The organism is Geomicrobium halophilum, from assembly GCF_014207655.1.
GTDB classification, from domain to species: domain Bacteria; phylum Bacillota; class Bacilli; order Bacillales; family Marinococcaceae; genus Geomicrobium; species Geomicrobium halophilum.
In genome coordinates this window covers 288,357-346,027 of record NZ_JACHHJ010000003.1, presented here as the reverse complement: position 1 = coordinate 346,027, position 57,671 = coordinate 288,357, and the positions used below count along the sequence as shown (strand labels likewise).

60 protein-coding genes (2 of these 60 cut by a window edge) are annotated in these 57,671 nt (G+C 44.0%); 53 read left to right on the top strand and 7 right to left on the bottom strand.

Going from position 1 to position 57,671, the window contains the following annotated elements; genetic code table 11:
- Positions 1-514 carry the 3' portion of an ABC transporter ATP-binding protein gene (locus HNR44_RS12125; protein WP_184404553.1) on the top strand. The gene continues 281 nt to the left of window position 1, outside the view, so only the last 514 of its 795 coding nucleotides appear in the window; its start codon lies off the left edge, out of view; it ends in the stop codon at positions 512-514.
- Between the two features lie 183 nt (positions 515-697).
- On the opposite strand, the gene HNR44_RS12120 is transcribed toward HNR44_RS12125, so the two are convergent.
- On the bottom strand, positions 698-1,876 hold the full coding sequence (locus HNR44_RS12120; RefSeq protein ID WP_343069485.1) for a M20 metallopeptidase family protein: 1,179 nt from the start codon (positions 1,874-1,876) through the stop codon (positions 698-700).
- The gene (locus HNR44_RS12115; protein ID WP_246407364.1) at positions 1,877-2,812 is read right to left on the bottom strand and encodes a S66 peptidase family protein; all 936 of its coding nucleotides are present in this window, start codon (positions 2,810-2,812) and stop codon (positions 1,877-1,879) included.
- Positions 2,813-2,938: 126 nt separating this feature from the next.
- Between HNR44_RS12115 and HNR44_RS12110 the strand changes: the two genes are divergently transcribed.
- Complete coding sequence (locus tag HNR44_RS12110; RefSeq protein ID WP_184404552.1) at positions 2,939-3,364, top strand: pyridoxamine 5'-phosphate oxidase family protein; 426 nt, start codon at positions 2,939-2,941, stop codon at positions 3,362-3,364.
- A gap of 208 nt (positions 3,365-3,572) precedes the next feature.
- On the opposite strand, the gene HNR44_RS12105 is transcribed toward HNR44_RS12110, so the two are convergent.
- Positions 3,573-4,775, bottom strand: coding sequence for a phospholipase D-like domain-containing protein (locus tag HNR44_RS12105; RefSeq protein ID WP_184404551.1), 1,203 nt, complete (start codon positions 4,773-4,775; stop codon positions 3,573-3,575).
- A gap of 187 nt (positions 4,776-4,962) precedes the next feature.
- Between HNR44_RS12105 and HNR44_RS12100 the strand changes: the two genes are divergently transcribed.
- The 5 genes from HNR44_RS12100 (at position 4,963) to pyrG (ending at position 11,546) form a co-directional block, all read left to right on the top strand.
- On the top strand, positions 4,963-7,068 hold the full coding sequence (locus HNR44_RS12100) for a heterodisulfide reductase-related iron-sulfur binding cluster (RefSeq protein WP_184404549.1): 2,106 nt from the start codon (positions 4,963-4,965) through the stop codon (positions 7,066-7,068).
- Between the two features lie 45 nt (positions 7,069-7,113).
- Entirely contained in the window at positions 7,114-8,292 is a 1,179-nt protein-coding gene (locus tag HNR44_RS12095; RefSeq protein WP_184404694.1) for an acetyl-CoA C-acetyltransferase, read from the top strand.
- A gap of 243 nt (positions 8,293-8,535) precedes the next feature.
- The gene (locus HNR44_RS12090; protein WP_184404548.1) at positions 8,536-9,150 is read left to right on the top strand and encodes a TetR/AcrR family transcriptional regulator; all 615 of its coding nucleotides are present in this window, start codon (positions 8,536-8,538) and stop codon (positions 9,148-9,150) included.
- Positions 9,151-9,251: 101 nt separating this feature from the next.
- On the top strand, positions 9,252-9,737 hold the full coding sequence (rpoE, locus tag HNR44_RS12085) for a DNA-directed RNA polymerase subunit delta (protein ID WP_184404547.1): 486 nt from the start codon (positions 9,252-9,254) through the stop codon (positions 9,735-9,737).
- A 201-nt stretch (positions 9,738-9,938) separates the two neighbouring features.
- The gene (gene pyrG, locus HNR44_RS12080; protein WP_184404546.1) at positions 9,939-11,546 is read left to right on the top strand and encodes a CTP synthase; all 1,608 of its coding nucleotides are present in this window, start codon (positions 9,939-9,941) and stop codon (positions 11,544-11,546) included.
- 79 nt (positions 11,547-11,625) lie between these two features.
- Here the strand turns inward: pyrG and HNR44_RS12075 are convergent, their stop codons facing one another.
- Positions 11,626-12,141, bottom strand: coding sequence for a DUF2529 family protein (locus HNR44_RS12075; protein WP_184404545.1), 516 nt, complete (start codon positions 12,139-12,141; stop codon positions 11,626-11,628).
- A gap of 330 nt (positions 12,142-12,471) precedes the next feature.
- Between HNR44_RS12075 and HNR44_RS12070 the strand changes: the two genes are divergently transcribed.
- The 8 genes from HNR44_RS12070 (at position 12,472) to HNR44_RS12035 (ending at position 19,433) form a co-directional block, all read left to right on the top strand.
- Positions 12,472-12,831: a response regulator gene (locus HNR44_RS12070; RefSeq protein WP_184404544.1), complete on the top strand. Its 360-nt coding sequence runs from the start codon at positions 12,472-12,474 to the stop codon at positions 12,829-12,831.
- 90 nt (positions 12,832-12,921) lie between these two features.
- Positions 12,922-13,788 carry a class II fructose-1,6-bisphosphate aldolase gene (gene fba / locus HNR44_RS12065; RefSeq protein WP_184404543.1) on the top strand — a complete coding sequence of 289 codons (867 nt, stop codon included), beginning with the start codon at positions 12,922-12,924 and terminating at the stop codon, positions 13,786-13,788.
- 151 nt (positions 13,789-13,939) lie between these two features.
- Positions 13,940-14,590 carry a fructose-6-phosphate aldolase gene (gene fsa / locus HNR44_RS12060; protein WP_184404542.1) on the top strand — a complete coding sequence of 217 codons (651 nt, stop codon included), beginning with the start codon at positions 13,940-13,942 and terminating at the stop codon, positions 14,588-14,590.
- A gap of 72 nt (positions 14,591-14,662) precedes the next feature.
- Positions 14,663-15,949 carry a UDP-N-acetylglucosamine 1-carboxyvinyltransferase gene (locus HNR44_RS12055; RefSeq protein WP_184404541.1) on the top strand — a complete coding sequence of 429 codons (1,287 nt, stop codon included), beginning with the start codon at positions 14,663-14,665 and terminating at the stop codon, positions 15,947-15,949.
- Positions 15,950-16,158: 209 nt separating this feature from the next.
- Positions 16,159-17,127 (top strand): class II fructose-bisphosphatase, encoded by a 969-nt coding sequence (glpX, locus tag HNR44_RS12050; RefSeq protein ID WP_184404540.1) that lies wholly within the window; start codon positions 16,159-16,161, stop codon positions 17,125-17,127.
- Between the two features lie 389 nt (positions 17,128-17,516).
- Complete coding sequence (gene rho / locus HNR44_RS12045) at positions 17,517-18,806, top strand: transcription termination factor Rho (protein WP_184404693.1); 1,290 nt, start codon at positions 17,517-17,519, stop codon at positions 18,804-18,806.
- A 109-nt stretch (positions 18,807-18,915) separates the two neighbouring features.
- Positions 18,916-19,161, top strand: coding sequence for a type B 50S ribosomal protein L31 (locus tag HNR44_RS12040; RefSeq protein WP_184404539.1), 246 nt, complete (start codon positions 18,916-18,918; stop codon positions 19,159-19,161).
- A gap of 134 nt (positions 19,162-19,295) precedes the next feature.
- Complete coding sequence (locus HNR44_RS12035; protein WP_184404538.1) at positions 19,296-19,433, top strand: hypothetical protein; 138 nt, start codon at positions 19,296-19,298, stop codon at positions 19,431-19,433.
- A gap of 112 nt (positions 19,434-19,545) precedes the next feature.
- Here the strand turns inward: HNR44_RS12035 and HNR44_RS12030 are convergent, their stop codons facing one another.
- Positions 19,546-20,889: an FAD-dependent oxidoreductase gene (locus tag HNR44_RS12030; RefSeq protein WP_281381419.1), complete on the bottom strand. Its 1,344-nt coding sequence runs from the start codon at positions 20,887-20,889 to the stop codon at positions 19,546-19,548.
- A gap of 120 nt (positions 20,890-21,009) precedes the next feature.
- Between HNR44_RS12030 and prfA the strand changes: the two genes are divergently transcribed.
- The 31 genes from prfA (at position 21,010) to HNR44_RS11875 (ending at position 50,377) form a co-directional block, all read left to right on the top strand.
- Positions 21,010-22,071 (top strand): peptide chain release factor 1, encoded by a 1,062-nt coding sequence (prfA, locus tag HNR44_RS12025; RefSeq protein ID WP_184404536.1) that lies wholly within the window; start codon positions 21,010-21,012, stop codon positions 22,069-22,071.
- Positions 22,068-22,925, top strand: coding sequence for a peptide chain release factor N(5)-glutamine methyltransferase (gene prmC, locus HNR44_RS12020; RefSeq protein WP_184404535.1), 858 nt, complete (start codon positions 22,068-22,070; stop codon positions 22,923-22,925). The genes prfA and prmC overlap by 4 nt, the downstream gene beginning before the upstream one ends.
- A 78-nt stretch (positions 22,926-23,003) precedes the next feature.
- Complete coding sequence (locus HNR44_RS12015; protein ID WP_184404534.1) at positions 23,004-23,603, top strand: stage II sporulation protein R; 600 nt, start codon at positions 23,004-23,006, stop codon at positions 23,601-23,603.
- Between the two features lie 119 nt (positions 23,604-23,722).
- Positions 23,723-24,760 carry an L-threonylcarbamoyladenylate synthase gene (locus HNR44_RS12010; RefSeq protein ID WP_184404533.1) on the top strand — a complete coding sequence of 346 codons (1,038 nt, stop codon included), beginning with the start codon at positions 23,723-23,725 and terminating at the stop codon, positions 24,758-24,760.
- A gap of 151 nt (positions 24,761-24,911) precedes the next feature.
- Positions 24,912-25,475 (top strand): manganese efflux pump MntP, encoded by a 564-nt coding sequence (locus HNR44_RS12005; RefSeq protein ID WP_184404532.1) that lies wholly within the window; start codon positions 24,912-24,914, stop codon positions 25,473-25,475.
- A 205-nt stretch (positions 25,476-25,680) separates the two neighbouring features.
- On the top strand, positions 25,681-26,118 hold the full coding sequence (locus HNR44_RS12000) for a low molecular weight protein arginine phosphatase (RefSeq protein ID WP_184404531.1): 438 nt from the start codon (positions 25,681-25,683) through the stop codon (positions 26,116-26,118).
- Positions 26,119-26,131: 13 nt separating this feature from the next.
- On the top strand, positions 26,132-26,572 hold the full coding sequence (gene rpiB / locus HNR44_RS11995) for a ribose 5-phosphate isomerase B (RefSeq protein WP_184404530.1): 441 nt from the start codon (positions 26,132-26,134) through the stop codon (positions 26,570-26,572).
- Positions 26,569-27,108 (top strand): TIGR01440 family protein, encoded by a 540-nt coding sequence (locus tag HNR44_RS11990; protein ID WP_184404529.1) that lies wholly within the window; start codon positions 26,569-26,571, stop codon positions 27,106-27,108. The genes rpiB and HNR44_RS11990 overlap by 4 nt, the downstream gene beginning before the upstream one ends.
- A 331-nt stretch (positions 27,109-27,439) precedes the next feature.
- Complete coding sequence (locus tag HNR44_RS11985) at positions 27,440-28,675, top strand: serine hydroxymethyltransferase (RefSeq protein WP_184404527.1); 1,236 nt, start codon at positions 27,440-27,442, stop codon at positions 28,673-28,675.
- Positions 28,676-28,794: 119 nt separating this feature from the next.
- Positions 28,795-29,424 (top strand): uracil phosphoribosyltransferase, encoded by a 630-nt coding sequence (gene upp, locus HNR44_RS11980; RefSeq protein ID WP_184404526.1) that lies wholly within the window; start codon positions 28,795-28,797, stop codon positions 29,422-29,424.
- A gap of 208 nt (positions 29,425-29,632) precedes the next feature.
- Positions 29,633-31,849 carry a S8 family serine peptidase gene (locus HNR44_RS11975; protein WP_184404525.1) on the top strand — a complete coding sequence of 739 codons (2,217 nt, stop codon included), beginning with the start codon at positions 29,633-29,635 and terminating at the stop codon, positions 31,847-31,849.
- 234 nt (positions 31,850-32,083) lie between these two features.
- Complete coding sequence (locus HNR44_RS11970; RefSeq protein ID WP_184404524.1) at positions 32,084-32,314, top strand: AtpZ/AtpI family protein; 231 nt, start codon at positions 32,084-32,086, stop codon at positions 32,312-32,314.
- A complete protein-coding gene (locus HNR44_RS11965) occupies positions 32,315-32,704 on the top strand; it encodes an ATP synthase subunit I (RefSeq protein ID WP_184404523.1) in 390 nt (129 codons plus the stop codon). It abuts the gene before it with no gap.
- Positions 32,705-32,709: 5 nt separating this feature from the next.
- A complete protein-coding gene (gene atpB / locus HNR44_RS11960) occupies positions 32,710-33,435 on the top strand; it encodes a F0F1 ATP synthase subunit A (protein WP_184404521.1) in 726 nt (241 codons plus the stop codon).
- 79 nt (positions 33,436-33,514) lie between these two features.
- Positions 33,515-33,736 (top strand): F0F1 ATP synthase subunit C, encoded by a 222-nt coding sequence (gene atpE / locus HNR44_RS11955; RefSeq protein ID WP_184404520.1) that lies wholly within the window; start codon positions 33,515-33,517, stop codon positions 33,734-33,736.
- A gap of 82 nt (positions 33,737-33,818) precedes the next feature.
- Positions 33,819-34,322 (top strand): F0F1 ATP synthase subunit B, encoded by a 504-nt coding sequence (gene atpF / locus HNR44_RS11950; RefSeq protein ID WP_184404519.1) that lies wholly within the window; start codon positions 33,819-33,821, stop codon positions 34,320-34,322.
- Positions 34,319-34,864 (top strand): F0F1 ATP synthase subunit delta, encoded by a 546-nt coding sequence (locus HNR44_RS11945; protein ID WP_184404518.1) that lies wholly within the window; start codon positions 34,319-34,321, stop codon positions 34,862-34,864. Before atpF ends, HNR44_RS11945 begins: the two co-directional genes overlap by 4 nt.
- Positions 34,865-34,880: 16 nt before the next feature.
- Positions 34,881-36,389 carry a F0F1 ATP synthase subunit alpha gene (gene atpA, locus HNR44_RS11940; protein ID WP_184404516.1) on the top strand — a complete coding sequence of 503 codons (1,509 nt, stop codon included), beginning with the start codon at positions 34,881-34,883 and terminating at the stop codon, positions 36,387-36,389.
- Between the two features lie 35 nt (positions 36,390-36,424).
- Positions 36,425-37,297, top strand: coding sequence for an ATP synthase F1 subunit gamma (gene atpG / locus HNR44_RS11935; RefSeq protein ID WP_184404515.1), 873 nt, complete (start codon positions 36,425-36,427; stop codon positions 37,295-37,297).
- A 34-nt stretch (positions 37,298-37,331) separates the two neighbouring features.
- Complete coding sequence (gene atpD, locus HNR44_RS11930) at positions 37,332-38,735, top strand: F0F1 ATP synthase subunit beta (RefSeq protein ID WP_184404514.1); 1,404 nt, start codon at positions 37,332-37,334, stop codon at positions 38,733-38,735.
- 30 nt (positions 38,736-38,765) lie between these two features.
- A complete protein-coding gene (locus tag HNR44_RS11925; protein ID WP_184404691.1) occupies positions 38,766-39,161 on the top strand; it encodes a F0F1 ATP synthase subunit epsilon in 396 nt (131 codons plus the stop codon).
- 291 nt (positions 39,162-39,452) lie between these two features.
- A complete protein-coding gene (locus HNR44_RS11920; protein ID WP_184404513.1) occupies positions 39,453-39,686 on the top strand; it encodes a DUF1146 domain-containing protein in 234 nt (77 codons plus the stop codon).
- An 896-nt stretch (positions 39,687-40,582) separates the two neighbouring features.
- Positions 40,583-41,905, top strand: a complete 1,323-nt coding sequence (gene murA, locus HNR44_RS11915; protein ID WP_184404512.1) for a UDP-N-acetylglucosamine 1-carboxyvinyltransferase — start codon at positions 40,583-40,585, stop codon at positions 41,903-41,905.
- A 346-nt stretch (positions 41,906-42,251) separates the two neighbouring features.
- Positions 42,252-42,539 carry a YhdT family protein gene (locus HNR44_RS11910; RefSeq protein WP_184404511.1) on the top strand — a complete coding sequence of 96 codons (288 nt, stop codon included), beginning with the start codon at positions 42,252-42,254 and terminating at the stop codon, positions 42,537-42,539.
- Positions 42,536-43,975 carry a sodium/pantothenate symporter gene (panF, locus tag HNR44_RS11905; protein ID WP_184404510.1) on the top strand — a complete coding sequence of 480 codons (1,440 nt, stop codon included), beginning with the start codon at positions 42,536-42,538 and terminating at the stop codon, positions 43,973-43,975. The genes HNR44_RS11910 and panF overlap by 4 nt, the downstream gene beginning before the upstream one ends.
- Before the next feature lie 156 nt (positions 43,976-44,131).
- Positions 44,132-45,190 carry a stage II sporulation protein D gene (spoIID, locus tag HNR44_RS11900; protein WP_246407361.1) on the top strand — a complete coding sequence of 353 codons (1,059 nt, stop codon included), beginning with the start codon at positions 44,132-44,134 and terminating at the stop codon, positions 45,188-45,190.
- A 178-nt stretch (positions 45,191-45,368) separates the two neighbouring features.
- A complete protein-coding gene (spoIIQ, locus tag HNR44_RS11895; RefSeq protein WP_184404507.1) occupies positions 45,369-46,208 on the top strand; it encodes a stage II sporulation protein SpoIIQ in 840 nt (279 codons plus the stop codon).
- Between the two features lie 267 nt (positions 46,209-46,475).
- Positions 46,476-47,120, top strand: a complete 645-nt coding sequence (locus HNR44_RS11890; protein WP_184404506.1) for a uracil-DNA glycosylase — start codon at positions 46,476-46,478, stop codon at positions 47,118-47,120.
- A 214-nt stretch (positions 47,121-47,334) separates the two neighbouring features.
- Entirely contained in the window at positions 47,335-47,607 is a 273-nt protein-coding gene (gene spoIIID, locus HNR44_RS11885; protein WP_184404505.1) for a sporulation transcriptional regulator SpoIIID, read from the top strand.
- A gap of 660 nt (positions 47,608-48,267) precedes the next feature.
- Positions 48,268-49,218: an NAD(P)H-dependent flavin oxidoreductase gene (locus HNR44_RS11880; RefSeq protein ID WP_184404503.1), complete on the top strand. Its 951-nt coding sequence runs from the start codon at positions 48,268-48,270 to the stop codon at positions 49,216-49,218.
- A gap of 169 nt (positions 49,219-49,387) precedes the next feature.
- Complete coding sequence (locus HNR44_RS11875) at positions 49,388-50,377, top strand: LLM class flavin-dependent oxidoreductase (protein ID WP_184404502.1); 990 nt, start codon at positions 49,388-49,390, stop codon at positions 50,375-50,377.
- A 42-nt stretch (positions 50,378-50,419) separates the two neighbouring features.
- Here HNR44_RS11875 and HNR44_RS11870 read toward each other — a convergent pair whose 3' ends face one another.
- Positions 50,420-51,370, bottom strand: coding sequence for a pyridoxal-phosphate dependent enzyme (locus tag HNR44_RS11870; protein WP_184404501.1), 951 nt, complete (start codon positions 51,368-51,370; stop codon positions 50,420-50,422).
- A gap of 176 nt (positions 51,371-51,546) precedes the next feature.
- Here HNR44_RS11870 and mreB point away from each other — a divergent pair, with 176 nt between their 5' ends.
- The 6 genes from mreB to HNR44_RS11840 all read left to right on the top strand — a co-directional run bounded on the left by mreB (position 51,547) and on the right by HNR44_RS11840 (position 55,682).
- The gene (gene mreB, locus HNR44_RS11865; protein WP_184404499.1) at positions 51,547-52,548 is read left to right on the top strand and encodes a rod shape-determining protein MreB; all 1,002 of its coding nucleotides are present in this window, start codon (positions 51,547-51,549) and stop codon (positions 52,546-52,548) included.
- Positions 52,549-52,569: 21 nt separating this feature from the next.
- Positions 52,570-53,391, top strand: coding sequence for a flagellar hook-basal body protein (locus HNR44_RS11860; RefSeq protein ID WP_184404498.1), 822 nt, complete (start codon positions 52,570-52,572; stop codon positions 53,389-53,391).
- A 39-nt stretch (positions 53,392-53,430) separates the two neighbouring features.
- Positions 53,431-54,258, top strand: coding sequence for a flagellar hook-basal body protein (locus tag HNR44_RS11855; RefSeq protein WP_343069479.1), 828 nt, complete (start codon positions 53,431-53,433; stop codon positions 54,256-54,258).
- Between the two features lie 42 nt (positions 54,259-54,300).
- The gene (locus HNR44_RS11850; RefSeq protein WP_184404496.1) at positions 54,301-54,588 is read left to right on the top strand and encodes a DNA-directed RNA polymerase subunit beta; all 288 of its coding nucleotides are present in this window, start codon (positions 54,301-54,303) and stop codon (positions 54,586-54,588) included.
- A gap of 13 nt (positions 54,589-54,601) precedes the next feature.
- The gene (gene fabZ, locus HNR44_RS11845) at positions 54,602-55,042 is read left to right on the top strand and encodes a 3-hydroxyacyl-ACP dehydratase FabZ (protein WP_184404495.1); all 441 of its coding nucleotides are present in this window, start codon (positions 54,602-54,604) and stop codon (positions 55,040-55,042) included.
- A 232-nt stretch (positions 55,043-55,274) separates the two neighbouring features.
- A complete protein-coding gene (locus HNR44_RS11840; protein WP_184404493.1) occupies positions 55,275-55,682 on the top strand; it encodes a hypothetical protein in 408 nt (135 codons plus the stop codon).
- Between the two features lie 216 nt (positions 55,683-55,898).
- Here HNR44_RS11840 and HNR44_RS11835 read toward each other — a convergent pair whose 3' ends face one another.
- The gene (locus HNR44_RS11835) at positions 55,899-56,924 is read right to left on the bottom strand and encodes a C40 family peptidase (RefSeq protein ID WP_184404492.1); all 1,026 of its coding nucleotides are present in this window, start codon (positions 56,922-56,924) and stop codon (positions 55,899-55,901) included.
- 354 nt (positions 56,925-57,278) lie between these two features.
- Between HNR44_RS11835 and HNR44_RS11830 the strand changes: the two genes are divergently transcribed.
- A protein-coding gene (locus tag HNR44_RS11830) for a DUF6612 family protein (RefSeq protein ID WP_184404490.1) crosses the window boundary here: on the top strand, positions 57,279-57,671 show its 5' portion. 375 nt of this gene lie beyond the right edge of the window; the window shows 393 of its 768 coding nt (coding positions 1-393); its start codon is at positions 57,279-57,281; the stop codon falls past the right edge of the window.

Sequence of the window (57,671 nt, the reverse complement as noted above, 5' to 3'; positions counted from 1 at the left end):
TATTGGCCTTGAAGTAGTGTTGAGTGGGACGTTTGGCTCGATTGGCTTGCATGAGCATCCGGGGGCTGAAGATATGGCAAGAGCAAAAGCGATTATGAACGATCTGGGCGTTCGTTATTTGGAAAGACAACCCTATGTCCACATGTCTCAAGGGGAAAAACAACGAATGCTCATCGGGCGTGCGCTTATGGCCGACCCGGAGATTCTCATGCTCGATGAACCGTGTAATGGGCTTGATTTTTTCGCGAAAGCTCAATTGCTGAACAAGGTGGAACAATTAGCAGAACGACAGAAAACAACGATCATTTATGTTACACACCAAGTGGATGAAATTTTGCCAGCATTTAAGCAAACCCTGTTGCTCCGTGATGGTGAAGTGTTTGATGCTGGTCGTACAAAGGACATGATAACGTCGGAAACGTTATCAACGTTTTGCCGGGCTTCGATTCAAGTCCAGCAAAAGAACGGGCGCTATATGCTTGAGGTCGAAGAAGAACAAACATCGCTGTCTTGATAATGTAAAACCAAAGGCTCTTACAGCTCGGAGCCTTTGGTTTTCAACATTATATTTTTGATTTCCGGAAATAAATCGGATCGGAAAATAAAGTTCAGCAAAAATGAAAAGACCAATGAGTATGTACGTCCAGATAAAGTCATGAAGTTTTTTAGCTCACCAACGGTTTCTCCCCCTTTAACCCTAGCTTATACTGAAGAAGGATCGAACGTTGCTCACCTGCATGGCAGCCCCAATTGCTAACGCACGTTCGTCGATATTAAAGCGAGGAGTGTGGCCGCCGTGAACAATGCCCCTGTCTTCATTTCGTACACCTAGACGATAAAACGCCCCCGGCACCTCTGCGGCAAAGAAGGAGAAATCTTCGACGCCAAGACTGGGTCTTGGGATTGTAGTAACTTTATCACTGCCAAGAAGTGTGACCCCTGTATTTTTCACAAGGTCCACCATTTCATCGTTATTAATAAGAGCGGTGTAACCAGGTTCGATTTCTAGTTCGGCACGACCGCCTAATCCTTTCGTGACGTATTCTACGGTTTCTTTCATACGGGCGAGGACGTCTTCGCGCACCGCCGGGTCGAGGGTACGCATCGTTCCCTGAAGGTCCACTTTATCTGCGACAATATTCGGCTGGGTTCCGCCTTCGATTGTGCCGAAGGTAACGACCGCGCTTTGCCGAGCATCCACATTGCGGCTCACGATCGTTTGCAAAGAAGAAATGAGCTGAGCGGCGATGACAATTGCATCTTTCCCACCAGAGGGGTACGCCGCGTGGGTTCCTTCACCGCGTACGGTGAGGTAAAGCGCGTCCGAGGACGCATTCATCTGCCCATATTTCACTCCAATAGTGCCCACCGGTAGTTCAGGGGCGACGTGAAGTCCGAGCACCGCATCTACATCGGGGTTTTTAAGCGCACCCGCCTGAAGCATTGGTTTCGCACCTCCTACGGTCTCTTCGGCAGGCTGAAAAAGTAATTTTACGTTTCCAGGAAGTTGTTTACGAGACGATGTTAATATGGAGGCGGCACCAAGCAATATCGTCATATGAGCGTCGTGGCCACAAGCGTGCATTTTTCCTTCGTGTTTCGAGCGATAAGGAACGTCATTGGCCTCCTGAATCGGGAGCGCGTCCATGTCGGCTCTGAGGGCAACGGTTTTTCCGTTGGGATTGTTTCCTTCAATGAGCGCAACAACTCCGGTGTTCGCGACATTTTTTTCAAAAGGGATGCCTAAATCATCTAAGTACTCAGTTATCTTATCCATCGTTCGGTATTCGTTCATACCTAATTCAGGATACATATGAAAATCCTGTCTTACCTGGGAAAGCCACGCCAACAGTTGCTCTGCTTCTTTTTTCACCACTTAGATAACCACCTTTTCAAGAATATCGATATGCTTACCTGTCGCATTCACCTGTGCGCGTGCACCGAGAGGGAGGGTAAGTTGATGATCCCCGTGTCCTGCTTGCAGATTATAAACGGTTGGTTTGCCGTATGGGGCTAGAATTCGTTCACATACGGTGATGACATTGTCGCCGTTAGGATAAGCCGTTGAGGTACAATCTTCGCAAGTTCCGAGAATGAAGGCGGCAGCATCATCCAGTTTTCCCGCTAATGATAATTGAGTAAGCGCCCGGTCAATTTGATAAGGTTCTTCGTCTACGTCTTCAAGAAACAGCACCTTTCCACGTGTATCGATCTCAAAAGGTGTCCCCATTAACCCAGCGATTACAGTGAGGTTCCCTCCAGTCAAAATACCACTTGCTGTCCCGTGGACAAGTGTTTTGATTGGAAAACGAGGAGGGTTCATTAAACGCTGGGGCCATCGTTCAGCCGTTAGGCTATGCAAAAAATGTTGGGTTGTAAAAGAAGGGGCGTCGATTAAATCAGAAGCTGCCATCGGCCCGTGTAAGGTAATCATCTTGCTTTTTTGCTGCAGGGCGATGTGTAAGGCAGTAATGTCGCTATAGCCAATGAGTAATTTTGCATGCCTGGCAATGAGCGAATAATCAAGATACGGAAGCAGTGCCGGTGTCCCATACCCCCCGCGGAGACAAAGAATGCCGTCTACTTCCGGGTCGACAAAGAGCGTATGCAGTTCTTCGACCCGGCTGTTGATACTTCCGGCGAGAAAATTTTTATTATTTTTATTGAAACGACGAGCAAATTGAATATGAAAACCAAGGTTTTCAAGCGTTGAGATTGCTTTTTGTAATGTTTCCATTTTAACAGGACTTGCAGGCATGGCAAGCCCGATTGTATCGCCGGGGCGAATGGCTTTGCTTTTCATTGTTTTCATAGGCACTAATACTCCTTTCCTTCTCTATATCAATATGTGATTAACGATGCTCCAAGAAGCTGGACGAGTAGAAAAATGTCAATTTGGGTATGGTATCTATAGTTAAATTGAAAGGAGGCCGATTTCATGTCAAACCATGTCTTGCAAGAGAAAATCGCCGAGGTATTGAAATTAAATCGCATTGGCGTATTATCTACGCTAAAAGATAACCGCCCGTATGCCCGCTATATGACGTTTCATCATGAAGGTTTCACACTTTTCACCGCAACAGCTGAAGACACACACAAAGTCGAGGACATTGAAGCTAATCCTTACGTCCATATTCTGTTAGGCTACGAAGAACGTGAACGGGGAGAAGCTTTCATAGAAGTTGAGGCCACAGCGGAGATTGCCAAGAATCCTGACGATAAAAAGAAAGCGTGGTCAGAAAAAATCGCAGAGAAGTACAGCAGCCCTGAGGATGAAAACTTTATCGTCCTTATTTGTCGTCCGACAGTCATCCGCTATCGTAATGATGATGAATGGGACGCGGCCCAAGAAATTAAGTTCTAAAGAGATCAAAGGCTTGCGCTATACCAATAGTGCAAGCCCTCTCCCATAAAATCGTAAAAATCCCCATGAAATAAGCAGCACTCAACAAAATAATGCCCCTTTAATGAAACGAAGTAATGCCGAGAATGAGCATTACTTTTTATTTGCTATTGAATCCGATTAGCTGGTTTCTATTCTTCCTGTCGCCGCCTCTTTTTTGGCTAAGTGCTTATAAAAGTTCTGAAAGCCAAGCACTCACCCGCGACTTTCCGTTTTCGAACCAAGTTCGCTTTTCGACATGTTCAATTGTAATTCTTTTCGCTGACCGCAAATCCTCCCGAACGATCGTTTCGGCGTTTGCAACCATTTCACCTTCTTGATGAAAAATAAGATCTAATTCATCGTTCAGAAAGAAACTTCGCTTATCAAATTTCGCTGACCCTATAATTACAAATTTACCATCAATAATGATGGCCTTTCCATGAAAGAACCCGGGGGTGTATTCAAAGATGTTGCAACCCGCGCTTAATAAATCTCTAAAATAGTTATAAGCTGCATCTTTGACAAGTGGATGATCTTCTTTTTTTGGAAGGAGAATATCAACATGAACTCCGCGTTCGGCCATGTCCAGGATGGCATTTTGAAGCTCTTTCCCGGGAACATAATAAGGCGTAGCTATAAGGGCATAACGCTCAGCACCTTTAATCATTTTCATCAAGGTATCGACGTGACCAACGCCTTCGGTAACGAAAACTTGCAAGGGCTCTGCACCTTTTTCAGTCGTTGAAGGTTCCAGGCTCGAAGGAGCAGCGCCACCGGCTTCTGCCCAATCGTCCAAGAATATTTCCTGTAAATCAGTAACGCCCTCTTTTTCAATGCGTAAATGATAATCACGCCAGTACCCTAACTTCTTCTTTCCGACGTATTCATTCCCAACGTTAAAGCCGCCTGCGTAGGCAATATTACCGTCAATGACGGTGATCTTTCGGTGATAGCGGCGATTTGCACTGTAAAAAATAAAGGGAAAAGCAGGTTTATGGGCATAGGCGAACAAAATGCCCGATGCCTTTAACCGATGAATGGTGGTTTTTTTTAGCCTGCTTCCTAGTCGATCCACGAGGAGGCGGACTTGGACACCATCCCGGGCTTTTCGTTCTAATAAAGCTAAAAACTGAGTACCGATACCCGGTTCTTTTATGATAAAAGTGGAAATATGGATATGATCTTGAGCCTGTTCAATATCCTTGAATAATTCTTGAAAAAAATAACGGCCGTCTTTTATCAATTGTGCTTCCCCGTAGCGAACCGGAAAAGTTTTTGCTTTTGTTGCTTGTTCCATATGACGTTTCCGTCCGTATCGAAAATCAAGAATGAACCAAATCACGATCAGTAGTAAAAGGATAATGATCCATAAAAGTATCGTAGTAAACATCAAGCGCTCCTCCATTTATGAGTTTTCTTTGCTTACTATGCCCTTTTTAAGATGTGTTCATCATACCTCAATATGAAGGAATGTATTGCAATTGTTAAAAAGAATTACAAAATGAATGGTTATTCATTCCGTTTTTTGTTATACTTGTTCTAAGGAGAAAGCACAAGGGAGAAAGGGGAAGGTATGATTGGAGATATTTCACTGGATTCATGTAATCGCTTTCGTATCCGTGACGCTTTATGCCTTGTTTTTATTTTATCGACTCGTGAAAACCAGGGTGGATTTTATAAAACTTGGGGAGAAGCCGTCGTTTATCTACTCCACGAAAGAGCGGGTAAAAGCCGTATGGATCAATGTTTTTGGTCAGAAGAAATTATTGAAGGATAAGAAAAGTGGCATTATTCACGTCATTTTCTTTTATGGTTTTATTATCGTCCAATTCAGTGCCATTGATGTGATTTGGAAAGGGTTGAATCCGGGAAGCCACTTGCCATTAGGACCGTTGTATCCTTTCTTTACGATGTCACAGGAGATTGTTGTTTTTTTAATTCTATTCGGCGTTGTATGGGCCTTCTATCGCCGTTATATTGAAAAGCTCGTCCGGTTGAAACGCGGATGGAAAGCAGGACTTGTCCTGATCCTTCTCAGTGGTGTAATGGTGTTTAAATTGATGACGAAAGGCGCGGAAACCGTGTGGCTTGCGGGCAGTTCACCAAGTATCTTTGAGCCGGCCTCATCGGTGGTTGCATTAGCGATTGAGCCTTTAGGGGCAACGGCTGCAGGTGCGTTATTTTACGTCTTCTGGTGGATGCACTTGCTATTTCTACTTACATTCCTCGTTTATATACCGCAATCAAAGCATGCACATCTGATTGCTGGACCGGCCAATGTTTGGGTGGGGCCGACTCATCCGACTGGGAAGTTGGAGTCCATTGATTTTGAAGACGAAACGAAAGAAGAGTTTGGAAAAAATAAAATTGAAGATTTTGATCAGAAACAGCTTATGGATTTGTACGCTTGTGTGGAATGCGGGCGTTGTACAAATATGTGTCCGGCAACGGGAAGCGGGAAGATGCTTTCGCCCATGGATTTGCTTTTAAAAATGCGTGATCACTTGACGGAAAAAGGTGCTGCAATTACATCACAATCGCCTTGGATGCCTGCGTACGCATTTAGTGACACGACAGGTAATCAACTTGCCAATCGGGGCGGTGATGATGAAGTTGCTGCTACGAAAGATATTTATGATATGAACCTCATCGGTGATGTCATTACAGAAGAAGAGCTATGGGCGTGCACGACGTGCCGAAACTGTGAAGATGCCTGCCCAGTGGCAAACGAACATGTTGATAAAATCCTTGATATGAGACGCTATCTCGTTCTTACCGAAGGGAAAATGGACCCGGATGCGCAAAGGGCGATCACCAATATTGAACGACAAGGAAACCCTTGGGGTATTAACCGCAAGGAACGGGAAAAATGGAGGGATAGCCGCGAAGATATTGATGTCCCAACGATTAAAGAGTTGAAGAAAAAAGATGAAACGTTTGAATATTTGTTTTTCGTAGGCTCTATGGGTTCTTATGATAAAAGGAGCCAAAAAATCGCGGCATCATTTGCGAAATTATTGAATGAAGCAGGCGTTTCCTTTGCGATTCTTGGAAATAAGGAAAAGAACTCCGGAGATACTCCTAGGCGAATCGGGAATGAATTTCTTTTCCAAGAGCTTGCGGCGAGCAATATCCAAGAATTTGAAAAAAATGACGTGAAGAAGATTGTGACAATTGACCCCCATGCGTACAACATGTTTAAGAATGAGTACCCGGAGTTCGGGCTTGAAGGCGTGGAAGTGTATCATCACTCTGAACTTCTCGTGCAACTATTGGAAGAAGGAAAGCTTAGCCCTTCGCATGAGATTCAAGAGACAATTACGTATCACGATTCCTGTTACCTTGGGCGCTATAATGAAGTTTACGATCCTCCGCGGGAAATCTTGCGAGCCATTCCCGGCTTGAAAGTTGTTGAAATGGATAGAAATCGTGAAAACGGAATGTGTTGTGGTGCTGGCGGCGGTATGATGTGGATGGAAGAAGAAGCCGGTCAAAGGGTGAATGTGGCGCGGACAGAACAGGCGTTGGAAGTGAATCCAACGATGATTGGAAGTGCTTGTCCGTACTGCTTAACAATGCTTAGTGATGGTACGAAAGATAAAGAGCTTGAAGAAGATATTCAGACGCTCGATATCGTTGAGATTCTAGAGCGGTCAGTGGTTGGTGCAAAACAACCAGTGTAAAAGGAAGAACGAGCGCTCACTCAATTAAGAGGGATGGGGATGGTTATGGCAGAAACAGTGATTGTTTCAGGTGCGCGAACACCATTTGGCAAGATGGGGGGATCATTATCCCCGTTATCAGCGATGGAACTTGGGGGACATGCATTAAAAGCAGCGATGGAGCGTGCTCACATTGAGCCTGGAAGTCTCGATGAAGTCATTATGGGACATGTGTTGCAAGGCGGACAAGGCCAACTAACGTCACGGCAGGCTGCCCGTGCTGCGGGCATTCCATGGGACGTAAAAACAGAAACGGTGAATAAGGTTTGCGCTTCAGGTATGAGAAGTGTGACACTTGCGGATCAAATCATTCGTAGTGGTGACGCGCAAACAATTGCCGCGGGGGGAATGGAGTCGATGAGCCAAGCCCCTCATTTTCTCCCGAACATGCGCTTTGGGCAGAAAATGGGCGATACCAAGCTTATCGACCTGATGATTCATGATGGATTGACATGTGCGTTTGAAGATGTACACATGGGCGTGTATGGCAACCGCAATGCTTCTGACTATGATATTGGACGGGGGGCTCAAGACGAATGGGCCGTCCGTAGCCATGAACTTGCGAATAAGGCGACGGAAAGTGGGCGGCTTGGGGAGGAAATTACCGCGATTACCATCCCCGGGCGGCGCGGTGACGAAACCGTCGTAGATCGTGATGAAGCTATCCGTAAAAAAGTCAGCCTTGAGAAGTTAGGACAGTTACCTCCAGCTTTCGGCAAAAATGGGACGATAACCGCTGGCAACGCTCCTGGTGTTAACGATGGGGCGAGTGCACTCATCGTTATGGATGGAGAAAAAGCGCGTGCAGACAACATTGAACCATTGGCGACCATCGTCGGACACACCGCCATTGCAGTCGAGACTGAACGTTTCCCGCAAACGCCTGGACTTATTATCGAACAACTTTGTAAAAAAACGGGTTACCACCCCGGTGATATTAACTTATTTGAAATGAATGAGGCCTTTGCAGTTGTCGCGCTTATTGGCGAGAAACTTTCAGGCATAGACGTGAACAAACTTAACGTGAATGGCGGAGCTGTTGCTCTTGGGCATCCAATCGGAGCAAGCGGCAACCGTATTTTATTAACGTTAGCATATGAATTAAGGAAACGCGGTGGAGGCCTTGGTATTGCAGCGATCTGCAGCGGCGGGGGCCAAGGGGATGCCGTGCTTTTAAAAGTATAAAGGGAAACAAGGATTACTTTAGCATCTGGGCCATACTTGGTTCTGGATGCTAGATCAAAATTCAAAAAATTAGGACTATGTAGAGATGAATCCTGTAATTGTTTGCAGACTTCGTGTACACCTTGAATATCGGTATGGGCATTTTCAAGATGTAAGTGCCGATTATAAAGGGATCATTAAAATATTCAATGGAGTATCTTCTCGAAAGATTTGCCAAAGCTGATGAGATCGGAGTGTGGATGGATGAGCAAAAGACAAGTGCCTTCGGTAGTTAAAGATGAACGGTTAATTCAGAAGCGGCGTGAACAAATGATTAAAAGCGCTGTCGATCTTTTTCAGGAGAAAGGTTTTCATCGTACGACGACTCGAGAGATTGCCCGTTCATCAGGATTTAGCATTGGCACTTTGTATGAATATATCGGGTCGAAGGAAGACATTTTGTATCTTGTTTGTGACGCGGTTTATGAAGGAGTGACCACTCGTTTTAATCATCTGCTGGATCAAACCCTACCTGCGGGTGAACGATTTCAGCAAATGGTTGCAGCCCTTTTTCAAGTGATGGATGAGATGCAAGATGAGGTGCTTGTCATGTATCAGGAAGTGAAATCACTGCCTAAGGAATCACTTATTTATGTACTCAAAAAGGACGAGAGTATGACAAAGGACATTCGCAAGGTTATCATTGAATGTCGAGAAGAAGGGTATTTGCAGATTAGTGATGAGGAGATTTACATTATGGCTGAAAATATCATGGTCAAAGGATACATGTGGACATTCAGACGCTGGGCATTACGGAAGCAATTTACACTCGCGCAATACACCCGCTTACAACTCGATGCACTCTTGAAGAAAAACTGATGTGTTTTTATGGCATAAACCTTGAAAATATGTTTATAATGATAGGTATGTATGCTATTCTGCCGGATGATAGAGAACCTTTAGAAAGGGTGTAAGATGCCGTGACCATTCGTGAATTAAGTCGTGAGCAAGTAATGGAAACGTCGACAGTCGAACTTGCTTACTTGGTTTTAAAAGAAAAACGAGAACCCATTCTCTATAAAGACTTGTTTACTGAAATCGTGAATACCAAAGAAATTGATGAAGATGAAATGGATGAACGTCGTACAAAATTGTATACTTCTTTAAACACGGATGGACGTTTTGTTCATCTAGGGGCGAATCATTGGGGTTTAAAGGCTTGGTATTCCGTTGATAAATCTGAAGATGATTTAGGCAATACTTTTCAGCCAACTCCTAGAGGAAATGATGATCAAGAATCCGAAAATATGGAAGATGATCTTGAGGATCTAGAAGACGAACTCGATGAACTCGCGAACGAAGAAGACGAGGACACCGAGGAAAAAGATGACTTTGAAGGTTTCGGTCAGGATGATGAAGGCCAGGATGAAGAAGACAGTAAGGGTGCAGACGAGGAAGAACAGTGATGAACTCCTTAATCTTATCTCACCTTGACTTTTGATGTTGGTGAATGTAAAATCATTTTTGGGCTTGTACAGCTGAAGGAAAAATATAGCTGTAAATGATAGGTGAACGAAGAGACACAATAAAAGTGCGCCCCCACCCTGCTGGTGGTTGTGGCGACACTTTTTTTGTTTTTATGCAGATAAATAAAGGAGGCACAAGGTATGTCAGTCAAGTATATATTCGTGACGGGCGGGGTTGTTTCATCTCTCGGGAAAGGGATCACGGCTGCCTCCCTAGGAAGATTATTGAAAAATAGAGGTCTGAACGTTACCATCCAAAAGTTTGATCCTTACATCAATATCGATCCGGGAACGATGAGTCCTTATCAACATGGCGAAGTGTTCGTCACAGATGATGGGGCTGAAACTGACCTTGATTTGGGTCACTATGAGCGTTTTATTGATATCAACCTTAATCAGAACAGTAACGTAACGACAGGGAAAGTTTATTCATCGGTGATTCGAAAGGAACGCCGCGGCGACTACCTAGGCGGAACTGTACAAGTCATCCCCCACGTGACGAATGAGATTAAGGACCGTGTATATCGTGCTGGAAATGAAGCTAATGTAGATGTTGTGATTACTGAAATAGGCGGAACAGTCGGAGACATTGAGAGCTTGCCATTTCTTGAGGCGATCCGCCAGATTAAAAGTGATGTTGGTGTGGAAAATACGATGTATCTCCATTGCACGTTAATCCCCCATCTGCCTTCTGCTGGTGAAATGAAGTCAAAGCCTACCCAGCATAGCGTTAAGGAATTGCGTTCAGTAGGGATCCAACCGAATGTCATCGTCCTCCGTACTGAACAAGCAGTGCCAGCTGATATGAAAGAAAAAATTGCGCTCTTTTGTGATATAGATAAGAACGCGGTGGTTGAATGCCGTGATGCGGATACTCTTTACCAGGTACCCTTAGATTTACAGGCACAAAAGCTGGATACGATCGTTTGTGACCATTTGAATCTAGAGAGTCCGGAACCTGAAGCTGAAATGACTGAATGGAAAGCGCTAGTGGAAAGGGTTAATCATCTTTCTAAAAAGATCACGATCGGTATCGTTGGTAAGTATGTGGCGCTTCCTGATGCGTATCTTTCCATAGCTGAGTCCCTCAAGCATGCAGGATATACTTTTGATGCAGATGTGGACATTTGCTGGTTTAATTCCGAGGAAATTACACCTGGAAATGCCGCTGATCAGTTGAAAGAAATGGATGGGATCCTTGTTCCTTACGGATTCGGGCACCGCGGGGTAGAAGGAAAAATGAGCGCTATTCGCTATGCCCGTGAAAGTAACGTCCCGTTCTTTGGAATTTGTCTAGGAATGCAGCTTGCTTCGGTTGAATTTGCACGGAATGTGCTTGGTTACGAAAATGCAGCTTCAGCGGAATTAGTTGAGGATCCGGAAGACCCAATTATTGATTTGCTTCCGGAGCAAAAAGATGTCGAAGATCTAGGTGGTACGCTTCGTCTCGGGCTGTATCCTTGTAAACTAAAAGAAGGATCGGTTGCAAAAGCTGCTTATGGTGAGGAAATTGTTTACGAGCGCCATCGTCATCGTTATGAGTTTAACAATTTCTATCGTGAGGCGCTTGAGGAAGCAGGTTTTGTTGTTTCGGGGGTAAGCCCTGACAATCGACTTGTAGAGATTGTGGAACTAAGCAACCATCCGTTTTTCGTGGCTTCCCAGTTTCATCCTGAGTTTGTATCACGGCCTACTCGTCCTCAACCACTTTTTCGTGAATTTATTCGTTCCGCATTGCCAAACGAATAGGCAAAAAAATCGAGTGGCGTACACTCGATTTTTTTAAAATCATTGATGTTTATCAATGGTTAATGCTATAAACCCTATACTATTCTTCAATTATCTCCAGAAGTTGAAAGATCATTGCCTGATATGCATAAATCATACCCAGTTCTGTAGGAAAGCCACTTTTTGTTCCGTCAAGCGCAGGGACGATCGGAGATGATGGTGTCGTAACCATAATGGGCTCCTCCATTCCTTCTACAAATGAAAGGTCGGGGTGACCAGGACCTAACAAGACGAGGGGAATATTGAGGGTTAATAGTTGCTGCAAGTCTTCAATTTCCTGGTTTGTTTCCTTTCCGTTCGTAAGGATAAGTAAACGATCGGCAGCGGTTACTTTAATTGTGTCTGTCCAGGAAATGCAGGATATTCCATCAGGTGTATCCTGATTTTGTACAATAGCAGCTGCAAGTGGTGCGAACCTCCTGCTTGCACTTACATAGATCTCTCCTTCCCCCACAAGTGCTTGAGCGAGTAGTCTTGCACTATCAGCAATCTCCTCTTCCTGGTCTTGAATGGAGGAGAAGACCCGTTGCAATTGCGTTGTATACATTTTTAACATAGACTGAACCCCTTTCATTTCTACTCTAACAAAAAAAGGAGATGAAAGAATGGTGCAGAATAAGTATAAAGAAGGAAATCACATGTAAAATTAACAGTTATTAGCGGATGCTCAATAAGCTCGGGAAAATTGCAGTCTGTTTCAAGAAAAGCCGGAAAAAACTGTTACATTTAACAACGCCGAAGCGAGTCCCTCAAAATCAAATTCTCGAAAAAGAAAAAACAATCTCTCTAGTTCGAAGGATTGTAGGTACTCGAAGCCATGTTTAATCCAACTACTCGGTTTTTGCTTCCTTTTGAATGTTTATTTCTTTTGCCAGGGGTGATAGAAATGCAAAAAGTACTAATTGTTGACGACATCGTTGGCATCCGTATTTTAATAAAAGAAGTCTTACAAGCAGATGGTTACGTTGTAGAGGAAGCGGCCACAGGCAGCCAAGCGTTGCAATGGGCGGATATGTGTGATTTTGATGTTGTGATTTTAGACCTGAAATTGCCAGATCAAAGCGGAATCGATGTATTAAAAAAAATGCGCGATAAGGGTTGTACAGCAGGTTTTATAATGATTACAGCTTATGAAGAACTGAATGTATTAGCTGAGGATTTGGGACTCTTAGCTTCATTATCGAAACCATTTGATATACATAAGGTGCGGGAGATCGTAAGCCAATTTTTGGTACCCGATGATTGATTCTCAATTTATTGCAAGAAATGAATGGAGTGAATGTGTTACAATTAAAATCGCATATGAACTTTAAAGTGTACATAAGGAGGGATCTTCATGCCGCTGGTTTCGATGACTGACATGTTACGGGAAGCGAAAGCCAACCGTTATGCGATTGGACAATACAACCTTAATAATATGGAATTTACTCAAGCAATCTTACAAGCTGCTCAAGAAGAACAATCACCGCTTATTTGTGGGGTTTCTGAAGGTGCTGCCCGATACATGGGTGGATTTTCAACGGTGGTCCAAATGGTCAAAGCCTTTATGGATACATATCAAATCACCGTTCCTGTAGCGATTCACCTTGACCATGGCTCTAGTTTTGAATCTTGCGTGCAAGCGATTCATGCAGGGTTTACATCTGTCATGATTGACGGCTCCCACGACCCATTGCAAGAAAATATTGCAGCCACGAAACGGGTGGTATCTGTGGCTCATGCCGTAGGTGTATCGGTTGAAGCCGAACTGGGAAGAATTGGTGGTCAGGAAGATGATATTGTGGTGGATGCCGCTGAAGCAATGTATGCCATTCCTGAAGAATGTGAGCAATTGGTAAATGAAACAGGGGTTGACTGCTTTGCTCCTGCACTTGGCTCTGTACACGGCCCTTATAAAGGTGAGCCAAAATTAGGATTTAAGCAAATGGAGGAAATCAATAAGCTTGTCGGTCTTACACCACTTGTTCTTCACGGGGGTACGGGCCTCCCTATTGAGGATGTGAAACGTGCCATCGAGTACGGTCATGCAAAGGTCAATGTAAACACAGAAAGCCAAATATCAGCAACGAACGCAATTAAGGAGTTCTTTGATGAAAATCCGGATAAGTATGACCCACGGAAGTATCTTGGACCTGCGCGTGAGGCAATTAAAGAAACAGTAAAAGGAAAGATGCGTGACTTTGGCTCCTCAGGTAAAGCCTAATTTTAAATTCCTTTCGCCTTTTTTGCAAAGCAGCTTAGATCTAAAGGCAGGGAAGTGTTAGAAAAACGGTCCCGTTGCTTCACGGCGAAAGTCGCTTTCTTATATTTTCCCGGCTTTTTTGAATATCCTCTTATAGATAGGAGAATTTTTCATGAAATTTTTTATTGATACCGCTAATTTAGATGATGTTCGCTTAGCCCATGATCTTGGTATTCTCGATGGCGTAACGACCAATCCGAGCCTCGTTGCCAAAGAAGGGATTGATTTCAAAGCACGCCTTCAGGAAATCACAGAAATTGTGAACGGATCTGTAAGTGCTGAAGTGATTACTACAGAGGCTGAAGAGATGATTAAAGAAGGAAAAGAATTAGCAGCAATTGCTCCCAATGTTACGGTTAAGGTACCGATGACACTTGAAGGACTCAAGGCTGTGAAGGTTTTTAAAGAGGATGGGATTGAGACAAATGTGACGCTCATTTTCTCTAGTGTGCAAGCATTATTGGCTGCAAGAGCGGGCGCTACTTACGTGTCTCCATTTATCGGCCGTCTTGATGATATTGGTCATAATGGACTTGACCTTGTCGGTGAAATCTCTAATATTTTTAACGTTCACAGCATTGATACACAGATTATAGCAGCATCTGTTCGCCACCCTGTACATGTAGCAGAAGCAGCAAAACAAGGGGCACATATTGCTACAATTCCATCTAAAGTGATTCATCAACTAGTAACTCACCCATTAACAGATAAGGGTCTTGATGCTTTTCTTGCAGATTGGGAAAAAGCAAATAACGGGAAATAACAGATGTCTATTAGCATAGCACCTTGTCAATACTGGGACTGATTAATAGGCAAGATAGGGAGTGACTAAACCATGGATAAATTAATGGTAGAGGGTGGACATGCGCTATCTGGCCAAGTCCATATCAGTGGAGCCAAGAACAGTGCAGTCGCTTTAATACCGGCGGCAATATTAGCAGATTCACCGGTGACCATTGATAACCTTCCTCTTATTTCTGATGTTGAAGTATTAGAGGATTTGCTCACTCACATCGGCGCAGATGTGGAGTTAGCAGGTGAATCAATCACAGTCGATCCTCGCTCTGTCACCCCTATGCCATTGCCAAATGGAAAAGTGAAGAAATTACGGGCTTCCTATTATATGATGGGTGCGATGTTAGGCAAATTTAAAAAAGCAGAAATCGGTCTTCCCGGGGGCTGTAACTTAGGGCCAAGGCCGATTGATCAACATATTAAAGGGTTTGAGGCTTTGGGAGCTTTTGTTTCCAATGAACAGGGCTCCATCTACTTACATGCCAATGAACTTACAGGTGCAAGAATTTACCTGGATGTGGTAAGTGTAGGCGCAACGATTAACATCATGTTAGCTGCTGTTAAAGCCAAAGGTCGAACAGTTATTGAAAACGCTGCCAAAGAACCAGAGATCATTGACGTTGCGACGATTCTTTCGAGCATGGGTGCTGTCATTAAAGGGGCAGGCACAGACGTCATTCGGATCGAGGGTAAAGATGAATTAAAAGGATGTGCACACACGATTATCCCGGATCGTATCGAAGCCGGTACGTATATGATTGCAGCAGCGACGATGGGAAGTGAAGTGACGATTGAAAATATTATCCCTAATCACCTTGAATCACTAACAGCTAAGTTACAGGAAATGGGTGTTGATGTACTCGTTAAGGATGATGCCATCGTCGTACGGTCGAACGACCATTTGAAAGGTGTAGATATTAAGACGCTTGTGCACCCTGGCTTTCCTACTGATTTACAACAACCGGTCACTTCCCTACTTGCTAAAGCCAAAGGAACCAGCATTATTACAGATACGATCTACAACGCGCGGTTCAAACATATAGATGAATTACGGCGGATGGGGGCCGATATTAAGATTGAAGGTCGTTCTGCGATGGTGAATGGTGGTTTAAAATTAGAGGGAGCACGGGTGAAAGCAAGTGATCTACGTGCAGGGGCTGCACTCGTGATCGCTGGGCTATTGGCGGATGGGGTCACTGAAATCACCGGTCTTCACCACATTGACCGCGGGTATGAGGCTCTAGAAGACAAACTCATTGGCCTCGGTGCTTGTCTTTGGCGCGAGGAAATGACCGACGAGGAACAAGATCAACTGAAAAGTTCGTAAAAACGACTCAACGTTTTTAACGTCTCAAGTTTTTTACAAGCGTTTTCTTGAGCGTCGCTGGGATCGTCCTATCTAGATGACCAATGTGCGAATGAGTAAGGGGAATCTTGGTATATGATGGGCAAATCAATTTAATGCCCCTTTTCATGAAGTTGATAACGTGGGAAGAGGGGATATTTGCATAAAATGTTAAAGGAGTTGGGAGAAGGATGGAAAGAAGCTTATCCATGGAACTCGTTCGAGTTACCGAAGCCGCGGCGCTTTCAGCTGCGAGATGGATGGGGCGCGGGCAGAAAGAGGAAGCGGATGATGCCGCAACGAGTGCGATGCGTGATGTTTTCGATACGATACCGATGAAAGGAACCGTGGTCATTGGTGAAGGGGAAAAAGATGAAGCGCCAATGCTCTATATCGGTGAAAAACTGGGGAATGGATTTGGTCCACGTGTAGATGTGGCCGTTGATCCCGTTGAGGGAACAAATATTGTTGCCAATGGACAGTGGAATGCGTTAGCCGTAATCGCAGTGGCTGATAATGGCAGGTTGTTACATGCCCCGGATATGTATATGGATAAAATTGCGGTCGGCCCAGAGGCTGTAGGTGTGATTGATTTAGATGCTTCGGTTACAGATAATCTTAAAGCAGTAGCGAGAGCACGTGGAAAAGACGTTGATGACCTTGTCGTTACCATCTTGAGCCGACCCAGGCATCAGCATATTATTGATGAAGTCAGGGCAGCAGGTGCGCGTATTAAGCTCATACAGGATGGGGATGTGGCTGCTGCCATCAATACGGCATTCAATGATACAGGCATGGATATGTTAATCGGTAAAGGAGGCGCACCGGAAGGCGTGATTTCAGCTGTAGCATTAAAATGTCTTGGCGGTGAAATCCAGGGGAGATTGCTCCCGAAAGATCAAGCTGAAGCTGAACGCTGTAAACGCATGGGTGTAGAGGATACAACGAAAATTTTAAAAATGGATGATCTTGTCGGCGGAGATGACTGCATTTTTGCTGCTACGGGCGTGACGGAAGGTGAACTGCTCAAGGGTGTTCATTACAAAAGTACAAGGGCTACCACACAATCGGTGGTTATGCGGCAAAAATCTGGCACCGTGCGCTTTGTAGACGGAAAGCATAATGTTGATAAAAAACCTGATTTTGTATTCAAGTCGTGATCGCTCTTTGAGCGATCTGATTTTTTTCTTAATGAAGGCTTCTCTCCAAGGCTTGGCGTAAGCCAAGTTTTTTAAGTGAAGTTAAAGCTTGTTTTTTGTTTGAAGACTGGTATAATAATTTTAAGTGAGAGAACGTATGATCGCTATATTGTTTTTTTGTCAGTTGTTGTCATGTTTGGTAAAAGAGGTTTTGTTTCGAATTTTGATATGTTATTTTGAAGGTAACCATTATAACCCGTGTTGTTAACCAATCATAACCAGTCTCCTTGGTTAACTGCCTCGATCCGTTCAACGGAATTTGCTGTTGAAGTTTCAATTTCCTTGCCTCTCCATAATTATTCCTGTAAACGAAGTATAGATCTGTAATTATTAGAAAGTGGTGATGAGTGTTGAGTTTATCCTTGGCCGAGCTTGAAGGAAAGACGCTGCGTGATTTGTACAGGCTCGCAAAAGAATTCAAGATATCTTATTATAGTAAATTGACGAAGCAAGAACTGATTTTTGCGATTTTGAAGGGGCAAGCGGAACAGGATGGCCTGATGTTCATGGAAGGTGTTCTTGAGATTATTCAAACGGAAGGATACGGCTTCCTAAGACCGATTAATTATTTACCAAGTTCTCAAGATATTTATATTTCAGCGTCGCAAATCCGCCGTTTCGATTTACGTAATGGCGATAAGGTTTCTGGGAAAGTTCGGAAGCCAAAGGATAATGAACGTTATCATGGGTTATTGCAAGTGGAAGCAGTAAATGGGGATGAACCTGATGCATCGAAGGAACGCCCCCATTTCCCGGCACTCACGCCCCTATTCCCCGATGAACGAATTCGCTTGGAAACGAACCCTGGCCGCCTGTCTGCTCGTATTATTGATATTGTAACGCCTGTAGGATTTGGACAACGGGGATTGATCGTGGCTCCACCGAAGGCGGGGAAAACATCTTTGCTCAAGCAAGTAGCAAACAGTATAACGGAAAATCATCCTAATTCAGAGCTCATTATGCTACTTATTGACGAGCGCCCAGAGGAAGTGACCGATATCGAGCGCTCCGTGAAAGGTGAGGTTGTTCACTCCACCTTTGATGAAGTGCCTGAAAACCATATTAAAGTTACGGAACTTGTATTAGAACGGGCTATGCGTCTTGTGGAACAGAAAAAAGATGTAGTGATCCTAATGGATAGTATCACACGCTTGGCACGTGCGTATAACCTCGTGATTCCACCAAGCGGGCGCACGCTTTCCGGTGGGATTGACCCTGCGGCTTTCCATCGTCCGAAGCGTTTCTTTGGTGCTGCGCGTAATATTGAAGAAGGTGGCAGCATGACCATTTTAGCCACAGCGCTCGTAGATACCGGCTCGCGTATGGACGACGTCATTTATGAAGAATTTAAAGGAACGGGCAATATGGAACTCCACCTTGATCGCCGACTCGCTGAAAGGCGAATTTTTCCATCCATTGATATTCGTCGCTCCAGTACCCGTAAAGAGGAACTCCTCATTTCCAAAGGACAACTCGAGAGCTTATGGGCTATGCGTAAAACGATGAATGATTCCCCGGAGTTCGTCGATCATTTTATACGACGTATTAAAGACACAAAAACCAACGATGAATTTTTCGAGCGAATGGAACGGGACAAGGCAAGAGCGAATTCACAACAGAAATCGAGCTCGTCCTCGTAAAATGAAAAAATAAATTAGCACTTGAAAAACGCGGGCAACGTTGGTAAAATCAATTTATGTGTAAAAAGACCTCTTATTTCTAAAGAGCGTAGAGGAGGGAATGAGATCAATGAAAAACGACATTCATCCGCAGTATCAAAACGTTGTATTTTTAGATACAGGGACCGGTTTTAAATTTTTGGGTGGATCTACACAGTCTTCAACAGAAACGATTGAGTGGGAAGATGGAAATACTTACCCGCTTCTAAAGGTGGAGATTAGTTCAGATTCCCATCCTTTCTATACAGGAAAACAAAAAGCTGCTGACGCCGGTGGACGTATCGATAAGTTCAAGAAAAAATACAACTTGGATTAATCATGAAGAGCTGCTCTGGGTGGAGCAGCTCTTTTTAATTGGGTTCTTTTCCTGTAACCTCCATTTATTATGTTATAAATCCTTGGGCATTATAGATATATACCCCCTATTGAGGGTAACCAAGGGGGCCCGCTATGTTTAAAAGGCTCTGTTGTTTGTTGGTTCTTTTCAGCCTCGTTGGTTGTACGCCAGTTAATCCACCACAATATATGATGGAGACAGGGATTGTTCTAGATGTGGCTGAATCTTTAATGGAGACGGATTCTTCATAAAGACGAAATGATTTATTGCTGCAAGTGGGATCATGTTTTTGGGAACGGAAAGCACACCTGTCATAAATCAGCATCAACCTCTCTGCTTACAAAGTGGAGAGGTTGTTTTTTGTTATCGGACCCGCCTGGCTGCTTGTTGCATAGGATCCCATACACCGTTGTAAGGCGGTGCGTAGGAAAGGTCAAGGTTTTCGAATTCATCTATGCTCATGTTGTGATAGAGTGCGGTTGCGAGAACATCAATCCTTTTATCAACACCGGATTCCCCAATCACTTGCGAACCGAGCAGAAGTTGGTTGTCAGTACGGTAGACAAGTTTAATGTGAATAGGCTTTTTGTCATTAAAATAGCCGGCAATGTCCGTACCTTTATAATATACGGAGTCAGCAGGAAGTCCCATGTTCTCAGCCTCTTTTTTAGAAAGTCCTGTGCGTGCTGCGGTTAGGCGGAGAAAACGGAAAATAGCCGTTCCGACCACGCCTTGAAAATACTTCTTTTCTCCGCTCATGTTGGTGCCGGCAATACGCCCTTGCTTATTGGCATGCGTCCCCAACGGGAGATAATCGTCTTGTTCTTTGATTCGATGATATTGCAGGGCACAGTCACCTGCTGCATATACATCTTTGACGTTCGTTTGCATTTGGGCATTAACATTTATAGCCCCTTTTTCACTTAACATAATGTCGGTTGTTTCCAAAAAAGATGTATTCGGTTTAATACCTGTTGCGAAGACAACGAGGTCTGTGTTTTGCTGCTCTTCACCCATACATACCGCAGAAACACGGCCGGAATTTGCCGTTTTCAGTTCGGTAACGCTTTTTCCTAGTCGTACATCAATACCTTGGTCTTTAGTCTCTTCCTGTAATAATTCAGCCATATCTGGATCGAAAACTTTGGCTAATTGTTTATTCCGATCAATGAGAAGGACGTTGAACCCTCGGGTTTTGAAAGCTTCCGCTAGTTCAAGGCCGACATAACCACCGCCGACAATCGTTAAATGGTGGCGTTCATGCATGTCTTTGCGTAATTGCTTAAGGTCCGGGATGGTCTTCAACGTGTGCACCCCTTCGGCGTCAGTACCTGGAAGAGGTGGAAGAATCGGATCTGCCCCGGAGGCAATTAATAATTTATCGTAAGTTATCGTAAAGGGCTGATCGGATTTCCGGTCAATTCCGTGAACTTCTTGATTTTGTGTATCTACGTTTTTGACTTCATGCTCGGTGCGTGCATCAATGCCATATTCTTCTCGAAAGGTCTCAATGGATCGAGCGATTAAATCATCAGGATGTAATACTGACCCTTCAATGACATAAGGCAAACCACATTGTGCATAAGAATAAATCGTTCCTCTCTCCAGTGTAGTGATTTGTGCATTGCCAGGTCCCTTACGACGGACAATTTGCATAGCAGCGCTCATCCCTGCGGCATCTCCACCAATAATCACATAACGTTTCAAATGTTACACCTCCATACTGAAGCATTCCCCTTCATGCATGGTGAAAAACCCCGTGCTGTTTTGACGCTTCCAGAACCTTATATTATACTGAGAACAGTAGAATGTGATGAGGTGAATGTTGTGCTCGATAAATTACAGTCAGTGGAGGATCGCTATTATCAACTCAATGAGTGGTTGAGTGACCCTGACATTGTGAACGAACCGGACAAATTACGTGATTATTCCAAGGAACAATCAAATTTAGAGGAAACGGTTCAAAAGTATCGCGAATATAAAGCTGCTAATGAAGAGCTGGAAGAAGCGAAAACCATGCTTAAGGACGATCTCGATGACGAAATGAGGGAAATGGTAAGAGGGGAGATTGAAGAATTAAACGGACGAATTACAGAGCTTGAAGAGCAATTGAAGATTCTCCTCATTCCAAAGGATCCCAATGATGACAAGAACGTGATCGTTGAAATTCGTGGAGCTGCCGGCGGGGATGAGGCAGCGCTTTTTGCAGGGGACCTATTTCGTATGTATTCCCGTTATGCGGAGATGAAACGCTGGAAAGCGGACGTCATTGAATCGCACGAGACGGATATGGGCGGTTTTAAAGAAATTATTTTTACGATTAACGGCGAAGGTGCCTATTCAAAAATGAAATATGAAAATGGGGCCCACCGTGTACAGCGTGTGCCCTCAACTGAATCTGGAGGCCGCATTCATACATCGACCGCTACGGTTGCAGTTTTACCGGAAGCTGAAGAAGTAGAAGTAGAAATTCATGATAAGGATTTACGTATTGATACCTTCGCTTCTAGCGGTCCAGGGGGACAGAGCGTAAATACAACGATGTCTGCCGTTCGTATTACGCATGAGCCTACAGGTATTGTCGTTTCTTGCCAAGACGAAAAATCCCAAATCAAAAACCGTGATAAAGCGATGAAAGTCTTACGGGCACGTATATACGACAAGTATCAAAAAGAGGCAGAAGAAGAGTATGCAGAAAACCGCAAAGCGGCTGTAGGGACTGGAGATCGTTCAGAACGGATTCGTACGTATAATTTTCCACAAAGTCGAGTGACCGATCATCGTATCGGACTCACGGTTCAAAAACTTGATCAGGTTTTACAAGGACATCTAGATGAAATTACGGATGCTTTAATTGTGGAAGAGCAAGCGGATTTGATGGGACAATGACGGAACCTCCACGTGTGTACGAAGCCCTGCATTGGGCTTCGTCTTTTTTAAAACAACGAGATCTTGAAAGTAAAGCGGCGGAGCATTTAATGCAAAATGTGCTGCAACTGGAAGGTGTGCACTATCAACTTCATTTAAGGGAACGCTTAAATGAAGAGGAGTGGGGTCAATTTAAGGAAATGGTAGATCGCCACGGACAAGAGGAACCTATTCAATATATTACAGGCATGGCCTCTTTTTATGGACGTCATTTCAACGTTGATCCTGCTGTTCTCATTCCTCGACAGGAAACGGAAGAGCTAGTGCTGCTCATTTTGGAAAAAGCAAAGAAGCGTTTTCAACGGCCGATAATTGCAGATATTGCCACAGGTAGTGGTGCTATCGCAGTTACACTTGCTCTTGAATGGCTGGAGGCAGAGGTATGGGCTACAGATATTTCAGCAGACGCCATTACAGTAGCAAAGGAAAACGCATCTCAGCTTCACGCGCCATCAATCACTTTTTTGGAAGGAAATATGGCCACACCATTAAGAGAAAACGGCAAAGTTGTCGATGTACTCGTTTCGAACCCTCCCTATATTGCCACGCGTGATTGGAAGGGACTGGCACCCCTTGTTCGAGATTATGAGCCTCGTCAAGCATTAGATGCAGGCGGAGATGGTTTACATTTTTATCGACAATTAGCAATGGATCTCCCTTACGTGCTTGCCGACAACGGTCTCGCTTTTTTTGAAATTGGGGACACCCAAGGGCCTGCTGTTGTTCTGCTTATGGAACAACAGCTTCCTGATGCAACGGTGAATATTGTCAAGGACATTAATGGGAGAGATCGTATCGTCACGGTTGAAAGGTAAAAACTTTGTCGGATGATTTTTTGTTTAATGCGACCCGTCCTCTGTCCAGACTGGGGGTAGAGAGGACGGGGATGAAAAATGAAGTTTGCGATTATTTATATTTTTATCGGATTATTTTTAGTTGTAGGGAATTGGGAAAGTCAACAGCAGCATTGGCAACAAGAAGATGAAGTAACTGAGGATTCAATACGTTTACGAATATTTTCCCACGATGATTCACTTTTGCAACAAGAAATCAAACGTCAAGTCAGGGATGAAGTGGCGCTTTACAGTGCGGATCACATGGAAGAAGTTCCGTCCATAGAAGAGGCGCGAAAAGTTTTTGAATCCCATTTGGATATAATTGAAAAAAAGGCAGAAGAAGTTGTCCATAATTATGATGATTCTTTGCCTGTGGATGTCTCCTTGCAGAAAGAGGTAGAGTTTCCTACCCGTGTGTATGGACCGCTTGTTTACCCGGCAGGGGATTATGAAGCGCTCGTGATTGAAATTGGAGAAGGTGAAGGGGAAAATTGGTGGTGTGTTCTTTTTCCGCCTTTATGTTTAACTGATCTTGGTATCGGCGAAGAGGAAGAGGAGCAAAGCGAGGAAGAAAAGGAGCAGGAGGATGAAGAAGAGAATGGGCCTGAATTTACCTTCTTTTTAGCAGAAATTTGGGAGGATTTATTCAATGCTTAAGAAGGTTATGATCAGACCTGTGGAAAAATCACGCATTATTGTGGATAACTCAAGTTAATGAAGTTAGCCGCCTATCCCTTGTCATAGAAGGGTTTTATGGAAGAAAAGGAGAGGCAAAAGTGAATTACCAACAAACGGAACACTGGGTTGTGGATAAACTTGTTGATGTGCACAATGATCAAGAATGTATCGAAAAAGCCGCGAAACTACTACGTACAGAAGAACTTGTCGCATTCCCAACAGAAACAGTATACGGTTTAGGAGCGAATGGTTTATCCACATGTGCTGTGCAAAAGATTTTTGAGGCAAAAGGACGTCCAAGTGATAATCCGCTGATTTTACATATAGGATCATTCGAACAATTGGACGCCTTAGTCACAAAACGCTCTTCGATTGCCGATCAACTCATCGAGCAGTATTGGCCTGGCCCGCTAACGTTAATTTTTCCGGTAAGTAAACAAGTACCAGCTACGGTAACCGGAGGGTTAGACACCGTAGCTATTCGTATGCCTGGACACGATTTAGCCCGTGCCATCATATCCGCATCCGCTGTTCCTGTGGCGGCACCGAGTGCGAATCGATCAGGACGGCCGAGTCCTACCCGTGCGGAACATGTAAAGGAGGATTTGGATGGACGTGTGGCAGCGATTATTGATGGCGGGCCGACGGGTTATGGGTTGGAGTCGACCGTTGTTGATGTGAGCGGTGAACGTCCGGTGATTTTGCGGCCGGGGGGTGTCACAGAAGAAGATCTCCAGAAAACGCTAGGCATTTCAATCGCGTCCGAAAGCGTTGAGAAAGGGAAGGAGAGCGTTCGTGCACCCGGGATGAAATACCGTCATTATGCCCCCAAGACACAGCTTTTGCTTGTAGAAGGCTCCGTAGACATCATGCAAAAGCGTATTGCCGAAGCGCAAAAACAAGGCAAACGAGTGGCGGCCGCTGTAACGTCGGAACGTGAATCATTAATTACGGCTGAGGAAATTCTCATTTTAGGTTCGGCTGGGGATTTGGACAGTATTTCATCACGTTTATACGCCATTTTACGTGATGTAGATAAGTTAGATGTTGATATCCTGTTTGTGCAAACGTTTGTAGAAGCGGGGCTTGGGAAAGCCATCATGAATCGCCTAAGAAAAGCTGCAGATGACTCGTAATAGCAGTTTCGCCGCGACAATGGCTAAGGGAAAAGATCATACCCGCGATAAGATGTGTAAGCCAGGGTCGTTCTTTAAAAATGAATGATTAGGCTCGTATTTCTATTTTCCTTCTTGTCCGCATAAGTTTATGAGAGACAGGAGGAATGAGATGAGTGAATGGTTGAGCACGACCGTAATGGCAACCGTATTAGGGATGGATGCCTTTTCTGTTGCGATGGCATTTGGGCTCCAAACACTTCGTATTCACATTCTTAAAATAGCTATAACAGTGGGGCTGTTTCATATGCTAATGCCGCTTCTTGGAATTAGCCTAGGTTTTTGGATGACGAGTATGTATAACGCTGAAATTGCTCAGGTAGTGGCGGGTCTTATTCTCTTAGTTATTGGTATTCAAATGATAAATTCAAGCCGAAAAGCTGAAAAAGGAACGTCGTTTCATTTGCATGGGATGGGTTTATTTTTGTTTGCTTTCATTGTTAGTCTAGATAGTTTTTCAATTGGAGTGTCTCTCGGTATTTTTGGTGTTGAAGTAATAATGGTCATTATTGTATTTGGCGTTATGAGTACCTTTCTTACATGGCTGGGCTTGAGGGCGGCCACTTTGCTCCGCCATAAGATTGGCAGTATCGGTGAAGGGTTTGGCGGCCTCATCCTTATGCTGTTTGGGTTAAATACCCTTCGCCCAATGCTTTACACACTTGGATTAGGGTAAACGTTCTAATTCTATGTTAAAATACGGGTACACTGAAGAATTAGAAACGTAACTGCAAATTGCCATAGCGCATGGCATGGATACGTGCGATGCATAATTTCGTTTGTTACAGGAGTTTCACTTAGCGGAAGGTTCTTGAGTAAGCTGTTTTATTTTCCCGGGCTTTTTGAACGTTTTTTAAAGAAAGAATCGAGGAGGAAGAATAATGGGGGTTAATCGGGTCTTGCTTGTATGCACGGGCAACACTTGCCGCAGCCCGATGGCCGCGGCTCTTTTGGCTGAGAAATCCGATCAACTAGAAGTGAAGTCAGCAGGCCTGCAAGCATTCTCCAGTACATCAGCTGCGCCGCATGCACGTATTGTTGTCCGTGAATATGGGGCGAGCCTGGATCAGCATCGTTCACAACCATTAACAATATCTTTGCTAGAATGGGCAGATGAAGTGTGGACGATGACAGACAGTCATGCGGCTCAAATTCAGCAACAGTTCCCTCACTATGCGGAGAAGATCACAAAGCTCGGGGACGTTAGTGGTTACGACGAGGAAATCACTGACCCGATTGGTGGCGATCTTGATGACTATCGACGGACAGCAGAACAAATGAATGAAATGCTGGAGGCATATGTAAAAAATAGATCGTGAGGAGTGTGTCAAGATGAAAATCATCGTTGGATCTGATCATGCTGGTTGGTCATTGAAAAAAGAGATTCTTCCATTACTGGAAGAACTAGAAATCGAATATAAAGATGTAGGAACAGATTGTGCAGATAGCGTCGATTATCCCGATTTTGCTCAACCGGTAGCTAAGCAGGTGGCCTCAGGTGAATTCGATTATGGTGTCTTGATATGCGGGACAGGGATAGGTATGTCCATCACTGCGAATAAAGTGCCAGGAATTCGCTGCGCGCTGGTAAATGACATGTTTAGCGCGGAAATGTCTAGACGTCATAATAATGCGAATGTACTTGCCATTGGAGAGAGAGTCATTGGCCCGGGCCTAGCTAAGGCCATCGTCGAGAAATGGCTCACAACAGAATTTGAAGGTGGCCGCCATGGAAAACGGGTGGAAAAAATGATGGGGACGGAAAGTGAATGAGTGTAACTATCCGGACATCGCTTGAAGCAATCTTGTACGAGTTGCAGGCAGAGGCAAATCTAAAGCAGGGATCTCTTCTTGTTATTGGAGCAAGCACGAGTGAGATTGCCGGAGAGCGTATCGGTAGTGCAGGTTCAGAAGTGATTGCTGCCGACGTTTTTCATACTGTGGAGTCCTTTCGAGAACAAACGGGTTGTTCGGTCGCTTATCAGGGGTGCGAACATATCAATCGTGCTCTGGTAGTTGATCGAGAATACGCGGAAAGACGTGACCTGGAGATCGTTTCGCTCATTCCAGCGCGACGAGCAGGGGGGGCGGTTGCTGCTTATGCTTATGCAAATGGAAGCGACCCCGTTGTCGTTGAAAAAATCCGAGCTGATGCAGGCGTTGATATCGGTTCCACGTTAATTGGCATGCATCTAAAACCTGTTGCTGTTCCTCTTCGGGCTGAAAAACCATTTGTAGGGGAAGCATCTGTAACAATGGCGCGTACACGTCCGAAATATATCGGAGGGCCAAGGACACAATACGAATAAAACTGCCCTCAAAAGAGGTTGTTCAAAAAGTTCGGGAAAACTTCCTCGAAAAAGACCGAGGTAACGCTTCTGAAGCAGCCAGCTGGCGCTCCGCTCCTCGGAAAAGAAGCCCACACTTTTCCTTCGTAAGAAGTGAATGCTTTCGTGGTGCACAAGCAGGGTGCTCGAGCCAGACTCTTTGCCATAAGACAATAGACTCGCCATTTTGGCGATTAGCTAACATTTTCTAAAACTTCTCGGCTCTTTTTGTCCTCTTTTTGAACACGCACTTAAAGCTTTCCCGTGTTAAAATAGGGACAGATTTATAAGCTATGAAAGGGGCAGGCGTTTTATGGAGACGATTCAGCAACAAGATCCAGAAATCTTTGCAGCTATTGAGGACGAGCGATCTCGGCAAAGAAATAAAATTGAATTAATTGCTTCTGAAAACTTTACAAGTAAGGCAGTCATGGAAGCTCAAGGTTCGGTACTTACGAATAAATACGCAGAGGGCTATCCAGGCCGCCGTTATTACGGTGGCTGCGAACACGTTGACGTTGTCGAGGATTTAGCGCGCGATCGTGCAAAAGAGCTTTTCGGCGCTGAGCATGCCAATGTTCAACCCCATTCTGGTGCTCAAGCAAATATGGGTGTATATTTTACAGTGTTGGAGCATGGTGACACCGTACTTGGTATGAATCTATCCCACGGTGGCCATTTGACGCACGGGAGCCCTGTCAATTTCAGCGGATTTCAATATCGCTTTGTGGAATATGGTGTCAATGAGGAAGACCACCGTATTGATTATGATAAAGTACTGGAGGCAGCTCGCGAACATCAGCCGAAATTAATTGTAGCTGGAGCTTCCGCTTATCCACGAGAAATTGATTTTAAGAAATTCCGGGAAGTTGCCGACGAGGTAGGTGCTTATCTCATGGTAGACATGGCACATATCGCCGGCCTGGTTGCGGCAGGTAAGCATCAAAATCCTGTTCCTCATGCTCACTTCGTAACCACGACTACGCACAAAACACTACGGGGACCTCGTGGCGGCCTGATTTTATGTGAAAAAGAATTTGCGAAAAAGCTCGACAAGAAGGTTTTTCCGGGGATGCAAGGCGGACCGCTCATGCATGTGATTGCTGCTAAAGCGGTAGCGTTAAAAGAGGCCCTTGATCCTTCTTTTACAAACTATGCGGAGCAAATCATTAAAAACGCGAAACGATTAGGTGAAGCATTGCAAAAAGAAGGGATCGATCTTATTTCTGGTGGCACAGATAATCATTTACTTCTCTTGGATCTGCAAGGCTTGAATCTTACAGGGAAAGTCGCTGAAAAGGTGCTTGATGATGTTGGCTTAACCGCAAATAAAAATGGCATTCCATTTGATCCTGAAGGACCATTTGTAACGAGCGGTATTCGGCTTGGGACAGCGGCTGTCACTACCCGCGGTTTTAAAGAAGAAGAAATGGATGAAATCGGGGCGATTTTCGGCCTAACACTCCGCAACATTGATGATGAGGTAAAACAAGAGGAAGCTCGTAAACGTGTGAGTGCTTTAACGAGCAGATTTCCATTGTATGAATAATTCAACAGCGGCCTGCCAATAATTGGGAGGTCGTCTGTGTGTGTTGGTGAACAGATGGACTTGATGCCGCTCTTTTTTTTCTGTACAATTTTTTAGGATATAAAAGGAGAGTGAATCGATTGGGAAAAGTTTACGTATTCGACCATCCGCTCATTCAACATAAGCTTACGTATATACGTGATGTTTCTACTGGGACGAAGGAATTTCGCGAGTTGGTTGATGAAGTTGGTGCTTTAATGGCTTTCGAAATTACAAGAGACTTATCATTGCATGAGGTGACGGTAAATACCCCTGTAGGTCCTGCACAATCAAAAGTACTCGCTGGTAAAAAGTTAGGCCTCGTCCCGATTTTACGTGCTGGCTTGGGAATGATGGACGGAATACTTACATTAATGCCGACAGTAAGGGTCGGTCACGTCGGCTTATACCGAGACCCTGATACCTTTGAACCGAATGAATACTATGTAAAGTTGCCAAAAGACATTGAAGAACGCGATCTTATTGTCATCGATCCTATGCTTGCGACCGGTGGATCAGCTGTGGCAGCGATCGATTCCCTGAAAAAACGCGGGGCAAAAAGTATCAAACTCATGTGTTTGATTGCAGCTCCCGAGGGTGTTGGAGAAGTTCAAAAAAATCATCCGGATGTTGACATCTACCTCGCTGCCCTTGATGAAAAACTCGATGAGAAAGGCTACATTGTGCCTGGGTTGGGAGATGCAGGAGATCGTCTTTTTGGAACGAAATAATGATTATGGAACCCGCTATGCAAGAGCATGGCGGGTTTTTTGATGGCAAAAGTGTGACGAGAAAACCAAACGTTTCCGCCTTCAAAGCAGGAAACCCTTCACCTTAGATTTTATTACCACTTTAGGCCTGATCTCTTCTCTCGCTTTTTCCTTTGTGCATGAGTTCAATCTAGAACGTACAAGCTATCTTATAAAAGGGGGGGCTGAGATGAAACTTCGTTGGCGGGTATTTTTGATCCTTTCACTCGCTTTTTTTGCTTTTGGTGTCGTCAGTGAAGTACAAGGGCAAGACGAGATGAAGACAGTCATTGTTCATGTCGATGAAGATGTGAGTGAAGTCAGTAATCGAATTGCCGAGTCCTCAGGTGAAGATCCTGACTATGTGTATACATCTGCTTTTCAGGGCTTGGCTTATACGCTCCCAGCCTCTGAAGCTGAGCAGATCAAAGAGGTTGCCGGGGTTAGCCGTGTGGATGACAGTGTCCAATATGATCAAGAATTAAAAGAAAGCGTTCCTTTTATCGGAGCTGAAGGTTTGCGAGCAGAACTTGATGATCGTGGAGTAAGATTGAATGGTGCCGGGGTTACCGTAGGTGTCATTGATACTGGCATTGATTATGAACATCCTGACTTACAACGTAATTATATTCAAGGTTATGATGTCATTGATGGCGATGATGATCCGATGGAAACGAAAGTAAAAGGAAAAGCGACGACTTTTCACGGAACGCATGTTGCTGGCATTATAGCAGCAAACGGGAGTGTCCGTGGAGTGGCTCCAGAAGCAGATCTTTACGGGTATCGAGCGTTAGGGCCTGAGGGGCAAGGTTCAACCGAGAACATACTGGAGGCCATTGACCGAGCCGTGGAAGACGGGGTAGATGTTTTGAACCTTTCATTGGGAAGTCCGATAAATGGGCCGGATTGGCCAACGAGTAAGGCGCTTGATGAAGCTACGGAAGCCGGTGTGGTTACCGTTACGTCAAGCGGAAATAGCGGTCCTGATATGTGGAGTGTCGGCTCACCGGGAACCTCGCTAAAGGCAATTTCCGTTGGTGCCTCAACACCCCCTTTAAAGGTACCTAGATTGAATGTTCCTGATATCGATAATGAGGAAGAGCGAGAGGTAGAACTACAACCGATTCAAGGAACAATCAGTTGGGATATAAAGAAAAGAATGAGGGTTATTGATGGTGGTTTGGGTTTCACCGATGATCTTGATAATGTGCGTGGTCGAGCAGTTCTTATAGAGCGTGGAGGCATTCCGATTAAAGATAAACTAAAGAATGCGAGTGAAGCAGGTGCACACGCTGTTATACTTATGAACAACGTACCAGGAACCTTTATCCCGGGTGTTGACGAACCGGTCAAAATTACAGCGGCGGCAATTGAAAATAATGAAGGAGCGGCATTAAAAAAAGCCATAAGGGATAGTGAAAAAGAAGAAATTGTGATTGAAACCAATTATATAGAAGAAACGGACCATATGGCTTGGTTTAGTTCTCGGGGCCCGGTGACGCAAACTTGGGATATTAAACCAGATGTAGTAGCGCCTGGGGTTGATATTGGCAGTACGGTCCCTGAAGGGTACCTTGAACTGAATGGCACGAGCATGGCAGCTCCTCATATCGCTGGTGCAGCGGCACTGATCAAGCAAGCCCATCCAGAGTGGAAGCCTGAGCAAGTGAAGGCGACTCTGATGAATACAGCGGTTCCACTATATACAGATGAGGGAGATCCATATCCGCCATTTGTGCAAGGTGCAGGGCGAGTAGATATTGCAGCCGCTATTGAAAATGACACTCTTATATATCCAGGTGCTTTATCCTTTGGAGTATGGGAAGCTGATGAAACAAACCAACGCCTACAAAGAGATATTACGGTTGAAAATTTAAGTGATCAAAAGCGTACCTATACTTTTGATGTCCCTACTTCTTTGGGAACAGGTTTAGACTGGAAAATGCCTATGCCCTTAACCGTGGATGCCGGGGGAAAGAAAACAGCAACGATAAAGGTAGAGATACAACCTGATATCATCGATTTCAAGCGGATTGATGGAGAAATAAAAGTGAATGGAGGTATGCGGGAAGCTTCGCTGCCATTTCTACTTTTTAGTGATGAACCAGACTATCCACGTGTAAGTGCTTTTCAATTTGGCCAAGCTCCTAAAAGCGGGAACTGGATGTATGAAGTATTTCTTCCAGGCGGGGCAGAAGAGTTGGAGATTACGTTGTATGATCCCGATACCTTTGCATATATTAAAACTCTTGACCAGCAGACAAATCTGCCCGAAGGACCGTTTGAACGCCGATTTCAAAAAGGCGAAATTGATTTGGAGCCCGGTGTGTATCATGTGTTGGTTTACGCCAAGCATAAAGATCGCGGAGATACGCTAGAATCGACTATTGTGATTGTTGGAAAATAATTCCCTTCCCATCCCCGCATCTCAGGGATGGGTAAGGTGCTCTATTCTTGAGATTTTACATTTGTCATCATTTTGACACAATGACTGAGTGATCAAACCCTTATCACTTCCGGCTTTTGATCTGTGATGGGTCGTTGACAGGAGATAGTCCCTATTGTAAGATTACAAAGGGTATTATGATAGTTAATTTAATAAGTAGCAAAATCTGAGATAACGGTTGAAGGGAGAGGCTTCATGGCCAAAGGGAACGGTAAACGTAGCCCGTGGCGTAGTTCAGTGCTCGTGTCTGCTATTTTATCTTCCATCGTTGGTTCGATGGTTGGGGGAATTTTGCTCGGATATTGGTTGGATGGTTATCTGGACTCAGAACCCATTTTTCTTATTATTGGCATGCTTATTGGAATTGTGGCAGGCTTTTATGGAGTAGTACGTGCGGTCAGGCCTTTTTTAGGGGACGATGATTAAATGCCGTCATTGCAGCAAAGAATGAAGCTTTATTATTGGATGATGGCGTTTATTGCCTTTGTTAGTGGTTGCATGTACTTTCTTACACCGTATGAATCTATATTTCTTGGCCTCCTTCTTGGCAGCTTTGCGTGTTTAATGAGCTTTATGTCAGTCTATATTAAGGCTTTAGTTATTGGTGGTGCTGCCGATAAACAGCCCTCTGGCATGATCCCCTATTTGATTACAGCACTTGGCCTCGTTCTTAGGTATGCTACTATAGCGGTGGCTGTTGCCATCGCCCTATTCTTTCCTGAAACATTCCACTTATGGGCTGTTTTAATAGGCTATGCGAGCCTTTATCTCTACATTTTGGTGGACATGTTCCTACAATTAAAAAAAGAGAGGTGAACGAAATGGACCATCAGGATTTAGTGTGGACATGGAGCATCGCAGGCTTTGATTTACACTTCAACATTACGACGATGTTGATGTCGACCGTTGCGGCTCTTATCGTAGCGATTTTCAGTATCATTGGTGCAAGAAAGCTGGCCATGCGTCCAACGGGATTGCAAAATTTCATCGAATGGGTTATGGACTTTTGTAGAAATATCATTACATCTAACATGGCATGGCAAACCGGCGGCAGGTTTATTGTTTTAGCCTATACGCTCTTGTTTTACTTATTCGTGGCCAATATGCTTGGGATCCCATTCGAGCTCGCTACAGATACCGATCACTATGTAATATGGAGTTCACCGACATCAGATCCGGTGCTAACGCTCACAATGGCTGCGTTTGTCATTATCCTCACGCATGTTTACGGTCTTAAGATAAGAGGTGGAAAAGAATACTTTCTTGATTATTTTCGACCTTCACCCATTCTTTTTCCGTTTAAGATCATTGAGGAAGTTTCAAACTGGTTGACGCTTGGGTTGCGACTGTTTGGAAATATTTTCGCAAAAGAGCTTGTCACCGTGTTGTTGGTTTCGCTTACAGGCTTAGGGGCCGCAGGTATTTTGCTGACTTGGTTACCACTAGCGCCTTGGTTAGCGTTCGGAATTTTTATTGGGGCATTGCAAGCATTCATTTTTACGATGCTTTCAATGGTGTATATGGCCCACAAAGTAGAATCGCATTAAACTTGTGAATAACGCCTGCTCAAATAACTGAGCATGTTATCAATATTATTATTCATTATATTAAAGGAGGATTTTATCAATGGCACAACTTGCAGCAGGAATTGCAGCTGGACTTGCAGCAATCGGCGGAGCTATTGCCGTATCGATTATCATGAAAGCCGTATTAGAAGGGGTTGCCCGTCAACCGGAACTTAGAGGGACATTACAAACACTTATGTTCATTGGGATTCCCCTTGCAGAGGCCGTTCCGATTATTGCCATCGCTATTTCTTTCATGTTGGTACTCGGTATCGGTGGATAATGGAAGGATGATGGAATGGCGATGATGTTCCCTGGGGACCTTCGCCATTCCTTATGTATCGCAGGAAGGAGTGAAATATGGAATGGATTTTTTGGAATTTATCGCGGATATTAATTGGGGCTCAGCTTTGTATCAGCTCCTTATCTTCTCGCTTCTCATATGGGTTGTTAGTCGTTTCGCATTGAAACCTCTTCTTGGAGTCATGCAAAAACGTGAGCAGCAAGTAAATGATAACCTCGATAATGCTGAAAAAAGTCGCGCTGAAGCCGAACAATATCTCGAACAACAACGAGAAGAATTGAAGAACGCACGTGAACAAGCACAGGAAATGATTGATAATGCCAATAAAATAAGTGAACAGCAAAGCAGGGAAATCCTCGATAACGCTAGGTCTGAAGCTAGCCGTTTAAAGGATGCTGCAGTTGCTGATATTAATCGTGAGAAAGAACAAGCGCTGGAATCTGTTCGTGATCAAGTCGCCAGCCTTTCTGTAGCGATTGCTACGAAGGTGATCGAGAAAGAATTGGATGAAAGCGAACAAGAAAAACTAATCGATAGCTATCTTAAAGAGGTTGAAAACAAATGAGTGCATCCACAGTAGCAAATCGATATGCAAAAGCGCTTTTTGAATTGGCGCAAGAAAAAGGCGTAATCGAACAGGTGAACGATGAACTTCTAGGTGTACAAACCATTTTTGAATCAGTCCCAGAACTGCAAGATATCATGGCGCATCCGCGTATGTCATTAGAAAAACAGCACGAGCTGCTTAAGAATGCCTTTTCCTCTTGTCATGAAATGGTTATGAACACGCTTTTAGTCTTGGCTGACCGCGGGCGCATCAATATCATTTTTCCCCTCGTACAAGCCTTCCAAAAGCTATCAGATGAAGCATTTAATATTGCAAGAGCAGAGGTACGTGCTGTTCGACCGCTTTCTGACCAGGAACAAGAACAGATCGCTCAGCAATTTACCACGAAAGTGAATAATCGCCGTGTTGTTGTTACAAGCAAGCAGGATGAAGACCTTATAGGCGGGCTTGTTGTACGCATAGGCGACCGTGTTTATGATGGAAGCGTTCGAGGACAGTTACAGCGCATAGAACGACAAATTGTCTCTACTAACCGTTAATGAAGGGGTGAAGGAAGTGAGCATTAAACCTGATGAAATCAGTTCGCTGATTAAGGAACAGATTGAAGATTTTCAATCGAATGTAGAAGTCAGTGAAGTTGGTACCATCATAGAAATCGGGGACGGTATTGCCCGCGTTCACGGCTTACAGGACGTAATGTCAGGTGAACTTCTCGAATTCTCAAATGGTGTTATGGGGTTGGCGCAAAGCCTTGAAGAAAACAATGTGGGCGTCATTATTCTTGGCCCGTATTCAGAGATTCGTGAAGGGGACGAGGTTAAGCGCACAGGTCGGATCATGGAAGTTCCTGTCGGAGAAGAGCTTCTCGGCCGCGTCGTAAGTCCTTTAGGCTTTCCCATGGACGGCGAAGGTAATATAGGTACAACAAAGACACGCCCGATTGAAAGCCCGGCACCTTCAGTCATGGATCGTCAATCTGTAGAAGAGCCTCTGCAAACGGGAATCAAGTCGATCGACGCAATGGTTCCCATTGGCCGTGGGCAAAGAGAGTTGATCATTGGGGATCGTCAAACCGGTAAAACATCAATTGGAATTGACACCATCTTAAATCAAAAAGACGAAGATGTCATTTGTATTTATGTTGCCATTGGGCAGAAGAAATCAACAGTTGCAGGACTCGTTGAAACGCTGCGTCAAAAAGGAGCACTGGATTATACCATTGTTGTTGCGGCAAACGCAGCTGATCCGGCACCGCTTTTATATCTCGCGCCATATGCAGGTGCAGCAATGGGCGAAGAATTAATGTATAACGGAAAGCATGTGCTTGTCGTTTACGATGATTTAACGAAACAAGCAGCTGCTTATCGTGAACTCTCCCTTTTGCTTCGCCGCCCACCAGGACGTGAAGCTTACCCAGGGGATGTCTTCTATTTACATTCTCGTCTTTTGGAGAGAGCAGCGAAATTAAATGATGATTTAGGCGGGGGATCCCTAACAGCGTTACCGCTCATTGAAACGCAAGCGGGTGACATTTCTGCCTACATTCCAACAAACGTGATTTCCATCACTGACGGCCAGATTTTCTTGGAATCAAACCTTTTTAACTCTGGTCAACGGCCAGCCGTAAATGCTGGTAGCTCTGTTTCTCGTGTCGGGGGCTCAGCACAATTGAAGGCGATGAAAAAAGTTGCAGGTACCCTCCGTCTTGATTTAGCTTCTTACCGAGAGTTAGCATCATTTGCCCAATTTGGATCTGACTTGGACAAATCAACGCAAGCCAAGTTAAGCCGTGGCGAGCGTACGATGGAATTGCTTAAACAAGACGTAAATCAACCATTGGCTGTTGAGTATCAAGTGGTTTCAATATACGCGCTTGTGAATGGTTATATTGATGACATTCCGGTAAAAGACGTTCGACGTTTTGAGAAAGAATTGTATACGCATATGAAGCAAAATCATCAACAAGTACTTGACCACATTCGTAATAAGGGCACATTGCCAGAAAAAGAAGACTTCAATAAAGCCATTGAAGACTTCAAGCAAACATTTAGTCCTTCTGAATAAGGGCAGGATCGGTGTGAAAAGGTGGTGAAACGACAGTGGCTTCATTAAGGGAAATCAAAGGCCGGATTGGCTCGACAAAAAACATGAAGCAGATCACTAGTGCAATGCAAATGGTCGCAGCTTCTAAACAATCAAGAGCGCAAGGGAAAGCACAAGCATATGAACCTTACATGCGTAAAATCCAGGAAGTGGTCGCTAGTATTGCCGCTGGTGATAATGATGCAAGCCATCCGATGATGGAGCAACGACCGGTTCGACGAACGGGTTATATCATAGTCACATCTGATCAAGGGTTGGCAGGTGGTTATAACTCCAACCTGATGCGATCCTTAATGCAGACAATTTCCGAAAGGCATGAATCAGAGGATGAATATTCACTGATTATTATTGGAAAAATTGGTCGTGATCTCTTAAAGCGATTGAACTTTCCAATCGAAGCCGAACACCTTGGATTGTCTGACAGCCCTTCTTTTGATGAGATTAAGTCAATAACCCGGACAGCTGTTGGTATGTTTCAAGAAGAGAATATCGATGAATTGTACATGTGGTATAACCACTACGTAAATACGATGCGTCAAGATGTTACAGAAACGAAGCTCTTGCCATTAACGGATCTAGCAGAGGAGCTTGAAGAAACTGTAGGAGCGACGCCGAGCTATGAATATGAGCCATCAGAAAGTGCCATTCTCGAACGTCTTCTTCCACAATATGCCGAAAGCTTGATTTATGGGGCGTTACTAGACGCGAAGGCTGCTGAGTTTGCTGCCCGTATGACAGCAATGAAAGCAGCGTCTGACAATGCAGATAATCTTCTAGATGAACTGCAATTGTCCTATAACCGAGCTCGCCAAGCCGCAATTACTCAAGAAATCAACGAAATTGTAGGTGGCGCAGCAGCTCTTGAATAACAGGAAAACCATTAGAAGCAAGGAGGTAAAAGGAATGAGCGAAGGATACATCACGCAAGTGTTGGGTCCTGTCATTGACGTTCGCTTTGATGACGGTACACTTCCCGAATTGAATAATGCGCTGATTGTCGATCAAAGCGACGAGGAAGTATCAGCCTCTGTGACATTGGAAGTTGCCCTTCACTTAGGGGATGATAGAGTTCGTACCGTTGTCATGGGCTCAAGTGAAGGATTGAAACGCGGGGCTCCCGTACGTGACACTGGGGCACCTATTTCTGTTCCGGTCGGTGAAAATACACTTAGCCGTGTATTTAATGTATTAGGAGAAAATATTGACTTGGACGAACCGATTGGTAACGAAGCCGAACGCAAACCCATTCACCGTGAACCACCAAAACTTACAGAGCTAACCACGGGTACAGAAGTTCTAGAAACGGGCATTAAGGTTGTTGATTTGCTCGCCCCATACACTAAAGGTGGAAAGATTGGCCTGTTCGGCGGTGCTGGTGTAGGGAAAACGGTTCTAATCCAAGAATTAATCAATAACATTGCTCAAGAACACGGGGGGATCTCCGTATTCGCTGGTGTTGGTGAACGTACTCGTGAAGGGAACGACCTCTATTATGAAATGAAAGACTCCGGCGTTATCGAAAAAACGGCGATGGTCTTCGGTCAAATGAATGAACCGCCAGGTGCCCGTATGCGTGTTGCACTTACCGGCCTTACGATGGCGGAGCATTTCCGTGATGAAGAAGGTCAGGACGTTCTTCTTTTCATTGATAACATTTTCCGTTTCACCCAAGCGGGTCAAGAAGTGTCTGCCCTACTAGGACGTATGCCGTCTGCGGTTGGTTATCAACCAACATTGGCGACAGAAATGGGCCAACTGCAAGAGCGGATTACTACGACGAAAAAAGGTTCCGTAACATCGATTCAGGCCATTTATGTACCTGCCGATGACTATACGGATCCGGCACCGGCAACAACGTTTGCACACTTGGATGCAACGACGAACCTTGAGCGTAGCCTTTCGGATATGGGGATTTACCCTGCAGTTGATCCGTTAGATTCCACATCTAGAGCTCTAGCGCCTGAAGTTGTCGGTGAAGAGCATTATAAAGTAGCTCAAGAAGTACAACAAACCCTGCAGAAATACCGTGAACTTCAAGATATTATTGCTATTCTTGGGATGGATGAATTGTCTGAGGATGATAAACTTACCGTTTCTCGTGCCCGTCGGATCCAATTTTTCCTTTCACAGAATTTCCACGTAGCAGAGCAGTTTACCGGGCAACCAGGTTCATATGTACCGGTTAAAGAAACCATTCGCGGTTTCCGGGAAATTCTTGATGGAAAACACGATGATGTTCCTGAAGATGCCTTCCGGCTTGTAGGGCCGATTGATGACGTGACCAAAAAAGCGGAAGAAATGGCATAGCCCCGTGGGTAAAGGAGGACGATTACTTTGATGACAAATGTTAGCGTCGTTACCCCCGATGGGAGCGTTTTTGAAGATGATGCCGAAATGGTATCTGCAAAGTCGGAACAAGGTGAAATCGGTGTGTTGCCGAATCACATTCCACTTGTCACACCACTCACGATCGATGCTGTTCGTGTAAAGAAAGAAGGCAGCCAGGAAACAATAGCTGTGAGTGGCGGCTTTATGGAGGTTCGTCCGGATAAAGTGACCATCCTTGCTGAAGCTGCAGAGCGTCCAAATGAGATCGACGTTGAGCGTGCAAGAGAAGCAAAAAAACGTGCGGAAGAACGTTTGGACAAGAACGATGAAGAAATCGACAAAAAGCGAGCAAAAAACGCATTAATGCGTGCTGAAATCCGTCTAAAAGTAGCGGATCGCACTTAAGATAGAAACTGGGGAAGACGTGATCATATCTTTCCCAGTTTTTTTGTTTTAAAAGTTCACTCGTACATAATAGAAAGTGCATAAACGGAAAAATATAGAATACATTTAGAGGGATGTATTTTGTTACAAGTTGTGTTGTTAGCCTTATCGACAGGGGTATGGTGATTTGGTATAATAAATATGATGTACAATCTGCATCTGAAGAAGAAAATGCCATTTTAGGGTAGGTCAATGGAATGATTGGGCAAGATAGAGAGAAAAGCACGAAAAAGAAAGGAAACGTTGAAACGCATGCTTGAACAGTTCGGACAGCAAGCGATCCTACATATTTTATTTAACCTGTTCGTGTTGGTTATTGTTTGGTGGAGCTTGCAGGCATTTAAATTTGATGTTCTCATTCGCCATCCACAAAGTGGCAGAGGCATCATGTTGTTTATTCTAGTCGTTATCGCAATTACACATTTAGTAAGCAGCTTCTTTCTGGAGTACTTAAACCAAGCATTAAACCTTCGTCACATGTTTTAAGAGTGTGTTCAAAAGGGAAATAAAAAGACTGAGTCATTTGATAAGACGTAACCTTTGAGCAGCGGAGGGAACTTCAGCTTGAAATTACTATTTAAGCACTCTTTCGCACGAGAAAATATGGTCTACTTTTTAAGGAAGTCTTCCCTCACCTTTTGAACCTCCACTTTAATGTAGGAGATGAACGTTTCTAGGTATGCACAGAAGGTAAACGTAAAGACGGTTAGCAAAAGACAAAAAGGTTGTTTTACCTGTAAGTGGACGAGGAAGATGGTTTATAAGTGAGTCTTTCCGGATCGTAAGTAGGAATTCTTCACATAAGTAAAGTGTTTTCTTTTTGAGGTGGTTTTCCCAGAGTTTTGGAACTTTCTACACCCAAAAAAGACTGTAACCTTTTTTGTTGTATGTCGTCATAGAGGTGGGACTTGCTAACGAAAAGTGGAAGGTACTTAGCATGGTCATTCAAGGTATACATGGAGAACAGCAATTAGAGTGAAATAGGCGTGTTCGTAAGCGGAACTGAATGGAACGCCTATTTACGCAACTGAATAGCATGAGAATGAAGTGAGCATTCCTGTCTGGTTGCCAAGCGATCCAATATGCCTGTTCATTAAAATTAAGATGCATGCGTGATTGAGTGTGTGTTCAAAAAGGAGTATATAGCCAGGAAGGGGAGCTTTGATCATAAAGTTGTGAAGTATGAACATGTACGAGGAACAATGATGTATTTTCTGATAGGGTGCTTTGCCTTCCAACTGCGAATCTTAGCTGGCGGCCTCCTTTACAGGCTATGATAACCTTAACGTGCGATCAGCTTCGTCGAAGATCCTCTTGTGATTTGCTTAGACTCTTTGAACATGCTCTTAAAAGAATGATTAATGGACGCGGAGGGGAATACGTTGGAGAAAATTATAGTACGGGGAGGAAAGCGGCTTACAGGTTCTGTAAGAACAGAGGGAGCAAAAAATGCTGTTCTACCTGTACTGGCGGCCTCCTTGTTAGCTGAAAAAGGAACTAGCACCATATACGATGTACCGCCTTTGGCAGATGTATACACGATGCAAAGTGTTTTAAATCATTTACAAATGGACGTATCGTATGAGAATGGCGTTTTTACGGCAAATGCAGAAAAGAGGTCATTACGTCCCACTGCCCCATTTGAGTATGTGCGAAAAATGCGTGCTTCATTTCTCGTGATGGGCCCTTTGCTTGCGCGTACAGGTCGTGCCCATGTGGCATTACCAGGAGGATGTGCCATTGGTTCAAGACCGATTGACCAGCATTTGAAAGGCTTCGAAGCAATGGGTGCGAGTGTAGAAATTGGGCAAGGATACATTGAGGCACGGGTCAATGGACGTTTACAAGGTGCAAAGATTTATTTGGATGTCCCGAGTGTGGGCGCAACAGAAAATATCATGATGGCTGCTGCCATGGCTGAAGGAACGACCATTATTGAAAATGTGGCGGAAGAGCCAGAGATTGTTTGTTTAGCAAATTACCTCAATGCCATGGGCGGCGTTGTTCGCGGAGCAGGAACAGACACGATCCGTATTGAAGGTGTTGACCGCCTAGAAGCAGCGGATCATACGATCATTCCGGATCGGATTGAAGCTGGTACCTTTATGGTTGCTGCGGCAATTACCGGTGGGGATGTTTTCGTTGAGGGGGCACTAACCGAACATTTGCGTCCACTCGTGGCAAAGATGCGCGAAATGGGTGTTGTGATCGAAGAAAAGGATAACGGTATGCGCGTCATTGGGCCTGACATTTTACGTCCCGTTGATATTAAAACCATGCCGCATCCTGGGTTTCCAACGGATATGCAGGCGCAATTCATGATATTGCTTACGCAAGCAAAAGGAACGAGTGTAGCAACAGAAACTGTCTTCGAAAATCGTTTTATGCACGTTGAAGAATTTCGCCGCATGAATGCAGCGATTAAAATTGAAGATCGTTCAGCAATCATTACAGGTCCGGCTCGTCTTCAAGGTGCAGAAGTATCTGCGACAGACTTACGCGCTGCTGCAGCCTTAGTGATCGCCGGGTTAGTTTCAGAAGGCGAGACAGTTTTAACAGAGCTTCGCCACATTGACAGGGGCTATGTTGACATTCACAAGAAATTGCAAAATCTTGGTGCAAGGGTAGAACGTGTAACAGTCGAGGATGAAAAAGACGTTTCAGATGCAGGTATACACATCGTTAACAATGAGGCTATTCATTAAAATGCCCGTATTCAAAAAGGAAGCTTGAAAGAAGCCGAGTAGTTCGAGAAGACTTAAGTTCAAGCACCGGAGCATATGAAGCGAAGAAGCCAGTCGAGCTTCCCAGGATTTGGTGACTCCGACGTTCGGTTCAAGCCGAGATTTAGTCGAACGCCCTTTTTAGAGTGGAAGAGAGAACCGAAGTGCATAAAACTTCGGTTCTTTTTTCATGTTACAGTCATCCACCGAGTTCGTACTTTTTGTAATCTCATATAGTGTTCTCGTCTATTTCTGACGAAGATCCTCTTTTTTAGTTAGACAAATTCCGCTATGATAACCATAGAAGTCTATACCAGGAGGAGAATTTATGGCAAATGATAAACATGAAGAGATTGACCCGCGTTTTAAAATCGCCAATCGTGAAGCGCTGATTGGTGTTGGACTTGCCCTTTTCAATTTTATATGGTGGTTTGCCTTTGCTTATGGGTTAGGTTCAAAACCTGTATCTGAATATCATTACATACTTGGCATGCCTGCCTGGTTTTTTTATAGCTGTGTGATAGGTTCGGTTATTATGATCATTCTTGTGACAGTGATCGTTAAGTTTTTCTTTAAAGAAGTTCCTCTTGATGATGAAGGGGAGGAGTCACCATGAACTGGGAAGTGATCATCCCGTTGCTGATTTTTATCATAGCGGTATTTGGAATTGGGTATTGGGCTTCCCGACATTTAAGACATAAAAGTAATTTCATGCAAGAATATTTTCTAGGAAGCCGCGAATTGGGCGGTTTAATATTAGCGATGACTATGATTGCTACATATGGAAGTGCGAGTAGTTTTATTGGAGGGCCTGGAGCTGCCTATCATGAAGGCCTCGGCTGGGTCCTTCTGTCCATGTCGCAAATTGCTACAGGTTATTTTGTGCTCATGATTTTAGGGAAAAAATTTGCCATTATGTCACGTAAGTACAATGCGGTGACGTTAGTTGATTTTTTAAAAAACAGATACAATAGCACAATCGTCGTTATTTTAAGCGCAGTCAGTATCATCATTTTTCTATTCTCAGCGATGGCAGCTCAATGGGTAGGCGGTGCTCGACTGATCGGTGCGCTTACGGGGCTGTCTTATACCTCTGCTCTTTTCATTTTTGCTGTAGCTGTTCTCATCTACGTCATTATTGGAGGATTTAGGGCGATCGCGGTCACCGATTCGATGCAAGGAATTATAATGTTTATAGGGACATTTATATTGCTTATCGCAACGATTATCGCTGGCGGCGGAATGGGAAATATTATGAGTGATCTTGCTGCTGAGAACGAGTTGCTCATCTCCCCTTTCGGGGTAGACGGAAATCTTACTTCTCTTTATGTGTCATCATTTTGGATCCTCGTTGGTGTCGGGGTTGTCGGGCTGCCCCAGGTAGCTGTACGAGCAATGTCTTATAAAGATTCCCGATCCATGCACCGGGCTCTCATCATTGGAACATTCGTGGTTGCGTTCATGATGTTTGGTATGCATTTAGCAGGTGTGCTGGCGAGGCCGATCCTCCCTGAACTTGAGGTTGCGGATAACGTTATGCCTACGCTTGCAATGACGGTGCTTCCTGCCTGGCTTGCTGGTATTGTACTGGCCGCTCCCCTTGCTGCGATTATGTCTACGGTTGATGCGCTGCTTTTAATGGTCAGTTCGGCTGTTGTAAAGGATATCTATTATAATTATATTAACCCTCAGGCAACGAATCAAAAAGTAAGGAACGTCAGTATAGGTGTAACTGCCATTTTGGGGGTTCTTGTCGTGCTCTTTGCCCTTAGCCCTCCAGAGTTTTTAATCACGTTAAATTTGTTTGCATTCGGAGGTTTGGAAGCGGCATTCGTGTGGCCATTGGTGTTGGGATTGTATTGGTCAAAAGGGAACCGTTATGGGGCGCTGGCTTCTATCATCATCGGGGTGGGCTCTTATATCGTCATCTACGTATTTTTTGGAGAACCCCTCGAGCAACTGGGGCCCTTCGGGATGCATTCGGTTGTTCTCCCCATCGTGTTATCATTGATGGGTTATGTGTTCGCTAGTTTACTTACAAAAGAAAACTAATAGAGAGAAAAGAATGGAGGCGTTTGCCCTCGATTCTTTTTTAGTTCTAGTTTGTTCAATTTGTCCATAGGATTTAGAGAGAGTAAATAGCACGAGTAGGTCATGATCGTACAGAGTATTTGGACAAGATTGATAGATTTAAGGGGGGACGGCCACTTGAAAAAATTGATCTTGACTGTAGTGCTATTTACAGGGTTACTCATCGTCCTTCCGGCATTGCTCGTACTTTTTTATTCCGGAACCAGTACTCATCCACTAGCTGCGCCCGCATCTGATCCAGATTCTGATACAATTTCCTCCTATCAGGATGAAGCTGAAGAATATAAGCCGGGCCCGGAAGTGGTCGTTCCGGTGTATCGGGAAGGTCAAGATAAGGTGGAAGACGTAGAGTTGGAGGATTATGTTGCCGGAGTTGTATCTGCAGAAATGCCTGCAGCATTCGAGATGGAAGCGTTGAAGGCTCAAGCACTTGTAGCGCGAACCTTTGTCGTCAAACAAATGAAACTCGGCGATGATGAGAGCTTGCCTGAAGACGCCATCGTGACGGATACGACGAGTCACCAAGTATTTAAAAACGAAGAAGAATGGGAACAAGAATGGGGAGCGGAAGCAGAGGATAGAATGGAGAAAATTAACTCTGCGGTAGAAGCAACTGCCGGTGAAATTATTACCTATGATGGCAGTCCCATTACCGCTTCCTTTTTCTCGACGAGCAATGGACACACGGAAAACGCTGAAGAGTATTGGGAAACGTCTCTGCCATACCTCCAGAGTGTGGAAAGTCCTTGGGATGTAGGTTCCCCTCGCTATGAGAATACCAAGCGTTACCCCGTTGCTGAAATTGAACAACGTTTAGGAGTTTCGATCCCGGAAGGAACCGATCTGCAAGAAAATATCGAAAGAACCGAGGGGAACCGGATAGCATCTGTGACTATAGGAAATACGACATTTCATGGAAGGGAGATTCGTGAATTACTGGAGCTTGATTCCAGCGACTTCGAATGGCAGCGTGAAGGTGAGGAAATTGTAATTCATACGAAAGGTTGGGGGCATGGTGTTGGCATGAGCCAATATGGTGCAGATGGAATGGCAAAAGAAGGAAATAATTATCGTCAAATCGTTGACCATTACTATCAGGACGTAGAGATCGCCGAAGATTCATCACATATGGAAGCATACGTCCTTAATGATAAGGATGAAGAAACAGAATCGTAATATTGATACCACCTCGAGATTGAGGTGGTTTTTCGTGTTCTTAGCACCTGCTCATCTTTAGTCATTCGCTTTTTTTAGCTTTTGCTCACCATCTCTGAAAATAAATGTAGAAAAATTTTCACACAGGAGTATATCTTTCTACTAATTTGATCAGAATGGTTGCTGAGGTGGTGATAAAATGAAAGATGAGGAGAAAAAAATCTCTGAATCCCGAGAGAAAGAGAACCAGGGGGGTCAAATAAAACAATGGTCAAGAAAACCTTGGTTTTGGCCGGCAGTTTATTTGACAGTATGTGCAGTGTTGCTTAGTTCATTCTTTGTATTCCAGGGCGGTGAATCTGACATCGCAGAGGATAGCGAAGACGAAGGCTTTGGATATGACAGTGAACCACAGGAAGAAGAAGCGTTACCAGTGGGAGCTGAAGCAGAGGAGATGCAACTGCCCGTACGAGATGAAGATGTCGTCGATGTTGTCGGTTATTTCTATGATTATAATGCTACAAATGAAGAACAGGAAGATGCACTCGTTTACTACAACCAGACTTACTATCAGAATAAAGGAATTGACTTGGCAAATCCAGATGGAGAAGCTTTTGAAGTAGCTGCCGCACTTAGTGGTGAGGTTGTAAAAGCTGAACAAGATCCCCTTCTGGGCAATGTGGTTGAGCTGAGCCATGATGATGAGATCGTTACAGCTTATCACAGTTTACAAGACTTGGAAGTTTCAGAAGGAGATGTGGTTGCAAAAGGGGACGCACTTGGTACAGCTGGTGAAAACACGTATAACCGTGACGCTGGTGTTCATGTTCATTTTGAAGTTCGTCAAGACGGCGTTGCTTTCAATCCAGAGGAAATGTTGAACCAGACAATTTCTGAGATGACTTTCGATGATGAAGAAGGTTTGGAAGGTACTACTGATCCTGAAGATGGTGAGGATGAGGACGACACCTTTGCTGATTTAGATGAAGATGAAGATCAAGAAGAGGACGAAGAGGACGAAGACGACGAAGAAGAATAATAGAAGTGATATGTAGCATGCCCTCATTTTGGGGGCTTTTTTTGTGCCCGGGCTGAGGTGGCAATGAAAGTGGAATCAAAAAGCCAGGTAAAACATTCATGGTTAACGAACAAATGCGAAATACAGCAGTTTGAAGATTCCTAATTATATATGCTCGTATATGTGCTTGATATCCGTTTGGGTTTGCAGTTGTTTCTTCTCGTTCATCGTGATTTTTTTTGCTGAAGATATATGTTTTAATAAATTTAAATAATGAGGAGGAGAGACATGCTCATGGAGTTGCCGCGCGAACTTGTAGAACGTTGCCAATCGTCGCTTAGAGACCATCAGCTCGAAGGTTTTTTAACCGGTGCTGGTAATGAAAAGGCCGACGTTATGTTTATCGGTGAAGCACCTGGCGAACAAGAAGCGAAGAAGAGTCAACCGTTCATTGGACGCTCTGGTAAAATATTAGATACATATTTAGAAGTGCTAGGTTTAGACCGCAGGAACGTATATATGACAAGCGTGGTGCGAAGTCGTCCCTACAGATGGGGCGAGCGTCGCCCTAAAGGGGAACCTGTAATGAGAAAAATCAACCGAAAGCCGACGGAGAAGGAAATTTTTGCACACGCACCACTACTTGATTATCAAATCAATGTGATTCAACCGCGGATGATTGTCTGCCTCGGTGGGGTTGCGCTCAAACGTCTCCTTGGAAAAAAAGCAAAGATCTCTGCCATGCATGGGGTTCCCATTCATGATTCGTGGGTCCAACAGTGTGCCAAAGATGCTTATCATTGGAGCGTAGAAACATATACTCTTATGGCCTTATATCATCCTGCTGCTGTTTTTTACAATCCGTCACTACGAACAGTGATTGACAACGATTTACAAATATTGAAGGAGTTTATAAGAAAGGATCACACGTAATGGGTCTTTTTTTAATGCTTTGGACGTTATTTATGGGTTCTAAGTGGAGCAAAATCATAAATTCGGGAAGCAATGTATGCAAGAATAAGCCTGTTATATGTGGATGTAGAAAACTGCTTTTGCTTCAAACCCTTGTCCTTACTGACTTTTTGGTATATATACCGGTCTTGGATAATAAACTGTAACAAACCATCCAGACTGGGAGGCGAGCAGTGTGCATGACTACATCAAAGAACGAACTATCAAGATTGGGAGGTACGTTGTAGAAACTCGGAAAACCGTACGAACAATCGCCAATGAGTTCGGGGTTTCGAAAAGTACCGTTCATAAAGATTTGACAGAAAGGCTTCCTGATATTAATCCTGAATTGGCGAACGAAGTCAAAGCTATATTAAATTATCATAAATCCATTCGTCACTTACGGGGCGGGGAAGCAACGAAAGTCAAATATAATAAAAAGGGGGAAATAACTGTTATTCAGCAGTGAATATTTTTTACTATCTAAATTTTCAACCTAAACAACATAGCTTTGTTCAGGTTTAAGGGTGAGATATGGCGTCGGTGGCGGATCGCTTGCGGTCGACCATCTTGGGTGTATTTGCCCAACCCCTCGAAAAGGTGGAATAAGAAAAAGCAGCGCTGCTAGACAGTAACGGTTGGCTTCATATTCTTTGTTCTATACCCGAAAAAGCGCATTTACCTCGTAGAGGGTTCTATTTTGGAAACCCATAATGGGGTGTGGGGGCTTCTTCTCCTACACCCCATCAACTTAACTCGTTGAATTAGAGTTTTCTCCGGTAATTTGGATCCTAGGTTCAAAATTTCCTAGCCTCTCGCTAGGCCTAGGAAGAAAACGTGTTTTTTGCCAACCCCAATGGGGTAGGGCGATCTATTCGATAATCTTTACCCCTGATCTTTTTTGATTCTGTGATTGTTTGAGCTCTTAAATTACATGCGTTAAAACATCCCATCGGGTAGTTGCTGCATCTCCATTCCTCCCTCTTTGTAATTAAATATTCTTCCATAGATCTCTGGATGGTGATGTTGGGCAAAACTATCTTCGTTTTATCTTATGTAATGAGTGATTATTCATTCATTTTGTGATACAGTTATAGATATTAGAATATGATGTACAGGGGTGTTTATCATGCAGAATATGAATGATCATTCATTGAGTCATCAAGTTGAATTACCGGCAATAGCGGCACCGATGTTTCTTGTATCCAGTCCACAGATGGTGATCGAAAGTTGTAAAAATGGGGTAATCGGAACATTCCCTCTCTTAAATGCGCGAACAGGAGAAATTTTAGAGGAATGGATGCGTAAAATTAAAAACGAAGTTGAAAGCGATTCAGTTACAAAAATGGCACCATGGGGTGTGAATCTCATTGTTCATCGAACAAATAACCGTTATGAAAGTGATTTGGAATTGGTGAAAAAATACCAACCGCCAATTGTGATTACGTCGCTTGGAAATCCAACGGCTGTCGTCGATATTGTTCACGAGTATGGCGGTCATGTTTTCTCAGATGTTATTACGATTAAACATGCGAAAAAGGCTGCCCAAGCTGGCGTTGACGGTCTCATCCTCGTTTGTAACGGGGCGGGCGGTCACGGTGGTAAGATCAATCCGCTTGCTTTCCTGGCCGAGGTGAAGGAATTCTGGGACGGATTTACCGTTCTTGCGGGAGCTATATCGAATGGCCGTGATATTTTAGCTGCTAAAGTACTCGGCGCCGATTTTTCATATATCGGTACTCGCTTTATTGCGACCAATGAGGCAATTGCTCAAGATGAGTACAAGGAAATGCTTGTTGAATCCAAGAGCGATGACATCATATATACTGATGCAATAAGTGGTGTAAATGCCAACTTTTTGCGCCCCAGTATTGAAAAGGCGGGTCTTGATGCCGATAATCTTCAGAAAAAAGAAACTGTTGACGTCGTTCATAACCAAGATGATGCAAAGTCTTGGAAAGACATATGGAGTGCAGGGCAAGGCGTCGGTGCGATCAAAGACGTCCAGCCAATTGCTGAGGTTATTAACGAGCTTAAAGCTGAATACAAAGAGGCGGTAACGAAAGTCACAGAGAAATAAGCATGGGCAAAGCTTGTCGTCACCGAAAACGGTGCGCTGAGGAATCCCCTATTTACCAAAACCACTCCTCTTTTTTCAAGCCCTTTTTCTTTTCAATGAGCTTTTAACGTTGTATCTTATTAGTTGTAAAGGCTCATCCTAATTAGTGGAAGGGGAAAGGATGAATATAATGAATGGAAAATCCCTATTATCCGTATTGGATTTAGCACCAGTACGTCAGGATCAAACACCAAGGGATGCATTTGAAAATAGCAAACAGCTCGTACAGCATACAGAAAAATTAGGTTATCATCGTTATTGGGTGGCTGAGCATCATAATATGCAGCGGATTGCGAGCTCTGCTACCGCGGTATTGATCGGCTATCTTGCTGGTCACAGCGAAAAAATCCGCGTAGGTGCCGGTGGTGTGATGCTTCCAAATCACGCGCCTCTTATTATCGCAGAACAATTTGGTACGTTGGAAACGATGTATCCGGATCGTATTGATCTAGGTCTCGGTCGTGCCCCCGGTACTGATCCTGTAACGACTCGTGCTTTACGCCGCGATCAAATGAGCAGTGTCAATGAGTTCCCGGATAATGTGAAGGAATTAATGCATTACTTTAGTAAAGAAGATTCCAGGGTTAAAGCGGTTCCTGGTCATGGTCTCGAGGTCCCCGTTTACTTACTTGGATCTAGTACGTATAGTGCGCAATTAGCGGCCGCTTTAGGGCTTCCGTTTTCATTTGCCAGCCACTTTGCTCCAGGTGAACTTTTTCATGCATTGCGTGTATATCGCGAGCGTTTTCAGCCGTCTGAATATCTTAGCGAACCATATGCAATGGTAACAGTTAACGGAGCCGTTGCTGATACGACGGAGGAAGCCGAAAGGTTGGCAACAACAATCAAGTTGAAATTTTTAGGGATGGTCCGAGGTGGCAGAGCTGAAATTGATACGGCACCGGTTGATAATATAGACGAGTATTGGACGGAATTTGAAAAACATCAAGTCCTTAACATGCTGAAGTATTCTTTTGTTGGTGATCAAACGAAGGTGAAAAAAGAGCTGGAGGAGTTTTACGCAGAGGCTAAGTTCGATGAACTCATTGTCACTTCCGACATACATGATCAGGAAAAAAGAAAATACAGTTATGAATTACTAGCTAATCTTTGGAACTAAAAAAAGCAAGGTGCCGATGATAGATATGGGCACCTTGCTTTTTCATGTAAGAAATTGAGCGATTTCCGCGGTGTCTACATTTCCGCCGCTCGCCACGATCACTATTTTGCTGTTATCCTCATGAGGAATTTTTCCTGCGAGAAGAGCAGCGAGAGTAACAGCGCCGGAGGGTTCAACGACCTGCTTCATACGGGACATGTAGAAGGTGAAGGCTTCACGGATCTCCTCCTCTGTAACAAGTACGATGTCGTTGACGTATTTTTCAATGAGCGGGAAAGTTAATTCTCCTGGTGTTGCAGACCGTAATCCGTCGGCGATCGATGCCGATGCTGAGATGTAGACACGTTCACCGTTTTTCCTGGATAAGTAGGTGCCATTTGCTTCTATCGGCTCAACGCCTATGACCTTGATCTCCGGGTTGATGGTTTTGATAGCAGTGGCTATTCCCGAGATCAGGCCTCCCCCGCCGATTGGAATAACGATGATGTCCGGTTTGTGGATTTGAGAAAGGATCTCCAAGCCAATCGTCCCTTGGCCTGCCATAACATCAACATCATCATAAGGCGGAATGATGACAGCATTTAATTGTTCTTGTAATTCTTGCGCGTGCTCAATGCGCTCCTTGGAAGTTGTACCGTAATGAATGATTTGACTTCCATAATTTCGAATGGCCGCTTCTTTTGCCGGGTTGGCATTTTCGGGAATGATGATTGTTGCTGATAGCCCAAGTTCCCGTGCGATAAAAGCAACCGCTTGACCGTGATTACCTGACGAAGCAGCGAGTAAGTTTGTCGCCCCTGAATTTTTGGCGATGGTAACTCGATTGGTTGCTCCTCTAATTTTAAACGAACCTGTCTTTTGTAAATGCTCGGATTTGATGAAAATGTTGGCGTTCGTATCATAGTCTAACGTTTTTGACGAGAGCATGGGTGTTACATGTAATTTGTTCTGTAAGCGGATTCTTGCTTCATTCAATGTTTTAATAGTGACCACGACTATGACTCCTTTTTATATTTTGATAACAAAATCTTCTTCATATTTAGGTATTTTTCCTGCCTACGTTCATATTTTCCTACAACTATGGTAAAATAAAGCAATGGACAGGCATATAGAGCTGTGTAAGCTTATGATAAATCGATGATCATACCAGGCTGAGAGGAAGGTGCCGGATGTTTGGGAGAGATATTGGCATAGACTTGGGAACCGCAAATTTGCTTATGCATATCAAAGGTCAAGGGATTGTCTTAAACGAACCATCCGTAGTTGCAGTCGATAGTATCACGGGAAAAGCTATGGCGGTGGGAGAAGAAGCTTTCCAGATGGTAGGCAGGACACCTGATGACATTGTGGCATTGCGCCCAATGAGAGATGGAGTGATTGCTGATTTTGATTTAACAGAGTCCATGCTTCGTCATTTTTTAATGAGAGTCAATGTTCGATCCACATTTAAAAAGCCTCGGATTTTAATCTGTTGTCCTACGGATATTACCTCAGTCGAACAAAAAGCGATTCGTGAAACCGTAGAGAAAAGCGGCGGGAAGGATGTATACTTAGAGAAAGAAGCGAAGGTTGCTGCAATCGGTGCTGGTATGGATATTTTTCAACCGAGTGGGTGTATGGTCGTTGATATTGGTGGAGGCACAACCGATGTTGCCGTCTTATCAATGGGGGGAATCGTGACGTCTCGGTCGATAAAAACTGCCGGGGATCAATTTGATAGTGATATTTATCATTACATTAAGCGAAAATACAAATTATTAATAGGCGAAAGGACAGCTGAAGATATCAAAAAGGAATTGGCAAGCGTATCTCCATCGGGACGTAAAGAGGAGAAAGAAATTCGCGGACGTGATATGGTGAGTGGATTGCCACGTACAATTTCCTTTGATTCCCAAGAAATTGACCAAGCACTACAAGAATCGGTATCTAACATTGTGCAAGCGGCTAAACTTGTACTTGAGAAAACACCGCCTGAACTTTCTGCAGATATTATAGATAAAGGGGTCTTTTTAACAGGTGGAGGTGCACTCTTGCACGGAATCGATGAGTTACTCACTGAAGAGTTAAAAGTTCCTGTCTTTATTGCTGAAGAACCATTACACTGTGTCGCGATAGGCACAGGTATTATGTTGGAAAACCTAGATAAGATGTCTGGAAAGGTGCGGGCGTAGTGAAAAAAGGGAGGAGACAGGATGATAAGAGGGTTTTATCAAGCGGCGTCCGGAATGATCACTCAGCAAAGACGGACGGACATGTTAGGTGATAACCTTTCAAATATGCATACCCCAGGATATAAAGCTGATCAAAGTTCGATCCGAGCTTTTCCGAATATGTTGGTTCAAGCGATGAATACCAATGGGGGAAGGGGGCATCATAGAATGATTGGTGAATTAGCAACCGGTGTTTATATGCAAGAGCGCTCCCCTAATTATACACAAGGAGACTTACGTGAAACAGGCGTTAGAACCGATGTTGCAATTCTGCAGGGTTTTCTAGAGCCCGAAGAGGAAACAGGAGCGCCGGGAATGCTTTTCTTTGCTGTTATCGATGAAGAAGGGAATATGCAATATACCCGTAACGGAAATTTTACGGTTGACGGGCAAGGGCTCCTTACGAATAGCCAAGGTCATTACATATTAGGTGTTGAAGGCGAGCCATTAGATGTGGGAAATGAGTGGTTCGAGATGGGAGCAACCGGTGAGATCACCGATAACACTGGAGACTATGTCGGCCAACTGGAAGTTGTGTACGCTGAGGGTCCACAGCAGCTAGTGAAAACCGGTGAAGGGCTCTTGCAAAATACAGCAGCGGACGATCTGGTAAGCGTGGTCGGTAATGATGCTTATCCATATGAATTGCAACAACAATTTTTAGAACGCTCGAACGTTGATGTTGGTCAAATGATGACGAATATGACTAATGCATACCGTAATTTTGAAGCCAATCAAACGGTTCTTCAAGCATACGACCAGAACCTACAACGAACAGCTAATGATATTGGCAATATCAATTAATATTACCCGGGAAATATGTCGAAAAACGGAGTGGATAGTGTGCGTTCATCTGCGGTCACAATGGGCCATTTGCAACAGAACATAGATACGATTTCGAATAACTTGTCAAATATTAATACCATAGGTTATCGACGCCGGGAAGATATGTTTTCTGATATACTTTTTCAACAAATCAATAATCAAGAAGTGCCCCAACCTGAAGGGAACCGCCTAACACCTGTGGGTATTCGGGCGGGTAATGGTGCGGGGGTTATACAAACGGCACTCCGTCATGAACTCGGAACAGTTCATGAAACTGATCGCGCCTTGGATTTTGCGTTAACAGAGCCTGGTTCCTATTTCCCCATACAAACAGAAGTAGACGGTGTGATTCAACAAGCATTTACAAGGGATGGGGCTTTTTACTTAAGTGAAGCTGCACCGGGAGCGGATACCTGGCAACTTGTGACACAAACGGGGGGTATTTTAACGGATGGGAATGAGGAGCCATTCGAAGTTCCAGGGCATGCCATTGATTTCCACCTTCAATCGGATGGAACCCTAGTCGCCGAATTAACGAACGGTGAAGCAACTGATATAGGTGTGTTGGAAATCGCCAATATTACACGACCGCAACTGCTCGAAAACATGGGGGAAAATCTGTTTCAACTTCCTGATTTAGCTGCTCTTGACGTGGATGAAGCCGATGTCCTGGGATTTGAAGCTGTCGCGGAAAATCATATTATGCAAGGGGCATTGGAACAATCGAATGTAGACATGACGACTGAGATGACCAACTTGATGGAAATGCAACGTGCATATAGCTTACATGCTCGTAACATTACTCAGTATGATGAAATGATGGGGCTTATTAACGGATTGCGTTAATACTGTCAGTTAAGAAACAAGGATTCTTCATGAAAGAGCGTAATGAACCGACGAGTTAAAGTGAACAGTCTGAATCCGACCGCGAAATTGGGATCGGCAAACGATACGAAAACAAAAGAAGGTGGCCTGCAAAGAAAAAAGGCACAAAAACGTGAGCGCCAAGTGTGGTTAGTATCTATCTGGGTACACATCCTTATCGTTCTTTTTTTACTCATAATGAGTGTCGTTCTCGGTCTTATGTTCGGTTATTCAATTATTGTTGAAAGTGAAGGGCTTCAGATCCTGCGTTGGGGTACTCGGGAAGAGCTCTATGAATATATTTTAGGTTAAGGGAGGAATCGATATGCTTACAACTGAAGAGATACAAGCGATAATTCCGCACCGATATCCTTTTCTCCTCATTGATCAGGTTGAGGAGCTGGAAGTAGGGAAACGGTGTCTTGCGCTTAAAAATGTAACAGCAAATGAAGAGTATTTTAATGGTCATTTTCCAGGGTATCCGGTTATGCCGGGAGTGCTCATAGTTGAGGCGCTTGCACAAACAGGAGCTGTTGCTATACTGAAAGATGAAAAACATCAGGGTAAACTAGCTGTCTTTGCCGGAATTGACGATTGCCGTTTTAAGGGACAAGTCACACCTGGAGATCAATTGAAACTAGAGACTACTCTTACACGCGTACGCGGATCGATAGGCAAAGGCTACGGCACAGCTACCGTGAATGGTAAGGTTGTGGCTGAAATGAACTTAATGTTTGGACTCGTAGATCGGGACACGGAAAGGTAGATATGGGCGCGGGCGATCCATTGCCCGCCCTTATTTAGTTGGGGAGCAACATTGTGAATGATACCATCTCTTTGGTGTAAGAATTTAAAGACATTATGAGAGAATGTATAAAGACATTCAAAAACAAACGCAATTCATAGACAGAAGGGGAATGCGTTGATATGCTGTACACAGCTAACAAGGAGACATGATGTTAGCTCACTAACTATTAAATTAATGGGGGAAATTAATCATGAATAAGAAACTACTTTATGGAGCACTTTCTGCAATCCTTTCAGTTGGTATGCTAGCAGCATGTAACGGTGCTGAAGAAGAAGATCCAGCCGGCGACGACATGGAAAACGGCGGCGTTGAAGACGACGGCGGCATGGATGAAGAAGATGGTATGGACGATGAAGACGGCATGGATGACGGCCTAGATGAAGAAGATGGCATGGATGACGGCCTAGATGAAGAAGATGGCATGGATGAAGAAGACGGCATGGATGACGGCCTAGATGAAGAAGATGGCATGGATGATGAAAACGGCATGGATGACGAAGAAGACGACGAGTTAGATCTAGATGATGAAGATGAAGAAGATGACGCTGGTCTTGATGAAGAAGACGCAGAAGATGACGAAGAAGACGACGAAATGTAATAAAGATAAAGAAGGGCGCCTAATGGGCGCCTTTTTTAGTGACATCGGTTCGGGTGTCAGAAATTCTAGTAAGCCAATCCATAAAGCTACTTCCTTGGGATTACTTCCAACTCGCTGAATACGGGAAAAGTAATCGAACAGTAGAAAACATCGATGTGAATAACACAATGGGGCTCACAGGATTGGGATTCCCATCTTGTGAGCCTCATTGTTTTACTATAAGTTCAATGATTCGTAAAGGAAAACAGCGAAATGAGCACGTGTGGTAGCGCGACCTGGTTCGTAATCACCATCTTTGTTGCCCGTGGTGATGCCTGCACCAGCCAAGGCATCGATGTGTCGGCTGAACTGATGGGAATCAGAAACATCATCGAATGACCCATCATATGCGTAACCACCTAGATCAAATGCATGATAGAAGACATTTGCCGTGTGACCACGTGTCATGGGATCAGCAGGCATGAATTCGTTGTCGGTATTTCCAGTGAATAACCCTTCCTCAGCAACTGCTGTGATTGCTCCTGCATGATGGTTATTTGGGGATACGTCAACAAATGGTGCGTTAGTACTTGAAGTATCTAGATCAAGTGCGTTGGCCAGAAGGCTAGCTGCTTGTCCGCGACTTAATTGATTGTTTGGCTTATATGTACCATCCCTATAGCCATTGATGATACCATCTTTACCCAATTGGGTGATTTCATGGTATGCAAAGAAACTTTTACGAACATCATGATATTCGCCATCCGGAAGTGGTTCAAATGTTTCCGATTTCACTTTTTCCTTATTGTTCTCTTCTAATACACGTTGTGCCCCTACATAACGATCACCCCAGTAATAAGGGTCATCGATATCTGCAATTGATATGCCTTGGGACGCTGAAGAATGGATGAACTCTCCGCCGCCAATGTACATGCCGGAATGACCAACGCCTGAGCCTCTCGTGTTAAAGAATACGAGATCTCCTTTTTGCAAGTCACTTTTTGAAATGCTTTCTCCATAATTTGATTGTTGTGCGGCTGTACGCGGAAGCGTTTCGTCTGTTGTTTGATTAAATATGTAGACAAGATACCCTGAGCAATCAAATCCACTTGGGGTAGTTCCCCCAAACTGATAAGGTACTCCTAAATGACTTTTTGCTTCGTCAATGACATCTGATACACTCGCGTCAGCAAGGTCAGTGTTAGCGGAAAAAACAGTTAGGGCCAGTAGTACACTAGTTGCTGTCATTAAAATTTTTTTCAACTTCGTAACATCCTTCCTTTTTTGTATTTTCTATCTTTCTGTAAATGTGTCATTTGGCATATTAAGTGTGAAAACTTCTTGAATAACTCGTAGTTTATCATAGGTAAATAGAATCTTGGATTACAGTTGTATAACAAAATAAAGACACATTGAAACATTATCTGTCATATTTCTATAATTTATGATCCATTTACAATGAAAACCTATTACTTTTCGTATATTAATGTGGTGAACGCAACTGTAGAAGTACTTGCTAGACAGATTCTTGGTGATCGTAATATTTATGTAACAACACTATACTTTTACGGTACACTTCTTTAAAATAAAAACTATATTCTCGACAAAGGAGCAATTATGAATAAATTTTTTGGCTATTTTCTGCTATTTATTGTTCTATTACTGGCGGGATGCGGTACTGAATTGCAGCCAGACGAAATCTATAATCAAGCAAAAGAGAACTTACAACAAGAAACAGATAGCGTTTATTTTACAAGCAGCCAGGCTCTCACTGTTAACGAAGAAACCGTTTCGTTTGATACAAATGGTGCTGTACGCTATGAGCCAATGGAAGGTTATATGGTCACACAGATGAATCTTATAGATTTTCAGGAAGCACTTGAATTCCATTTTTATATTGACGGTGAAAATATATCAATGGTTGATGGTGGAGAGCGAATCATACCCGATGCTGACATTGATGAAGTTATGAGTGTATTTAATCCCATCGAGCATATGAATGAATTCAAC

What these genes read in the sequence shown, in the direction of transcription:
- HNR44_RS12115 (WP_246407364.1), bottom strand. Translation starts at nt 2,812, where the DNA reads ATGAAAACAATGAAAAGCAAAGCCATTCGCCCCGGCGATACAATCGGG.
- HNR44_RS12110 (WP_184404552.1), top strand. Translation starts at nt 2,939, where the DNA reads ATGTCAAACCATGTCTTGCAAGAGAAAATCGCCGAGGTATTGAAATTA.
- HNR44_RS12105 (WP_184404551.1), bottom strand. Translation starts at nt 4,775, where the DNA reads ATGTTTACTACGATACTTTTATGGATCATTATCCTTTTACTACTGATC.
- HNR44_RS12095 (WP_184404694.1), top strand. Translation starts at nt 7,114, where the DNA reads ATGGCAGAAACAGTGATTGTTTCAGGTGCGCGAACACCATTTGGCAAG.
- HNR44_RS12090 (WP_184404548.1), top strand. Translation starts at nt 8,536, where the DNA reads ATGAGCAAAAGACAAGTGCCTTCGGTAGTTAAAGATGAACGGTTAATT.
- pyrG (WP_184404546.1), top strand. Translation starts at nt 9,939, where the DNA reads ATGTCAGTCAAGTATATATTCGTGACGGGCGGGGTTGTTTCATCTCTC.
- HNR44_RS12075 (WP_184404545.1), bottom strand. Translation starts at nt 12,141, where the DNA reads ATGTTAAAAATGTATACAACGCAATTGCAACGGGTCTTCTCCTCCATT.
- HNR44_RS12070 (WP_184404544.1), top strand. Translation starts at nt 12,472, where the DNA reads ATGCAAAAAGTACTAATTGTTGACGACATCGTTGGCATCCGTATTTTA.
- fba (WP_184404543.1), top strand. Translation starts at nt 12,922, where the DNA reads ATGCCGCTGGTTTCGATGACTGACATGTTACGGGAAGCGAAAGCCAAC.
- fsa (WP_184404542.1), top strand. Translation starts at nt 13,940, where the DNA reads ATGAAATTTTTTATTGATACCGCTAATTTAGATGATGTTCGCTTAGCC.
- HNR44_RS12055 (WP_184404541.1), top strand. Translation starts at nt 14,663, where the DNA reads ATGGATAAATTAATGGTAGAGGGTGGACATGCGCTATCTGGCCAAGTC.
- glpX (WP_184404540.1), top strand. Translation starts at nt 16,159, where the DNA reads ATGGAAAGAAGCTTATCCATGGAACTCGTTCGAGTTACCGAAGCCGCG.
- HNR44_RS12040 (WP_184404539.1), top strand. Translation starts at nt 18,916, where the DNA reads ATGAAAAACGACATTCATCCGCAGTATCAAAACGTTGTATTTTTAGAT.
- HNR44_RS12035 (WP_184404538.1), top strand. Translation starts at nt 19,296, where the DNA reads ATGTTTAAAAGGCTCTGTTGTTTGTTGGTTCTTTTCAGCCTCGTTGGT.
- prmC (WP_184404535.1), top strand. Translation starts at nt 22,068, where the DNA reads ATGACGGAACCTCCACGTGTGTACGAAGCCCTGCATTGGGCTTCGTCT.
- HNR44_RS12015 (WP_184404534.1), top strand. Translation starts at nt 23,004, where the DNA reads ATGAAGTTTGCGATTATTTATATTTTTATCGGATTATTTTTAGTTGTA.
- HNR44_RS12005 (WP_184404532.1), top strand. Translation starts at nt 24,912, where the DNA reads ATGAGTGAATGGTTGAGCACGACCGTAATGGCAACCGTATTAGGGATG.
- HNR44_RS12000 (WP_184404531.1), top strand. Translation starts at nt 25,681, where the DNA reads ATGGGGGTTAATCGGGTCTTGCTTGTATGCACGGGCAACACTTGCCGC.
- rpiB (WP_184404530.1), top strand. Translation starts at nt 26,132, where the DNA reads ATGAAAATCATCGTTGGATCTGATCATGCTGGTTGGTCATTGAAAAAA.
- HNR44_RS11990 (WP_184404529.1), top strand. Translation starts at nt 26,569, where the DNA reads ATGAGTGTAACTATCCGGACATCGCTTGAAGCAATCTTGTACGAGTTG.
- HNR44_RS11985 (WP_184404527.1), top strand. Translation starts at nt 27,440, where the DNA reads ATGGAGACGATTCAGCAACAAGATCCAGAAATCTTTGCAGCTATTGAG.
- HNR44_RS11975 (WP_184404525.1), top strand. Translation starts at nt 29,633, where the DNA reads ATGAAACTTCGTTGGCGGGTATTTTTGATCCTTTCACTCGCTTTTTTT.
- HNR44_RS11970 (WP_184404524.1), top strand. Translation starts at nt 32,084, where the DNA reads ATGGCCAAAGGGAACGGTAAACGTAGCCCGTGGCGTAGTTCAGTGCTC.
- HNR44_RS11965 (WP_184404523.1), top strand. Translation starts at nt 32,315, where the DNA reads ATGCCGTCATTGCAGCAAAGAATGAAGCTTTATTATTGGATGATGGCG.
- atpB (WP_184404521.1), top strand. Translation starts at nt 32,710, where the DNA reads ATGGACCATCAGGATTTAGTGTGGACATGGAGCATCGCAGGCTTTGAT.
- atpE (WP_184404520.1), top strand. Translation starts at nt 33,515, where the DNA reads ATGGCACAACTTGCAGCAGGAATTGCAGCTGGACTTGCAGCAATCGGC.
- atpF (WP_184404519.1), top strand. Translation starts at nt 33,819, where the DNA reads ATGGATTTTTTGGAATTTATCGCGGATATTAATTGGGGCTCAGCTTTG.
- HNR44_RS11945 (WP_184404518.1), top strand. Translation starts at nt 34,319, where the DNA reads ATGAGTGCATCCACAGTAGCAAATCGATATGCAAAAGCGCTTTTTGAA.
- atpD (WP_184404514.1), top strand. Translation starts at nt 37,332, where the DNA reads ATGAGCGAAGGATACATCACGCAAGTGTTGGGTCCTGTCATTGACGTT.
- HNR44_RS11925 (WP_184404691.1), top strand. Translation starts at nt 38,766, where the DNA reads ATGACAAATGTTAGCGTCGTTACCCCCGATGGGAGCGTTTTTGAAGAT.
- HNR44_RS11920 (WP_184404513.1), top strand. Translation starts at nt 39,453, where the DNA reads ATGCTTGAACAGTTCGGACAGCAAGCGATCCTACATATTTTATTTAAC.
- HNR44_RS11910 (WP_184404511.1), top strand. Translation starts at nt 42,252, where the DNA reads ATGGCAAATGATAAACATGAAGAGATTGACCCGCGTTTTAAAATCGCC.
- panF (WP_184404510.1), top strand. Translation starts at nt 42,536, where the DNA reads ATGAACTGGGAAGTGATCATCCCGTTGCTGATTTTTATCATAGCGGTA.
- spoIIQ (WP_184404507.1), top strand. Translation starts at nt 45,369, where the DNA reads ATGAAAGATGAGGAGAAAAAAATCTCTGAATCCCGAGAGAAAGAGAAC.
- HNR44_RS11890 (WP_184404506.1), top strand. Translation starts at nt 46,476, where the DNA reads ATGCTCATGGAGTTGCCGCGCGAACTTGTAGAACGTTGCCAATCGTCG.
- HNR44_RS11880 (WP_184404503.1), top strand. Translation starts at nt 48,268, where the DNA reads ATGCAGAATATGAATGATCATTCATTGAGTCATCAAGTTGAATTACCG.
- HNR44_RS11875 (WP_184404502.1), top strand. Translation starts at nt 49,388, where the DNA reads ATGAATGGAAAATCCCTATTATCCGTATTGGATTTAGCACCAGTACGT.
- mreB (WP_184404499.1), top strand. Translation starts at nt 51,547, where the DNA reads ATGTTTGGGAGAGATATTGGCATAGACTTGGGAACCGCAAATTTGCTT.
- HNR44_RS11860 (WP_184404498.1), top strand. Translation starts at nt 52,570, where the DNA reads ATGATAAGAGGGTTTTATCAAGCGGCGTCCGGAATGATCACTCAGCAA.
- HNR44_RS11850 (WP_184404496.1), top strand. Translation starts at nt 54,301, where the DNA reads ATGAACCGACGAGTTAAAGTGAACAGTCTGAATCCGACCGCGAAATTG.
- fabZ (WP_184404495.1), top strand. Translation starts at nt 54,602, where the DNA reads ATGCTTACAACTGAAGAGATACAAGCGATAATTCCGCACCGATATCCT.
- HNR44_RS11840 (WP_184404493.1), top strand. Translation starts at nt 55,275, where the DNA reads ATGAATAAGAAACTACTTTATGGAGCACTTTCTGCAATCCTTTCAGTT.